Here is a 57,671-nt window from a genome sequence, read left to right on the forward strand (position 1 = left end):
TTCGGCGAGCACGGCCTGCCGCTCATGGGCATCGGCGACTGGAACGACGGCATGAGCCGTGTCGGGGCCAAGGGACGCGGCGAGAGCGTGTGGTTGGCTTGGTTCCTGCTCGACGTGTTGAAGCGGTTCACGCGTTTGCCCAAAAACGTGCTGGCGCAGGATGTGCGCGATCAGCTGCAGGCGCACGTGGAGCGCCTCAAACGGGCCGCCAACGACAACGCCTGGGACGGGGTCTGGTTCCGCAGGGCGTTCACCGATGCTGGCCAATGGCTCGGTTCCATTGCGAACGGCGAATGCCGCATCGACGCCATCGCGCAATCGTGGTCCGTCATTTCCGACGGAACGTCGCGCGAACGGCAACTGCGCGCGATGAAGTCGTTTGACAAGGAATTGGTCGATCCCGCCCTTGGCGTGGCTCGCTTGCTGACACCCGCATTCCAGGACACACAGCCGAGCCCTGGCTACATTCAGGGATATCCGGCTGGCATTCGGGAAAACGGCGGACAGTATACCCACGGGGTCATCTGGGGCATTGTGGCGTGGGCGTTGTTGCGTCAATCGGACAAAGCGCACAAGCTGTTCTCCATGCTGAATCCGATTCACCATACGCGATCTCCACACGAGATCGCCATCTATGGCAACGAACCGTACGTGATGTCCGCCGATATCTATACGGCCGATCCGAACCGGGGGCAAGCAGGATGGTCGTGGTACACCGGAGCGGCAGGCTGGATGTACCAAGCAGGACTCGAGTACGTGCTTGGCGTCACGCGCCGGGCCGACAGACTCCACATCCGGCCGTGTGTTCCAGCCGACTGGACGACGTTCCACGTCATGTATCGGTATGGATCGGCGATCTACAGCATCGAAGTGGATTGCAGCGCAGAGGACGCCGATGAGGCGCCGACCTGGGTGATCGACGGTGCGCGTCAGACCTCGCCATACTTGCAGCTCGTCGATGACGGGAAAACGCACAACGTGTCCGTCCAGGTCGGTCGCGACGCGACGCTCGAAGTGGTCGGGTAAGGGGCCTCTTGCAGGGGCCCCTTGAACGTTTTCTTAACTTTTAGAAACAACTCAGAAACAGCGTGATCAAACGAGCTAATCCATTGCTGTCGTTCACCCGATCACGCTTGCCCAGCTTGAAGTTGTCGAACGATTTCACCCAAGGCCTGGCGAATTGGGGTGACTGGACGGCCCAGCAACTTTTCGAAGTCGTCGCTCTCGACTTCCAACGTACCCTCCCGGATACCTTGTTGAATGCCCACCAGGAGAGGAATGACAAAGTCAGGCACGCCCGCGCTCTTCATGATCTCGGCATACTTCGCGTCGTCTGTCTGTTGAACGGTGATTTCCTTACCCAACACCTCGCCGACGATGGAGGCTAATCCGGCCTGCGTCATCAGCTTTCCAGAAAGTTCATACACGGTCTTTTCGTGTCCTTCTCCTGCGAGCACTGCGGCGGCAGCTTCCGCGTAATCCTGCCTGGGAGCCCAACCCACTTTGCCTTCTCCTGCTGAAGTCACCCACGGCGCGCCGGCCATCACCGCTTGAATCGACGACGTCTCGTTTTCCAAGTACCAGTTGTTCCGAAGGAACGAATACGGAATACCCGTTTTCAAAATGGCTTGCTCCGTGGCCTTGTGGGTAGGAGCCAAGAGATTTCGACTTTCCTGGGCATTGACGATACTGGTGTATGCAATGAACTTGACCTGCGCCTGTTGCGCTGCTGCCACTGCGTGTCCGTGCTGGCGAATACGCGTCTCGTTATCCCCATCCGCGGAAATGATCAGTAACCGATCCACGCCTTGAAACGCGGCATTCAACGTTTCGGGCTGATCAAAGTCTCCACGCCGAACTTCGACGCCGCGCGATTGGAGATCTTTCGCCTTGTCTGGATTTCGCACGCTGACTGCAAGCTGACTTGTGGGAACGCGCTTGAGCAGCGCTTCCACAACCTTCGATCCCAATTGCCCTGTGGCACCTGTCACCAGTAGTTTCATATCCCAAACCTCCATCGCATGATTTTCATATTGTCCTCGTACAACAAATGGCGCGCTCCGCTTTCCGAAACTCCAGCGAGACGCCCGAGAGGGTCCGACGAATGTCCACGCCAGCGAGAGCTACCGCCTCCACAACCCCCTTGTGATGGAGACCTTCTTTGTACAATTTGTGACAGAAAATCAAAAAAGGCCGAACCTGGATCGTCATCATTCAGCATGTTCTCGGCCTGCTCAATCACACGTCGCTTGTAGTTGACGATGACCGCTTCATACAACGTGTCTTTCGTCGGGAAGTGACGATAAACGGTTCTTACCCCGAAACCGGCTCGACGCGCAATTTCGTCAATCGGAATCTCGATCCCGTCGGTCGCAAAAGCTTGGGCTGCGACACCCCTCAGGACTCAAGTTTACCTAGATCGGTACAAGTTGACAAATACGTCTCCGGCATTTGTGCGTACACAACTTTTAGTCAAAGATAGTCAAAGTCAGAATGTCGTGCTATAATGGTCAAAGAAAGTCAAGGTCAACCCAATCTGGGCGGCCGAAGCTGAACAAATGGTGCGCAATTCGAAGGAGGTTTTACGAATGCGTTGTGATGTTTGTAAAGAACATGAAGCACGTATGCACGTGCGTATGAACACGAATGGACATCTCACGGAATTGCATCTCTGTGAGGAATGTTATAAAAAACTGGCACAACAGCAATCGATCCCGGTTGGTGCTGGCCCGCTTTCGCCGTTCGGACCGTTTTCCGGCCTGTCGGGGTTGGACGATTTTCTCGCTTCCATGGGAGGCACCCTTCCCGGCATTGGACCATCAACCCATTCGACGCAGTTTCATGCGCCTGGCGGCGGCAACCGAGGCAATGGGCTGCTTGACAAGTTCGGCCGGAATCTGACCGACTGGGCGCGGCAGGGCAAAATTGACGGCGTCATTGGACGGGACAAGGAAGTGATGCGCGTCATCGAAATCTTGAACCGTCGCAACAAGAACAACCCAGTGCTGATTGGGGAGCCTGGCGTCGGTAAGACCGCCATCGCGGAAGGGCTCGCTCTGCGGATTGTCGATGGACAAGTTCCAGCAAAGCTTCGCAACAAGCAGGTGTATGCCTTGGACGTCGCATCGCTCGTCGCCGACACCGGTATTCGCGGGCAATTTGAGGAAAGAATGAACGCGCTCATTGCCGAATTGGAGGCCCGACCGGAAGTCATCCTGTTCATCGACGAGATCCATCTGCTTGTCGGCGCAGGCGCAGCACAAGGTTCGATGGACGCTGGGAACATCCTGAAACCCGCGTTGGCTCGCGGAGAAGTCCAAGTGATTGGCGCGACGACATTGAAGGAATATCGTCAGATTGAAAAGGATGCGGCTTTGGAGCGCCGCTTTCAGCCAGTCATGGTCAACGAACCGACCGTGGACGAGGCGATTGCCATTCTGCAAGGACTCAAGCCAAAGTACGAGGCGTATCATCAGGTCCGATTCACGGACGAGGCCATCGCGGCGTGCGTCACGCTGTCCAGCCGGTACATCGGGGATCGATTCTTGCCCGACAAAGCCATCGATCTCATGGACGAGGCGGGATCGAAAGCCAATCTGCAACTCAGCGGCTCCGATGTCGACGATTTGCAAACCCAGTTGAATCGCATCGTCGCCGAGAAAGAGGCGGCCATCCGATCCGAAGCGTACGAGCGGGCCGCGGAGCTGCGGAAGGAAGAGGCGCGCATCCGGGCGCTGCTGCAAGAGCGGTCGGCAACCGGTGCGCCGTCTCAAACCATCGAAGTGACGGTGGAGGATATCCAGTCGATTGTGGAAGAAAAGACGGGCATTCCCGTCCGCAAAATGCAAGCGGATGAACAAGCCAAATTGCGCAATCTGGAGGAGGAGTTGTCGAAGCAGGTCATCGGCCAGGAGGAGGCCGTTCGGAAAGTCGCCAAGGCGGTGCGGCGCAGCCGTGCCGGATTGCGGAAGGGCGACAGGCCAATCGGATCGTTCCTCTTCGTCGGCCCAACCGGCGTGGGTAAGACCGAGCTGGCGAAACAGCTCGCGGCGAGCCTGTTCGGTTCCAAGGACTCAATGATTCGACTCGACATGAGCGAGTACATGGAGAAGCACTCCGTATCGAAGTTAATTGGATCGCCGCCGGGATATGTCGGCTACGAAGATGCCGGCGGATTGACGGAGCAGGTGCGCAGGAACCGGTACAGTTTGATTCTGCTCGACGAGATCGAAAAGGCGCACCCGGATGTCCAGAACATCTTCCTGCAAATCATGGAAGACGGGCGATTGACGGACAGTCAAGGGCGGACGGTGAGTTTCAAGGACACCATCATCATCATGACCAGCAACGCGGGCGCCTTGGATCGGCAGGTGCATCTCGGTTTCCGGCCGGAAAGCAGCGCCGAGGATGCGAAGGACACGCGGATGAGTCAACTGTCTGCCTACTTCAAGCCTGAATTTCTCAACCGGTTTGACGCCATCGTCGCCTTCCAACCATTGGCGAAGAGCGACGTGGCGCGCATCGTCGAGCTGATGCTGAACGAATTGAAATCCGTTTTGACAGAGCAGGGCATCGCGCTTGAATGGACGGACGACGCAGTGGAAGAACTCGCGAATCGCGGTTACGATCCGCAATTCGGCGCTCGCCCGCTCCGCCGTGTGATTCAGGAACTGGTCGAGGACCAGATTGCGGACGTCCTGGTCGCCGATAGGGCGCCGTCGCGATTGACGGTCGATCGCGACGCAGGGCAAGGAATCGTCCTGCGGCCGGATTGCGACCTTTGATCCAATCGAACGATGCGAATGGGGCAGCCGCCCGGCGATGGTCGGGGCTGCCCCATTTTGTGTTGTCGAAAAAGCTCGAAGGAGGGGATGACAGACAGGATATAATGGATGGGACAAGTCCTGGGGAGATGGATCGTCCGCAGGCGTTGAGGTTGCGTGGGGGTGTGTGGATTGGAGCGTTACATCGCGATAGGCTCGCTGGTCGTCAACGTGATCGTGCTGCTGGTGGTGTGGCTGAAGGGCAACAACCAAGGCTCGACCAGGCGTTTGGAAGGGCAGTTGAAAGGGCTGGAAGGGCACTTCGAGCGGATCGAACGGACGATGCGCGAGCAGATGGCCGAATTCCGCGAAGCAACGAGCCACGGGGATCGACTGGCGCGAGAGGAACAAGCTCGAGCGTTCCAGTCGTTCAGCGAGATGATGCAGCGAGGATTGGCTGACGCGCATGCGCAAATGCAGCAGGCCTTCGCGAACCAACATCGGGCGACGCTGGACGCGATTGGCGAGATGTCCCGTCAGCACAAAGCGTTGCTGGACACCTTCCAAAAGCAACTGGCGGAATTGACGGCGATGAACGAACGCAAGCTCGAACACGTTCGCGACACGGTGGAACGCAAACTCACCGTGTTGCAGGAGGACAACAGCAAGCAACTCGAGCAGATGCGGATGACGGTGGACGAAAAGCTGCATCAGACGTTGGAGAAGCGGCTTGGAGAATCGTTTCAGTTGGTGAGTGAACGACTGGAACTCGTTCACAAAGGGCTCGGAGAGATGCAATCGTTGGCTTCCGGCGTTGGTGATCTGAAACGCGTGCTGACGAACGTCAAGACGCGCGGCACGCTCGGTGAAATTCAGTTGGAGAACATCTTGGAGCAGGTCATGAGTCCGGAGCAATACCAGCGAAATGTCGCCATCAAAAAGGGGAGCCAGGAACGGGTCGACTTTGTGGTTCGGCTGCCGGGCAAGGACAAGCGCGATCAACCGGTCTTGCTCCCCATCGACGCCAAGTTTCCGTTGGAGGACTACCAGCGGCTGATGGACGCGCAGGAAGCGGGAGATTTGGCCGCCGCGACGGAAGCGGCAAAGTTGCTCGAAAGCCGCATCAAGCAGGAAGCCAAGGCGATTCAGGAAAAATACTTGTCGCCGCCTGATACGACGGACTTCGCCATCATGTTCTTGCCAATTGAGGGCCTGTTCGCCGAAGTGCTGCGCAAGTCGGGTCTTTGGGACTCGCTTCAGCGGGACTATCGCGTGGTCGTGACCGGACCGACGACCATCACGGCACTGTTGAACAGCCTCCAGCTCGGCTTCCGCACCCTCGCGATTCAGCAGAGATCGAGCGAAGTGTGGAAGCTCCTCGGCGCTGTGAAAACCGAGTTCGGCAAATTTGGCGACATCCTTGAAAAGACACAGAAAAAGTTGAAGGAAGCGAGCAACACCATCGACACGGCCGCGAGCAAATCGCGCTCCATCGAACGCAAGCTGAAACAGGTCGAAGCGGTGCCTTCGCTTGAGGCGGACGAAATTCTCGAATTGACGGATGGTGTCGTATGAACAGGCCGAAAGCTCGTCGACCGCGCGCCGGAAGAGTATCGGCCTGCCGAATGGCGCGGCAAGCCCAATCCGGTCCGCGAGCAGTGGCTGCGCCACGCTCGCCTGGATAGCGTCGAAATCAGAATATCGGCCAGGGCTTCCGCCATTCTTGCCCGCCGCTTCGCTTCATCTCATAGGCCCGGCGCTGGAAACTGCTCGGCTAGGTCGGCGACTTGTTCCGCAATGCGAGCGAGCTCAATTTCGCTGTTTCGCTTCGCTGCTTCGATCGCCTCATCGATGTAGCGGGCCAACAACCGCATCTCGGCTTCGCCCATGCCGCGGCTCGTCACGGCCGGGGTACCAATGCGAAGACCCGACGGGTTGAAAGGCTTTCGAGTATCGTATGGAATGGTGTTGTAGTTGCTGACGATCCCGGCCTTATCCAACGCCTTCGCCGCCGGTTTGCCGAGAATGTCTTTGGAAGTGAGATTGATGAGGATCAAGTGATTGTCGGTGCCGCCGCTGACGAGGTCAAAGCCGCGATCCATCAATTCCTCGGCGAGCACTCTGGCGTTCCGGACAACCTGTTGTGCGTAGACCTTGAATTCGGGCTGGCTCGCTTCGTGGAGGCACACCGCGATCGCAGCAGTCGTATGGTTGTGCGGCCCTCCCTGCAACCCTGGGAACACGGCTTTGTCGAGCGCTCCGGCATATTCCCCAGTACTCATCAACATGGCGCCGCGCGGACCGCGCAGGGTCTTGTGTGTCGTCGTGGAAATAACAGGCGCGTGACCGACGGGGCTCGGATGTGCGCCACCTGCGATGAGGCCGGCAATGTGCGCGATATCTGCAACCAAAATCGCGTCGATCTCGTTCGCGATATCCGCAAAGGCAGCAAAATCGATTTGTCGCGGAATGGCGGTTCCACCACAGAACAGGAGCTTTGGCCGCGTCTGTTTCGCAAGCCCTCGAACCTCGTCATAGTCGATGCGTCCGTGTTGTCGGCTCACGGAATACTGGACGCTTTTGAACCAACTTCCCGTGACCGACACGTTCCACCCATGTGTCAAATGGCCGCCCATCGGCAAGGCCATGCCCATCACCGTATCGCCTGGCTTCAGGAAAGCTGCGTAAATGGCCAAATTGGCCGGTGAACCGGAGTAGGGCTGAACGTTGGCGTGATCGACGCCAAAGACCGCCTTGGCCCGATCCACCGCCAATTGCTCGACCTTGTCGATCACTTGCTGGCCTTCATAATATCTTCTGTTTACGTACCCCTCGGAGTATTTGTTGGTAAGGACTGATCCTGTCGCCTCCCGCACCGCCCGCGAGACGTAATTCTCTGAGGGAATCAGGGGTAATTTTGCCCGTTGGCGCTGTTCCTCTTCCTGCAGCAGTGCATACAACGATGGATCCTTCTCAGACAGTCCTGTGTCTGCAATGAGCGGAAACTGATTCGGCATGTGATGACGCTCCCTTCTGTCGTGAGAACGCAAAAAGGGCGAAGAGATGTAGACACTCTCTTCGCCCAGGCGTTCGGCTGTTTACATCAACAGTTCCCCCATGGTTCACCATGTTCGCCAGTCGCTGTTGACGTTTGATTGTAATTTCATTATAAATCCGATGGAACTTCACGCAAGAGGGGCAGTTCACAAAATGATATTGAAGTCGTTCTGCTGGTCGGTTCAAATGACGCTCGGTTCATAGTACACTCATGATACACTCAATCTAGCAGAGGGGGGATTTCGTTGGACCACGAGTTACAGTCGTTTTTGGAATCGATGTTCAATCAACAGATTCTCTTCTTCGACAAGCGATTCGCCGAGATAGACGAGCGGTTTGAGCAGATCGATAAGCGATTCGCCGAGATGGACGAACGATTTGAGCAGATCGATAAGCGGTTTGAGCAGATTGACAAACGGTTCGCGTTGATTGACCAGCGGTTTGAGCAGATTGACAAACGGTTCGCGTTGATCGACAAGCGGTTCGAGCAGATCGACAAACGGTTCGCCGAGATGGACGAACGGTTCGAGCAGATGGAAGACCGATTTGTTCAACAGGAGCATCGGTTTGAGAGGATGCTCGTGAATTTCGCGAAGGAGATTGGCAATCAAGTTGATGACTTGCGGAGGGAAAATTCCGCATTGCACAACGACAATCTCACGCTTGCTTGTATGTACGGCCGCCACGAGTTTGAGATCCGACAGTTGCAACAACGTTAGTAAATTCGCTGGTTTCAGCTCACCCCACTGTTTCTTTGCCTGTTCACCAGTTCAACATGTACGGTTCCTGAGACAGCATGAGAGCCCATTCGAGTATCAAGAGAAACATAGAATGAGACGTAATCCCGAAGGCATGTCTACCGGTTTGATCATCGCGACGAGGTGGGGACATGAGGATCGAAGTGGGACTTGACGACTTTTTGGCCTGCTTGGCGAACACGTCGGCAGATTCGGACAATTGGACCGTCTGGTCAAGCTATTGTGATCGATACCGAGTCGTGTTTGACACGATTTTCAAGCAATTCTCGATTCCGAAGGATGCTGAATTGGTCAATTACGTGAATCACTGCTCCCTTGATGCGTTTGCGGACAAAGCGAAGCAATCCGTGGAGATGCTGTCGCAGAGCGACGTCGAACATCTTTGTCGAACTTCTGCCGCGTATTACGGCTTCGACGAAGATTTTGACGTCTACTTCTTGGTCGGCCTAGGCAATATTGGTGGTACGTGTTCGCCGGATCCGCGTTTTTTGTATATCGGATTGGAGTTCGTGGTCTCCGAATCCTTCCGTTTCCTCATTTCGCACGAGTTGAATCACTTGGTTCGGTTTGTCCGTTTGGGCGTGAACCGATTGTCTGACTTGCCTAACTTCACGGTCCAAGATCTCGTCATCGCTGAGGGACTCGCGACGTTGGCTCCACTGGTGATTTCAGAGACGCCTATTCACGATGAGACGCTTCGCCAAGCGTTGATGATTTCACCGGATCATTATGAGAGGCTTGTGCAGCAGGCCAACGAATTGGAACGGAAGATCGTTGCCGATGCTGATAAACAATTGGACAAATCAATGATGCAGAAGTATTTCTCCGTTGTGAATCCATATGGAACACCGATAGCTGGATATTTCATCGGAGCTCGGTGGATTTCGTCTCTGCTTGAAGCAGGGGCCTCGTTCAAGGATCTCACTTCGTGTCCGACGACAAACATCGTCCAGAGGTATCGAGAAATTTCGGCGATGTCGGGGAGCACCGACTGATAGCAGGAACTTGCATCTTGCAGGCATATTCCCACACCTTGCGGAATATTTGCTTGGTCTGCAACATATGAAAGCGCTGTAATAGGCTTGATAGGAGGAACCCAACATGGCCACATTGGTGAAGTTGCCGCGCAGTACGCCAGGTGAGCAAGGTGTATCGGAACAGGGAATCGCAAAGTTTTTCGAGGAAGTGGAAAGTCGACGTCTGGAACTGCACAGTGTCATGTTGATGCGGCATGGCAGCGTGATTGCGGAACATTGGTGGAAGCCGTTTGCTCCGGACAAGCCGCACATGCTGTTTTCGCTCAGCAAAAGTTATACTTCGACTGCGATAGGCCTCGCGGTGGACGAAGGACTGTTGTCGGAAGACGATACGGTGATCTCGTTTTTTCCGGAATATATCACGCCTGCTATCGAAGACAATCTGCGTGATGTGCGCATTCGCCACCTGCTGTCGATGAGCACTGGCCATGTGGAGGATACCATGCCCTATCTGCATCGCGCGGAGGACGGGGATTGGGTGCGGGCGTTCCTGTCCGTTCCCATCGAACGAGAGCCTGGAACTCATTTTCTGTACAATACTGGTGCGACGTACATGCTTTCCGCGATCCTGCAGCGCGTCAGCGGGGAAACGTTGCTCGACTACCTCAAGCCGCGTCTTTTCGATCCGCTGGGCATTTCCAACCCCACATGGCAGGTTTGCCCGCGAGGCGTCAATACGGGCGGTTTCGGCCTCTCCATTCGAACGGAGGATATCGCGAAGTTCGGCGAGTTGTATCTGCGCAAGGGCGTGTGGGGGGACCTTCAGTTGGTTCCGTCTGATTGGATCGATACTGCGACGAGATCGCATATCTCGAATGGCGACGGTGGGGCGAGTGACTGGGCTCAAGGCTATGGGTACCAGTTCTGGCGCTGTCGACACAATGCCTATCGCGGTGATGGGGCCTTTGGCCAATTTTGTGTCGTGATGCCTGAGCAGGACGCGGTGCTTGCCATCACGTCCGGCCTTCAGAATATGCAGGGAGTCCTGAACATCGTCTGGGACACGTTGTTGCCCGCGATGTCGGGCTCGGGGCGCGGTGAGTCAGCGGAAGTTGAAGACCGTGGGTCATCTGGCGGCGCATCCATGTTGTATCGGGTTTCCGATGCGATTCGGGGTCCGGAGGGGATCGAGACGGGCGTGCGAACAGTGCCAGACTGGGCGGGACAATGGTACCGCTTCGACGAAAATCCGTTCTCGCTGACACGTGCCAAATTGGATTTTGCCGAAGATGGATTTCATTTTTCTTTGGTGTTTGACCAGATGGAGTGGACATTTCGCGGAGCTTATTTGGAATGGTTGGGGGGTCAGCGCGGCCAGCGCACTCCCCAAGAGCTCGTGCAGGAGGTGGCGGTACAGGGGGGATGGCGAGATTCTTCGACCTTTGTCTGTGCGATTTGCTTCTCGGAATCGCCATTCACGTACACCTTTGAGGTATCCTCCGCAGACGGCGGTATATCATTGTCGATACAGCCGAATGTGGGTTTCGAGCCCAAACAAGAAGCGCGCCTGCATGGGCGTCTCGTTGCAACCTGATAGGTTGTTTACGGTCGTTCAGTGCTCTGGATCGGCAGTATGTCCTGCCGATCCAGAGGCGCCCGAACAACACGTGTCCCTTATTTCCGGAGGTAGTTTACCAGCGTGACAATCGACCGGATCAAGATGACTGCGGCGGCGACGTAGTACCAGATTCGAATGAGGACTCCGGTCGGGTCAAGCGCCGTCAGCCAGGACAGGAGAATCAGCGGAAGAATGTCCACGAGAATAGGCCGCGTCACGCTTTCGGCGACTGCAGTCCAGTTGATGCTGCCGCGCAGTTGAGTGATCAGGTTCGCAATCACCGTGAGCGCGACGGCAATCAGGACGATCCGCATCGAGTACAACAGCCCTACATGAGAATGAATGATGGCCAACATCGCAATTCCTCCTTCGCTCGCATAGCAGCTCAAAGGTATCGAGATACTGCACAGTACGAGCGAAGCGATTGTCGATGCACGGCGAATGACTATGTTTGCTTACAAATTTCGCAAGAAATGCGCAAACGTACGGTGGGCGACGTATGGATCTCGAGACAGCGCGTGGCCGCGATTCGGCAAAAGCAGCATGTCGAACTCTTTGTCCGCCTTGATCAGCGCATCGACCAATCGCATGGTGAGATTGGGGTGTACGTTATCGTCCACGTCGCCATGCATCAGTAGGAGCCGACCGCGCAGATTGGCGGCCAACGACTGATTGTCCTGCGGCGGATAGTCCGCAAAGTCGCCAAGACCCATGTAGCGTTCCCACCACGTCGAGTCGTACAGGCGGTTGTCGTGATCGCCGCAACAGGCTACGGCAGCTTTGTACACGTCTGGATAGCTGAGCACGGCACGGGCCGAGCCATAGCCGCCGCCGGAAAATCCGTACATGCCGACGCGGCTGAGATCGAGCCAAGGGTATCGTTCTCCTAGTTGGCGGAGCCCTGCGACGTGATCGACGAGGCCCGCAGCGTCGCCCAGATGGTGCTTGGCGTCGTGGAAAGCCTTCGATCTCAGCGGTGTCCCGCGGCCATCCAACAGGACGATGGCGAATCCGAGTTGCGCGAGCGACTGACTGTACACGGTCGTGTCCGTGGACGGCGTGACCGGGAAGCGATGCGGCACCACCGTGGTTTGGGGTCCGCCGTATTCGTACTCGACCACAGGGTACTTTCGGGTTGGGTCAAAGTTGGCGGGCGGAATCACAATGCCGTAAATGTCCGTGACGCCATCGTCGGCTTTCACGACAAATGGTTCGGGCATTTGAAACCCTGCATCGAGCAGGGGCTGAATGTCGGCTTCGACCAATGTCTTCACCATCGTACCATCGGTCTTTCGCAGCACGGTTTTGGGAGCGGCGTTGACGAGGGAATACGTGTCGACGAATACCGACCAATCCGGGGCCGCGTGAACACGGTGATCCGCGATTTCCGGCGTCAACATTGTCAGTTCGGTTCCGTCCAGGCGAACTCGGTACAGGTGTTGAAGGTATACGTCCTCATCGGCTTCGCGGCCGCTGCCCAGAAAGTAGACCCAACCGGCCGCTTCATCGACACCGATCAGTTCACGCACGACCCAATCGCCTTCTGTGATGGCATGAAGTTGCTGGCCTGTGGCGAGATCGTGCAGATAGAGGTGTTCCCAGCCGGATTGTTGCGATGGCCAGACAAATTGTCCACGCGACGAGAGCACGCGGACATCAGGCAGTGGGTTGTCCTTGTGGCGCATATCGTGATCGACAAAAGAATCGCAGACTTCTTCGAACACGAGGCGAGCGCCGCCGTCTGCAGCGTCCACTTCGAAGAACTGGGTCGATCTATAGCCTCTCGTTGGATGGATGAAATAGATGCGGCTGCCGTCTGCATGCCACCAAATGTTGTGCCAGTGGGGACTGTAGAGGGGATCGGTGTTTCGCAATTCAAGCGCAGGCATGCAAAAATCGACGCGCGATCCGTCCACGCCTATCACGAAATACTCCGCCGTGGGCAGGGCCTTGTCGCCAGCCAGTGGATAGCGGACCTGATGCATCATCGCGGGGCTGTGCTCACCATCCGTGACATATTGCATGACTGGCAATTTGCGAACGTGGCGCTGATCCAATCGATGTGTCAGCAACCGCGTGGAATCTGGCGACCATTGCACGAGCGGCTTGTTTTTCCGGCCATGAATCAAATCTGCTGTTTTGGCGCCGTAAAAATCGGGACGGGAGGCATAGTTGTAATCTTTGATGCCGTCCGTCGTCAGTGGGTGGGACTTGCCAGTTTCCAGCGATCTCACCCACAGGTTATGGCCCCGCAAGAATGCGGCCCACATTCCGTCGGGTGACGCAACCTCATGCTCTTGCGCGAACCGTCCCGAGTGCACAGGGCGGCAAGCGTAGGTATCGAATCTACAGTGATACCGTGTGCCGCCTGTGCTGAACGAGATCCCCTGTTCGTCCCGGTCCCATTCAAAGTGATCAAATGGCAGCGCGTCCGCCTCGATAGGCGCGAGGGCAGGTGCACGTTTCGACAAGGACGCGGCCAAACGTTCGTGATCGAACGCGGGTGTCATATCGCCAGTCACCGCATCGACGACGACGAACTGTTTCCCTTTTTCGCCAGACTTGCGGCGGACGTCGAGCTTTGTGTGGAAGCGCGCTCCGGTTGGCGACGAAGACGCGCGTTCAGCGTGTGCTGGGGCGTTCATCCAATGAGGAGCCAGTGACAGATTCAGCGGGAATTTGGGCGTTTCTCCAGGCAGGAATTGGTCAGCCCGGGTAAAGTCGAAGTCCAAAAGGAAACCTCCGTTTCATGGAGCGGATATGATTCAGTCTAGCGAAAGATCCGATTGTTCTCCACTGCTTGTCAGCAACGGCAACGTGCGTACCTAAACTTTTAAACGCGCCAAAGAAGTAGGCAACCTTGCTGTTGACAACGCCTCACTCAGCGGATACGATCACGGTAATTTCTTGCAAGGGGCTGTTTGGATGTCGGAGAGCGTTGTTCTTTTCTAACCCAATTTCATAGGTGCTTTCGGTTTGACTGAACTTGTTTGCCATCGTTGGCCGTGCAACGGCAAGGATGTTGACAGGTTTGTTCGATTCGTCTGCACGTTGGGGAGAAGAACAACGGAAATCGCTCCGTCCATATCCGTCATATAGGGATATCTAAGGATGTCAGAGCGAGATCGTGCGTTGCACGGTCTTTTTTGTTGTTTGTCGACGTTGTTTGTCGACATGGTTTCGGCGTGGCGGTGTTTGGTGTACGGCACTGCGCTTGGCTTTGTTCTGTCTCAGACGTGCCGTCGGTCGACGAACGGTTGTTGGCGGCCAATCGAGCGGCGCGATGAAACGGAGCGTGGATCAAGTGAATCAGGATGTACAAAGGACACTGGAATACCACAAGATGAAGGAAGAATTGTCAGGATACGCAATGTCCTATTTGGGGCGACAGCGGATTGAAGCAATGGAGCCATCCATCCACCTGAGCCAAATTGACGGATGGCTCGCGGAGACTGAGGACGCGCTGCGGATTGTGGCGGGATCGTCAAGTGTGCCGATTCCGTCGCTTGACGGTATGGAGTACGTGACGTCCGCTTTGAACAAAGGACAGTCTCTGCACGTGGAGCAACTGGAACATATTGAGCGATTTCTGACAAGTACGGAGCAGCTTCGCCAGTACATGTCGCGCAAGGCCGATGTGGCACCGCTTGTGAGCGGATACGCGCAGTCGATTGTGACGTTGGAAGACTTGCGGTTGGAGATCCGCAAGAGTGTCGATCACGGCGCAGTATTGGACAGCGCAAGTGACGAGTTGGCCCGCATTCGTAAGCAAATTGGCATTTTGGAGGAGCGCGTTCGCCGCAAAATCGAAGCGTCGTTGACCAAATACAAGGCGCATCTGCAGGAACCGTTTCACAGTATCCGAAATGGGCGTCCGGTCTTGCCCATCAAGCGCGAGAGCAAACGGATCGTCAAGGGCGCGATGCTCGATGAGTCGGCGAGCGGCCAGACCGTGTACATCGAACCTGAAGAAGTCGCGTCGCAGCAGGATGAATTGGTCGAGGTACGGTTCGCGGAGGCGCGCGAAGTCGCTCGGGCAGCGAATTGAGCGTGTTCAAAGACATATTCGTCGATATTGGCGACGGACAGAGCATTGAGGGCGCACTCAGCACTTTTTCGGCTCATGTGGCCAATGTGAACGACATTTTGCGGGGGGCCGGGCCGAAATCGTTGCTGTTGCTGGATGAACTCGCGTCCGGGACCGATCCCGGCGAAGGCATCGGTTTGTCCATCGCGCTGCTCGAGCGGCTCTACGCGTCCGGTTCGACCATCGTCGCGACGACCCACTTCAACGAGATCAAGCGATTCGCGGCTGCGGCGCCTGGTTTCGAAAACGCTCGAATGGAGTTTGACACGGAAACGCTGCAGCCCCTGTATCGCTTGCGTATTGGGGAAGCTGGGGAGAGTTATGCGCTTGTCATCGCGGAACGCCTCGGTGTCCCGAAGGAGATTGTTCATCGCGCGCGCGAAATCGCGCAAGGTACAGGATTGGCGCCACAAGGACTGGAGCAGTTAGTGAAAGTTCACACAGTGGTGCAGGATGAAGGTGTTAGCGGCCGGATCGACGCGACGGATGATCATGTGCAGACGGCGGAACCAGCGCCGCGGGAAGAACTCTACCCAAACATTGAACAGTATGATCTCGACATCGTGCTTGAGCCGAAGGATGTTCGGAGCAAACGGAAGATGATGGAGAAAGGCCACGTGGAAGGATTGTCGATTGATCATCCCGCGGGGGCGAATCATGGTCCGATGCGGCATCCTCGACATGACAACGGCAAAGAGCGTCGATAAGCCAACATGGCGGGGGCCGCGCACGGCCCCCGCCATCACCTCGTGACTCAATGGATAGGGATTTTTTCGCACCATTTTCGGATCACGGCCAGATTCAGAGCCTGCAGTATTTGCGCCGCTGGATACACGAATGCGGAGTACCAGAGGTGCCATCCGGAATAAGTCAGCACGCCCGTTCTGGTCGACAGGAATTCATATCCCAGCGCAAAACAGGTCCAGCCTGCGAGATACTTGACCTTCGACCACACGTGGCGCGAGAAAGGAAAGTAATTGAGGAATATCGTGCTAATTGGAGGAAATATGGCGAAATTGTAAATGAGCGCGACATAGTCGATGCCTGGGTCGAAATAGTTGTACAAATGCATGTGCATATCCAAATACACGTCTATCAGCACGTTGATCAGAACACTGGAGAGTGACGTGCAGTAGATCTCCAATCGGGTCATGCGCTTTGGCATTTGAATGGCAACGGAATAAAAAACAATGGATGATATGAGGGCGAACAAATAAGGGGACACTGGCAGACTCCTTCGCAAAAGTCGGGACACTGAAAACAGTGTTGCCAATGTATGGCTGGGCCATTCCTCAGGCTGTGCGTTCACTGGTCGACAAAGCCGTCGAGCTTCGCGATGCCCAAGGCGTCATTTTCCCAGAGAATCCTTTCTACGAGCTTTTTTTCTTCTGCGTCGCAGTCGATGAGAAGAAACACTTCTGTTGAAATCTGTTCCTTGGTCACTTTTCGGTTTCGCCTTTTCACGAACAGGAGTTTCAACAAGAAGCCGACGACCATTCCTAGGCATAGGCCAATCAAACCCCATAAAATGGGTCCCCACGCGAGGACCATACCGTAAATGGCTCCTAGCAGCATACCGCAGGTACCCAGGACGGCGGCTCCGTCAAACAAGCTCACGCCATCGGCGCGGTGCATGGAGTCGAATAGCTTCCGCTCCTCCGTTCGTTTATCGAGTGGAACGGCGAGAATTTGTCTCTTGTCAATGCCGATTTGTTCCAGAGCTGTGATCGCCAACTCTAAGAAAATGGATTGTTCGAACGATGCGATGATGTACATGGTTTCACCTTATTTGTGAATTGGCATTTTAAAATCCGGGCGCTGATAATGGTCCCGCAGCCACTTGGACTGTTCTTTTTCAAATAACTTGTTGTACTCGACGGCCGCAACGTAGGAATCGTAAATGTTGAACACGTAAATGCCAGGGAGAAACATAAACCACTGCACATTTAAAACAGCTTTTGCCTGTTCAAACAAACCAATCGTCGTATCGTGTACCGCCTGCAAACAGTGGGACATGTACATGACTAGAATGGTCCAAGCGATAAAGAACAATCCCTGAATCGTTTTGTGCACATACAGGGAACCCAGTCCAGGTGTTAAGGCGGACCAAGCTGCAGCGAGCCAGGGACTTCGCCTGTCCAGAAAATTTAAATCGAGCGTTTTGATGACGAATGGTTGGATGGGGGCGTCTTCGCGATCCGCTAGTACATAGAGTTTGTTTACGTCTATCGTGCCGCGATAACCATCCCATATGCTGAACACATACACGGCTACGTAGAGCAAGAACCAGCGTTTGTCGATCACGTGGCGGGCGAGATCGAAATGCCCTGTGAGCGAATAGGAGAGGGCGAGATTGATGTGGGCCTCATTATTGACGACCACCGCCCAAAGGATCAGGATCAGCCCGATGATCTTGCGATCCTGTCGCAAGCTTCCAAGGCCAGGCTCCACAACCGACCAAAACGCGGTTACCCAGGGATTCCGCAAATGGATCATGTTGGTTGAGAGTTCGGATAGGTACGCCCTGCTTCGTCGTGCGTAAGCGTTTTGTTCCAACGAAATACGCTCCTCTACAAAGGCATTTTGAAGTCGGGACGCTGATAATGTTCTCGTAAGAACTTGGATTGTTCTTTTTCGAACAGCTTGTTGTGTTCTACGGCCGTAACAAACGTATTGTGAATGACGAAACCGTATATGGAGGGCAGGTACATCAGCCATTGCATATCCACCATGGATTTCGCGTTGTCAAAATGACCGATCATCGTTTCATGAACGGCTGGCAGCGCGTGTGAATAGAGCATGACCACGATCGTCCATGCGAGAAAGAACACACCGACAACGACTTTGCGTACATAGAGGTGACCCAGTCCTGGGGCGAGAAGTGAGAGCGTGGCTGCATACCAAGGATTTCGTCTGTCCAGAAAGTTCATGTCAAGCGTTTTGATCCGCAAAGATCGGAGGGGGGCATCCTCTCGATCCGCCAGAACGTACTGTTTATTGATATCGACGGTTCCACGATAACTGTCCCAAATCGCGTAGACATAAAGCGAGACGTAGAGGAGCAACCATCTCAGATTCACCACTTGCTTTGCCAGTTCGAAGTTTCCCTGCAGGGAATACATGATGGAGAGATTGACCTTTGCAAATCCATTGACGACGAGTTCCCAAACGATCAAAATGAGCCCTCGCAAAATTCTGCCCTGCAGAAGGTGTCCGCATCCCGGATACGCAAACGACCAAAACGCGGAAATCCAGGGATTTCTCCAATGCATCTCGTTTGAACCCATTGCAGATATGCTGACGCGTAAGCGTCTTACCTTGACGTCGTTCAAACCGATTCCTCCACGTACACAGTTTGTGTAAATCAAGAAACCATTATGTAGGCCTGTCGAAGGATGCGCATAGAAGTGAATAACCCATGAAAATGTAGGCAAGCTATAAACAATCTTTCGGGTATTTGGGGGATTGTATGGCATTTTCAATTTTCTCCGCATTGTCCATTATCTCTATTACCGCATTCGCCGTAACGAACAAAAGGCTTCATCTGTTTGAAATCATGTTTATATGGATGGTTGCGATGATCCTCGATCACAACGTGATGACGGTGGTATCGGTGAACATGGGGATGTACGATTTTGCGGACCAGCCTTCCCGTTATTGGTCGCTGTCACTTGTGAGAATCGTTCTCATCCCGCTCCTGATTGTGTGGTATTTTGATGCGACAGCTTCCAAGGCGATTCTTCAGTGGGCGTTGCTGCCGCTTGGCATCGGGGTTCTGATTGGGATTGAGTATCTGTGCGATGTGCTGAACGTCTTTCACCATACCCACTGGAAGCTGTGGTGGTCGGTGATTGAGTGGTTTGGCCTATTCGTGGTGCTCCACTATTCTCGGCTTTGGTATCGCAACGTGCTCAGAAGGGAGTTGCAGTGATTGCTTCCACTGCCTCGAAGGTTCGATGGAAACGAGTGGTTCATTCTTGGAACCATTGCGCTAGGATTTGTCTGCGTCGTCCTTTTGCCAAAGCGGTATCCCAACGCTGTGGCGACGTTGGTGGTTTTGTTCTGTGTGTCCATTGCGGTCATATTGGATCACACCATCGCGACACCGCCGCTCAACATGTATAACCTGAACGATCAGCAGAAGTACGAGTTGATGGATGTGGTTACGTATTTCATGTACAGTCCGTACGCGTTAATCTCCGTCTACCTGTACGACCGTCTCAACCCAAGAGGAATCTTTTTTGTCGCATATATCGTTGGCTGGTCTGCCTTTGCCGTATGTTTTGAATGGCTGGCCGTCATCTTCCATGTATTCACCTACACAGGATGGCGTCTCTTGTACTCATTTTCCGTTTACCTGATCGCGACGCCCCTCCAGCTTCTTTTCTTTCGATATACGATGAGATATGTAAGGAACTCGCGAACCAAGGTGTAAATACCGATACGTCGATAGAGGAGGCAAGACGAGAACAGGGTCGCATTGCGACCCTGTCACGCATCCGGCGTTGAGCCAGATTCGGTGTGTCAATGGCGCTTGTTCGTCTTAATCCGTCTCCATTTTCGATCGGAGTTCGTCGTTTCGGGAAACTTCTCTCCCTTGTGCAAATGGATTCGTTTCGGGTTGTGCAAGTCGCCGCTGTCAGGATGTGCGCCTACCTCGATATACACGCCGGTGTTCGGCGCTTCATATCCAGGTGTAAACTCGGAACGTTCACCCATGATGACATCACCTCGGGTGATAGTGTGTTTAGCTGCTTCTCAATCCATGCACCTTATCCCGTGCAGCGATGTTGAGAAATGGCAGCGTAGCCAGCGATGAGATCGCAATCAGCAATCCCGCGGTGAGACCCAAGTTCCTGGCCGGAAAGATGGGCAGCAAGAAGCTGGTCAAGGTCATTGAGACGCCGAGTGTCACGCTGCCGACGGTGGACGTCAGGGAAAACGCCCGGCCCTGCTGCCAATTTGACAATGACCTCATGACTGTCGACTGAACGGCGGCGTTCCCGACCCCTGCGCCGATGGTCGCGGCGATGAGACAAAGGGACGCTATCCAGAGTTTGGGCGATTGACTCATCGCCGCATGGCCGAGCCCTTCAACGACAAAGCCCAATACAGCGGTTTCACGGATGCGCCGTGTGAGTCGCACGGTCAACAGACTGCTCACTGCGAATCCGAGTCCGAGCGATCCGTACATCACACCAACACCGACGTTTCCGGCGTGAAACACTTGGTAGCCGAAGACGCTCAACAGGACGTTGACGATGCCGCCGCCGACAGACCACAGCCCGGCCTGCAGGCACAAAATGCGGATAAGCGAGGAGTCTCGTATCCATCGCCGGTACGATCGCTCGTCCCAGGTATCGTCGTTCGGCCGTGGCGGCGCGTCGTCGGACGCCATTGGCCAATCGGGTGTGGCCAAGTGGTTCTCCGACAGCTTCGTCGTCGAGCAGAGCGCGGCGGATACCAGAAAGGAGGCGCTGTTGACGATAAACGCGATCGATGGACCGCATACCGAGGTCACCAATCCTCCGCTCGCCGATCCAATTGCGAGCACGACGCCAAACAGCGATTCTTCGATGGCGTTTGCGACAACGACCCGCTCCGTTTTCACCAACTGTGGAATCACGGCGCGGCGGGCCGGTTCAAAGAGGCAAGAAAAAGCGGTCATGATGCATGTCGCCAGGTACGCGATCCAAACCTGGTCTTTCGTATGGATCAATAAAAACAGCAAGGCGATGCCCATGCGGGCGAGATCGGCCGAAATCATCAACCGTTTGCGGCGAACGCGGTCGGCCAATTTTCCGCCGATGGGTCCCATGACGAGGTAAGGAATGGTGCGGGCCGCCAAAGTCAGTCCAATCGACATGCCGCTTCCTGTGATGTGCAGGAGAAGGCTGAACATCGCGACAGTGTCAAACCAGTCCCCGATCCCGCTTAGCAAGCTCGCAGTCAGGATTCTTCGATATCCATGTTCCTCTCGAATGAGCGTGACAATGTCCGTGGACCTGCCGCTGATTGCGTCCGGTGTCGCAGCCATGAAATCGAAGTCTCCTTTATGTGTTGGATTTCTCCGAACTGGATTTCTCCGAAATTCGCCAGTAGACACCGTTTTCTCGTGCCATGAACCGATTTCCGATGAGTTCGCGGCGCAAGGTCGCAAAATCAGGGTGGTGTCGACCGATGATTTCATTGACTTCAGACTCCGGATAGGTTCTGTCCCATTCAAACTGATCCGCGAGCCATTGTAGAACGACGAGACGCTTCTTCCGACTGGCGGGAATCTCCTTTAATTCCACGCCGTTCAGAAAATCGCGCAATACTTTGCGTTGCCAGGCATCTCCTTCCACATCGGCCAACTGGGCCAATTTTTCCGGCTTCAACAGCCGATTGACTTGAGATAGCGCGTCCGCCTGAAATCGGTACGTGTGCACGTTGCCGTCCTGCCGCATCGTTACGAGACCGAGTTCCCGCAAGCGATTCAAGTGGTGTGACACGGTTGGTGGTTTCAATTGCAGATAAGCGGCGAGTTCCTCAACACTTGCCTCCTGGTTGGCCAAGATACCAAGAATCTTGAGACGGCTCTCGTCGGCCAAAACCTTGAGAAACTGGACGAGCAATTGACTGTCTTCATTGGTCATTGCAATCAGGCTCCTCGTTACATGTAGATACGTAACAATGTAGATCATCATCGAAGTTAGATCAATATCGAATTAGATGGGGGTGGAACGAATCGGAGAATCCACACAAAATGATTGACAAATTCTGAAACTAAGTGGTAGTTTTGAGACGATAGCAAGGCGAGAGGAGGGCATTTCCATGGTTGTGCTGATGGCAAGTGGATATGTGCAGGCGCGTCGGCGTCATTACGCTGGCGGCGAAGACCATAACCAATGGGAATGTGACCTTTCGCTTCGTGTGAACGAAGTTTGACACCGAGTCAGGTGTTTGTGCGGGTCGCATTCAGTGGCCCGCGCTTCTTCATTCATAGAGAATGGAAGGCATGTCGCGAGCGCGGCGTGCTTTTTTCGTCTATTGGGGGTTTCGGTTGTGTTTCAGGTGCTCAGAAAACTTGGTTGGTTCTTTTGGGAACACCGAACGCGGTACATCATCGCGGTTGGTTTGCTGTTGCTGTTGAATTTCGTTGAAATCGCTCCGCCAGACATCATCGGCCACGCCATCGATCTGATGAATCAAGGCTCGATGACGACGCGGGCCATGGTCGAACTTTGCCTGGTGATGCTTGGCGTAACCGTCGTGAGTTACGTCTGCGGATTTACGTGGTGGTACCAGTTGTTCGGCGGTGCGCGGTTGCTGGAGTTGAGTTTGCGATCGCGATTGATGCGTCACTTTCTCCGGATGACACCGAGGTTTTTCGAACAGAATCGGACCGGGGATTTGATGGCGAGATCGACAAACGACTTGAACGCCGTATCGCAGACTGCTGGTTTTGGCATTCTGACGCTCATTGACTCGACGACGTTTTCGTCGACGATCCTGGTCGCCATGGGCGTGTTGGATGGATGGAAGCTCACCTTGCTGTCTTTGGTGCCCATGCCGTTCATCACGCTCGCGATGACGAAGTACGGCAAGTTGCTGCATGAACGGTTCACGTTGGCCCAGGACGCGTTTGGCGACATGAACGATCGCGTGCTCGAGACGATCGCTGGGATCCGGGTCGTCCGAGCGTACGCTCAGGAACGGCGGGAAGAGCGGCGATTCATGGAGACAATGGGCGACGTCTACCGGAAGAACATCGCGGTGGCGAAGATCGATGCCTTGTTTGATCCGACCATCAGCGTCCTTGTCGGCATCACGTACCTCATCGGACTTGGCTTTGGCACGTACCTCGTGTTCCACAGCCAGTTGACGATTGGCCAGCTGACGTCGTTCAACGTGTATCTCGGTATGCTGATTTGGCCGATGATGGCGTTTGGGCAGTTGATCAACATCATGCAGCGAGGAAATGCGTCGCTGGATCGCGTGAACGAGACGTTGGCCTACGTTCCGGACGTCGACGATGCGCCGAACCTCGTTTCGATCGGTGTTCCGGAGCGGATCGAATTTCGCGGCTACTCCTTCCGCTACCCGACGTCGGAGACAGACAATCTGCGGGATATCGACCTGATCATCCGGCGCGGCGAAACGGTGGGTATCGTCGGTCGTACTGGCAGCGGCAAATCAACCTTGATTCGGCAGTTGCTGAGGGAATATCCGATCACCTGCGAAGGTGCTTTGTTGGTCAACGGCGTCCCCATCGAACGAGTCTCGATTGAAGAAGTGCATGGGTGGATTGGATACGTGCCGCAGAATCCGATGCTGTTCTCAAGAAGTGTCGCGGACAACGTTCGGTTCGGATTGAAGGACGCCACGGATGAACAGATCCGTCACGCCTTGGCGGCGGCCGATTTTCTCAAAGATGTGCCGTCGTTGCCGGATGGTCTCGACACATTGATTGGCGAACGCGGCGTGTCGCTGTCAGGAGGACAGAAACAGCGCATCGCCTTGGCGCGGGCGCTCGTCATCGAGCCGGAGATCCTGATTCTCGACGACGCGATGTCCGCGGTCGACGCTCGCACCGAAGCGCACATCATCGAAGGAATTCGCAACGAGCGCCGAGGGCGTACAACCATCATCGCCACCCATCGGATGCCTGCTGTCGCGCATGCGGATTGGATCGTCGTCATGGACGAGGGACGCATTGTCGAGGAGGGCACATTTGAACAACTGCTGACCTCTGATGGCTGGTTCAAGAAACAATACGAACGGCAACAAGCGTCGGAGGACTGGGCGGACGAAGGGACGGTCGCCGAGGTAAGCGACGTTGAAGCTGGAAGCAGGTGGAACGCATGAACGTAAATCGACGACTGTATGAATATGCGGCGTACTATCGACGGACGATTCTCGTCGCCTTGCTCCTGCTCGTGCTGGCTGTGACGGCGCAGCTTGCGGGTCCGTTCGTGGCGAAGACGATGATCGACGAACATATTCTCGGCATTGAGCGAACGTGGTACGAAGTGCCTGCGCACACGCGCGGATCGGTCGAGTATGGCGGGCGTTGGTATGAGCGCGGCGACTACATGGCACGCGGCCTCAGGCGTCAACATCCGATCACGCTCTTCGCCGTCGGGCGCCAATTTTACATCGTCAACGGTGCCGTGGCCTATACGGGTACGCCGAAAGTCGAAGCCAACGCGGTGGTGGTGACGGAAGACGGCAAGCGAGTGGCGCTTGCGGCGTCGAAATTGACGAAATCCCAGTTGTTTTCGTTCTATCAACCCGAGGTGCCGCGCGTGCTGCGCCTGGCTCTGGTGTATTTTGGTCTGTTGGCGGCCGCCGCCCTCTTCCTGTACGGACAACAGTATTTGTTGCAGGTCGCGGCGAATCGAATCTTGCAGCGCATGCGCGGCGACGTGTTTCGGCAGATCCATCGATTGCCGATTCGCTATTTTGATACACTGCCAGCGGGCAAAGTGGTCTCGAGGATCACGAACGACACGGAGACCATCCGCGACTTCTATGTCAACGTCCTAGCCAATATTCTGTCGAGCATCGTGTCGATGGCCGGAATCTATATTGCGCTGTTCATTCTGGACGTTCGACTGGCGTTATTGACCTGCCTTCTGATTCCGGTGCTGATCCTGTGGGTTTGGCTGTACCGTAGGTACACGGTCCACGTCAACATTCGCGTTCGTGCCTTAATATCCGATATCAACGCGATGTTGAACGAGACGATTCAGGGCATCCCCATTATTCGCGCTTTCAATCGGCAACGCTTGACGGAGAAGGAGTTTGACGATCTCAACCAGGCCTACTACGAAAACCAGTCGCGGCTCATCCGGGTCAACGCGGCGACGAGCCACAATTTGTCGTCCGTACTGCGCAACCTGATCTTCGTAACGGTCATCGCCATCTTCGGCTGGCGAACGATCCATCTGTCTGTGGCAGTTTCTTTTGGTATGCTGTACGCCTATATCGACTACATCAATCGCTTGTTTCAACCGATTGTTCAGGTGGTCAACCAGTTGTCGAACCTGGAGCAAGCCCGGGCGTCTGCGGTGCGCGTCTTTGAATTGCTGGACGAACCGGGGACAGACGTGGCAGACGGAGAGATTCCGAGGTTTCGCGGCGAGGTCAAGTTCGACCAAGTCAGCTTCTCGTATGACGGGAAACACGACGTGTTAAAAGGCATTTCATTCGAAGCGTCGCCCGGGCAGACGATCGCGTTGGTTGGACACACGGGATCGGGGAAGAGTTCCATCATCAACCTGCTCTTTCGCTTCTACGATCCGCAAAAAGGCACCATCACCATCGACGGCATGGATATCTCGAAGATCCCTGCGCAGCACTTGCGGCAACATATGGGCATCGTGTTGCAGGATCCGTATCTGTTTACCGGGACAATTGCTTCCAATGTGGGACTCGAAGATGAGCGCGTGTCGCGCGAACGGATCGAACAGGCGTTGAAGGATGTCGGCGCCGATAAATTGCTTGGCCATTTGCCAAATGGCTGGGACGAACCGGTGCTTGAGAACGGTAGCACTTTGTCGGCTGGGCAACGCCAGTTGATCTCGTTCGCGCGGGCGCTGGCGTTCGATCCGGCGATTCTCGTCCTGGACGAGGCGACCTCGAGCATCGACACGGAGACAGAACGCGTCATCCAGGACGCGCTGCAAGTGCTCAAGCGCGGCCGGACGACGTTCATCATCGCGCACCGCCTGTCGACGATTCGCGATGCGGATCAGATTTTGGTGCTCGACGGCGGTGTCATTGTCGAGCGGGGGACGCACGACGAATTGCTCGCGAGAAACGGCCGTTACCGCCAAATGTACAATTTGCAGATTGGCGAGGCTTCGGCTTAGAGCTTGACGATGGTCCGCCCTTTGACCTTGCCTTGCAGGATGGCCGACAATACGTCAGGCAGTGTTTCCAGCGACACTTCGTGGACAATTTGTTCCAGGGCCGCGGTCGGCTTCAGTTCGGCGCCGATGCGCTCCCAGAGCGGCCTGCGGATGGCCATCGGGCATTCGACAGAATCGATTCCGATGAACGTGATCGCCCGCCTCATAAACGGAAACACGGTCGTCGCGAAATCCGGGCCGCCCGTAAAGCCGCTGACGGTGATCACGCCGCCGTATCGCATCGTGTTGACGATGTACGGCAGGGACTTGCCTGCGACGGGATCGACCGCGCCAGCCCAGCGCTCGGGCAGATCTGGGAACGGTTGGTCGGCGGGCAGGACGAGCGTTTCAGGGTGGACGATTTCCGCGGCGCCAAGCTCGCGCAAGAAGGCGTGCTCTTCGGATTTGCGGGACGACGCCGTCACCTGGTAGCCGAGTTGGCTGAACATCGAGACGGCGGTCGATCCGACCCCGCCCGTCGCCCCGGTGACCAACACGGGGCCTTTATCTGGGGCGAGGCCGTTCTCCTCCATCCGGTGGAGCGACAGTGCTGCGGTAAATCCAGCCGTGCCGAGGATCATCGATTCGCGCATCGTGAGCCCTTTCGGCATGGGCACCACCCAATCCGCGGGCACGCAGGCCACTTGGCTGAATCCGCCGAAGTGGCCGGTGCCAAGCCTGTAGCTGGTGACAATCACCTCGTCGCCTTCGCGAAACCGGGCGTCATCCGAATGGATGACTTCGCCGGCGAGATCGATCCCCGGGACCATCGGGTACGATTGCACCAATCGGCTGTTCGGCGTCGCGACGATGCCGTCTTTGTAATTGACGCTGGAGTAGCGAACGCGAATGGTTACATCACCCTTTGGCAGATCGGCCAAGGTCAATTCGCGAATGCCGGCGCGAAATCCCTGTTCGGTTTGGTCGACAACGAAAGCCTGAAATCGTTCCATGCACAATGTCCTCCCGGATTCAATGGATTCAACGCATTGAACGTATTCATCCCAGTGAGTGAACGCCGATCTTGTCGAGCAGAAACGCGTAGATCTCGGCCTGCTCGCGAATTTTGTCCAAGCGGCCGGAAGCGCCTGAGTGACCCGCGCCCATGTTCGTTTTCAAGAGGAGCGAATGGTCGTCCGTCTTCACTTGGCGCAGGCGGGCCACCCACTTGGCGGGTTCCCAATAGGCGACACGGGGATCGTTCAGCCCAGTCGTCACCAGCATGTGTGGGTACGCCTTGGCTTCGACGTTGTCGTAAGGGCTGTACGATCTCATGTACGCGTAGTATTCCGGTTCCGCTGGATTTCCCCACTCGTCCCATTCGAGTGTGGTCAACGGGATCGACGCGTCGAGCATTGTCGTCATCACATCGACGAACGGCACCCCGGCGTGGATGGCCTGGAAATACTCGCCGCCCATGTTGGCGACGGCGCCCATGAGCAGACCGCCTGCGCTGCGCCCGTCGGCGGCGAGTTGGGAAGAGGTGGTGTACCCACGCTCAATCAGGTCCTTCGCCACGTCGATAAAATCGGTAAACGTATTGCGCTTCTTGAGCAATTTGCCGTCTTCGTACCAGCCTCGGCCCAACTCGGAACCGCCGCGGACCTGCGCGATCACGTACACCACGCCGGCATCCAGCATGGGCAGACGCAGCGGCTGAAAGTGGGGATCGGTGCAACTGCCGTACGATCCATATCCATAGAGAAGCAGCGGAGCTGGGCCGCGATCCAGCGCTCCACGGCGATAGACTGCGGCGGCTGGCACCTTGACGCCGTCGCGGGCCGCGATCCACAAGCGTTCCTGCACGTAGTCCTCTGGATGGTATGCGCCGGACACTTGCTGAACCTGGAGTGTGGTGCGCGCTCCGGTGGCGAGATCGACAGCGAATGTGGTCAGCGGCGTCACGAACGATTCGAACTCGATCAACGCTTCAGCCGTGTCGTAGCTGAGGTTGTTGCCCACGCCCACGGTGTACAGCGGCTCGTCCCAAGTGAGTTGGGTGAGTGCCCCATCGCGGTAGATCCACACTTGGGTGAGTCCAGCTTCCCGTCCTTCGATCAGCAAGGCGTCGCGGAACGGATATAACGCAACGAGGTAACGGGATTCTTCGTGTGGAATCAGATCCTCGCGCTGCTGAGCGCGGATGCTGTCGGTACGACAGCGCTCGACTCGAAAGTTCAAGGCGTTCCGGTTGGTTAAAATGACGAACTCGTCGCGCCAATGTTCCACAACGTACTCCACGCCGCGTTCGCGAGGATCGAAGACGGTAAAGTCGTCGAGCGGACGGGACGCATCGAGATATCTCACTTCGCTCGTCATCGTCGCCGACGACACGGCGAATAGATACTTGCCGCTGCGAGACTTGGCGAGTTGCAGCACAAACGTCTGATCGGTTTCTTCGTAAAGCATTTCCGCCGCTTGCGGCTGACCGACAGGATACCGCCAGAGTCGATATGGACGTTGGCTGTCGTCGGCCGTAACATAAAATAGGTATGTACCTGAGGAATCCCATTCGATGCTGCCAGCGAGATACACGTTGTCGACTGTGTCGGAAAGCGTTTCACCTGTCGCTAGGTCCTTGACTTTCAATGTGTATAAATCCGTTCCGTCCCGATTTTCCAAATAGGCCAAACGTGTGCCATCGGGACTCACGCGTTGTTCAGTGACACTGAGAAATTCGCCCGGACGCGCCATCTCGTTCAGGTCCAGCATCACCTCTTCCGCAGCGTGTTTCAGTTCGCTGCGGGAAGCGGCCCGTTTTCTAGCGTAAATGGGGTATTGCAGCGACTTTTCGAGCCGCGTGTAGTAGAAATACTGGCCCAGTTGCACCGGAACTCGGCTTTCCTGTTCAGGAATTCGAGCGACCATCTGTTCGTAGAGCGATTGTGTCAATTCGCTGTACGCCTGCGACACGGTGCGATAGTAATCGTTTTCTTGTTCCAAATAGGAGATCACTTCCGGGTTCGACCTGTCTCGTAGCCAATAGTAGTCGTCCTCACGGATATCTCCGTGGATCTCATGCGGATGCGGGATGCGCTTTGCCATCGGTATTTTGCCCATAATGTCCTCCATGCTCTCGTGCCATGCTTGGGTAACCTTTTGACCCGGGCCACCCGTCATCATGATATCACTAGAACATTCGATCTCCGAAGACGAGCGTCGCAGACGTTTCTTCAAGCAATTTCGTTCATCTAAAGATATAATCAGTGAGGTAATCGTAGCATGACAGAAAAGACTGAAGGTGACCCCCATGAGAGAATTGCTGCGCTACCTGCGTCCGTACAGGGTGGCAATCAGCTTTGTCGTCATTTTTATCTTCACGCAATCACTCCTGAATCTGTACCTGCCCACGTTGATGTCGCGCATCGTCGACGAAGGCGTTTTGACGGGGAATCTGCATTATATCTTCGTCGAAGGCGCCATCATGCTTGCGGTGTCTGTAGGGGCGGTGGCTTTTTCGGTAGCCGCGAGCTTCTTGTCTTCGCGGACGGCAGCGTCGTTCGGACGCGTTTTGCGCCGTGAGGTATTTGCCCATGCTCAGCAGTTTTCGCTTCGCGAGTTTGATCAGTTTGGCACATCGTCGCTCATCACGCGCACGACCAACGACATCACCCAGGTTCAGCAGTTGGTGAACATGATGCTGCGGATGATGATCATGGCGCCGCTCAATACGATCGGCGGCATCTGTATGGCGGTCTACACAGATGCCAGGCTTTCGCTTGTGTTGGTCATCATGCTGCCGGTGCTCGTGCTCGTGATCTTTAGTGTCTTTCGCAGGGCGACCAACCTCTTCCGAGTGATGCAGGAGAAAATTGACACGTTGAATCGGATATTGCGTGAAGGGCTGACAGGTATTCGAGTCATTCGCTCATTTAACCGCGTGGATTATGAAACGAAACGATTTGATGCCGCCAACTTCGATTTGACGAACACCACCACCAAAGTACAAAAGATCATGGCCATCATGTCGCCGGCGCTGATGCTGGTGATCAACTTGTCGATCATCGCCATCATCTGGTTCGGCGGACTCCGCATCGCCCACGGATCGATGGAAATCGGTTCGCTGTTGGCGTTCATCCAGTATGTGACCCAGCTTCTGTTCTCCATCATGATGGTGTCGATGATGTTCTTTATGGTGCCGCGTGCAGCAGCTTCGGGCAACCGAATTTGGGCTGTATTAAGCACCAAACCTAAGATTGTCGATCCCGCCGTCGAGCCATCCGTCTCTGACAGCGAGCGCCTTTCTTCCGACGATCCGCTCCCCATCCCCATGGTGGAGTTCCGCAACGTCACGTTCAGTTATCCCGGGGCGGAGGCGCCTGCTTTATCCAACGTCTCGTTCCAGGCTCACCGGGGGCAGGTGACCGCGATCATCGGCGGTACGGGTTCCGGAAAGTCTACATTGGTCAACCTCATTCCGCGATTCTACGATGTCGATGAAGGTGCCGTGCTGGTTGGCGGCGTCGACGTTCGCGACCAATTGCAGGCCAATTTGCGCGCCCGCATTGGGTACGTCCCTCAGAAGGCCGTTCTGTTCCAAGGGACCATTGCGGAGAACATACGCCATGGGCGGCCGGACGCGACGGACGAAGAGGTGGCGCAGGCGGCTGAAATAGCCCAGGCATTGGAGTTTATCGAGGAAAAACCGGAGGGCTTTCAGTCGCTCATCGAACAAGGCGGACGCAATGTGTCCGGGGGTCAGAAGCAGCGTTTGTCCATCGCGCGAGCCATTGTCAAGCGCCCGGATATCTACATTTTCGACGACAGCTTCTCAGCGCTCGATTTCAAGACGGACGCCAAACTTCGCGCCGCTCTGGCCGAGACGATCACGGATTCAACCGTGTTGATCGTCGCGCAGCGTGTGAGCACCGTTCGGGACGCCGATCAAATCATTGTGCTGGACGAAGGCCGTGTCGCCGGGATCGGCTCGCACGACCAACTGCTCCGCACTTGCGAGGTCTATCGCGAGATCGTGTCATCACAATTGTCCGAGGGGGAGACGGCATGAACGAACAGCGTGGTCGGGGCCCGCAATCGGATATGCGCGCGGCGATGCCGATGGGCCGGGGCGGCATTCGTCCAGGTATGCCTGTTCAGAAACCAAAAGATTTTCGGGGCACGCTCCGCAGGCTCCTTGCGTATTTTCAGCCCCACGCGTGGCGGATGTTTGCTGTATTGATGATGTCCATCCTCAGCACCGTGTTCAGCATCCTTAGCCCCGACGTGATGAAGCGAGCGACCAACGATCTCGTGGCAGGCTTGGCGCACGGAGCTTCGCATCACCACACCGGTGTGAATTTCGCAGATATTGAACGCGTCTTGCTCGAACTCGGCATTTTGTACGTCTTGAGCGCGTTTTTCAGCTACATTCAACAATACGTCATGGCTGGTGTCGCACAGAAGACCGTGTATTCGCTGCGCAAAGAAGTGTATGACAAGTTGGAACGGCTGCCGCTGCGATTCTTCGATTCTCGGCCGACGGGCGAGATTCTCAGCCGTTTCGTGAACGACTTCGACAACATCGGCAATACGCTGCAACAGACGCTGACGCAGTTGATTACATCGGTCGTGACGTTCATCGGCGTGATCGTGATGATGCTCACCATCAGTCCCTGGATGACGCTGATTGTGTTCCTGACATTGCCCCTTTCGTTCTATGTGACGAAGACGATCGCGTCGAGATCGCAACACTTTTTCGTTGGCCAGCAGCGGTCGTTAGGTCAGTTGAACGGTCACATCGAAGAGATGTATACGGGACACCAAATCGTCAAGGCGTACGGCATGGAAGAGAAGGCGATGGAGGAGTTCGTCGAGTACAATGAAAAATTGTACGAATCGGGGTGGAAGGCGCAGTTTGTGTCTGGCCTCATCTTTCCGCTGATGAACTTTATCGGCAACTTGGGTTACGTGCTCGTCAGTGTGATCGGCGGGTTTCTGGTCACGCGAGGAACCATCAACATCGGCGACATTCAGGCGTTTATCATGTACGCCCGGCAGTTTACGCAGCCCATCACGCAGCTCTCCAGCATCTCCAACATCATCCAATCAACGGTGGCGTCGGCAGAACGGATTTTTGAGCTGCTTGACGAACAAGAGGAGATTCCGGAGGCGGAACATCCGATTGAACTGGAGAGACCGCGCGGAGACGTCGATATCGTCGATGTCGATTTCCGCTATGACCCCGAGCGGCCGCTGATTGAAGGCATGAACATCTCCGTGAAAGCCGGCCAGACGATCGCGATTGTGGGACCGACCGGCGCCGGCAAAACGACACTGGTCAATTTGCTGATGCGGTTTTACGAAGTCGACGATGGACACATTTCGATTGACGGAGTGGATATCACGAAGCTGCGCCGAGGACACCTGCGCAGTTTGTTCGGTATGGTGCTTCAGGACACATGGCTGTTTCATGGCACGATTTATGAAAATATCGCGTACGGGCGAACCAACGCGACGGAACAGGAAGTGATCGCCGCGGCGAAGGCGGCCCGGGCGGATCACTTCATTCGGACGTTGCCAGATGGGTATCATACCGTCCTGAACGAAGAAGCTTCAAATATTTCTCAAGGCCAGAAACAGTTGTTGACCATCGCGCGGGCAATCCTCGCGAACCCGTCGATCCTCATCCTCGACGAGGCCACGAGCAGCGTCGATACTCGAACCGAAGTATTGATTCAGGAGGCGATGGCACGTTTGATGGAGGGGCGAACCAGCTTCGTGATCGCCCATCGCTTGTCCACGATCCGGAACGCCGACCTCATCTTGGTCATGAATCACGGCACCGTGATCGAGCAAGGCACCCACCAGCAGCTGTTGGCGAAAAATGGATTCTATGCGGATCTGTACAACAGCCAATTCGCCAATCCGTCAGGGGCCGCCATGTAAGGCCGCTTAAGTCGGTACAGCGCATCCCTCCCGCGCCACAATGTTCCAGACCATTCTCGCATAGCCGTCACTCGCTGAGGGGGAGAATGAGTCGATCACATTCACGGGAGGGATCTCATGAAGAGCAAGCTAGCGTTTGCCGCCATTGCTTGTGCGTGTGTCGTTGGAATGACAGGGTGTGGTAACGCGGTTAAGCAGACGGGTAACGCTGTCGGCAACGCGGCTCAACAAGCCGGCAACGTCGTCGGTGGCGCCGCGCAACAAACAGGCAACGTCGTGGGCAATGCGGCGGGGTTTGTAGGCGGTGTCGGCGGAGCGATGGTTCGTGGAGCTCGCGACGCTGGCAACGCGGTGGGCAATGCCGTGGGTAACGCGACCAACTCGGTAACGGGTGGTCACGTCACAGGCAATCCGGGGGCTGTTGCACGGGGTACCGGTTACTGGACAGGTTCCCGCGAAATTCAAATCAACACGGCTCGAAAAGTCATCAATATCCGTTATTTAGCGCCAACTGCCAATCAAGGTTATACCGACGGCCGTGGTGTGACCGCGCCAGCGAATCGCGGCGCTTTCACCGATGGTCGAGCATCCTCTGCACCATTGGCGCCCAACGCGTACACGGATGGCCGTGGAGTGACGGCGCCCGGCGCAGCCACGTCTCCAGGAACTGGTACTCAGGTGTTGAAGATGACCGTTCCGAAGGGGTGGACCGTTCAACTGAGCGGCTTGCCCAATAAGCAAATTGCCTTCCGAAGCCTTGGTGCGGTTCCAAACCATGCAGCGTCCAACGGCAGTGCGGCGGTACGCGCCTTGACGACGACGGGCCCACGCTTCACCGCACGAGTTCCGGGCAACTATCAGGTCGTTTTGACGAACGGACGAGGCGCCATCCAGCAAACGCTGGAGACCATCACTGTCTCGGCAACCGCGAAACAACCTACGATCCGCACAACCTAACACGCTCAACTCTTATAGGAATGACGCGCACATCAGCCCGAAATACGTGGGAACCTCATAGGACAAAAACCGGGGTTTCCGCGCTTCGGGCGGGATGGCGCCAGCGAGTATCAACGACTGCCAAATGCCGTCCGGTTTGGCGTGATCGACAAAGGCGTCCTCGAATGCGGTCATTCGCTCGATCTCGCCGCTGTTCAACAATTCCACCACTCGCTCATCCAACCTCGCCGCGTCTTCGTGGAATCCATACGGGCCATCCACAGCATGTGCGTGAGACCAATCGCAGCTCGCAATCAAACCTACGCGCTTCCCGCTCTGTGCGACCGCACGCGCCAATGCCTGGCCAAACTCGATATGCATCTCATACGAAAGGGCTCGTGACGGCGTGATCACCACAATCGGCGTTTCCGGCATGAAGTAGAGCGGAATCATCGCGCCCCAATCCAAAGGCAACGAGGAAAATCGCCCCTCCGAGGTGGCGAAATTGGCGTCAGCGACCGGCAGTCCGGCTGATCGGGCCTGGTCGATCACGGCCTTCGCAAGTTCCCTGTCGACGCTGCGGCGCATGGTGATGGTTACCCCTTTGTCCGATCTGTCCTGTCCAACCATTCCTGCCACGGTCTGCTCGGACAATTCCCCATACATATTGGAGCAGTTGGCCACACAAAATGAGCCGTCAATTCGCAAGCCGTGCGGCGTCAAAACGATGATTGCTTCCGGCTTGGCTTCAGCCATGCCTCGCCCCAGTTCCACCATGCTGCTTCGCGTCTTCGCCATGAGCTCAGGGTCGGATCCAGACAGTGGTTCAAGAATAGGGAGCCCGTGGGGAGCAATGCACGCGTATACAAACGGTTGAGTCACACCCATTTCCAATACTCCTCTCGCGCGAAGCGCTCGATTGGTTTCGTTGTGTACATGGTAACAGAATTGGGCCAAGGGCGTGAAAGGCGGGGAGGGAGAGGTGGGCCGGAGAGGTGGGCCGGAGAGGTGGGCCGGGCAAATAGGCGTCTCTCAGCCGCTTATTTCGGTGAAATGGTCGGATCGAAGGTAAATAGGCAGCTCCAGGCCGCCTATTTGCTTCCGGCACCCTCGAAATGGAGTGGTTTCGGCCATTTAAGCGTCTCTACACCGCTTATTCGTCGCAACTCCGACGATTCGACACACTTAAGCGGTCCCGGGCCGCTAATTCGCCTCCGGTTCCCGCCGATCCCACAGAACATGCGGGAGATGGGGCGCGATCACGCCGCCCCAGCCGCCCCCACTCCCCTGCGTCTTCTTCCTATATCATTTCCACCAATCATACGATTGGCGGTGGATACGTCCATTAGGTACTGATAAAATATAAGAAAATGCCGTAAGATAAGATGGACAAAGGAGGTAGCACATGATAGATGTTCGCCGCAAATCGGATCGATTTTATGCCGAGTCCGATTGGCTTCAGTCCAGATTCAGCTTTTCCTTTGGTCCATACAACGATCCGAACAATACGGGTTTCGGTCCAATGCGCGTACTGAATGACGATTCTATCGCGCCCAAGCGGGGATTCGGAGCGCATCCGCACAGTGATATGGAAGTGGTGTCCATCGTATTGACCGGTTCGCTGCGCCACCAAGACAATCTTGGCAATGTCGGGGTGACCTCTTGGGGACAAATTCAGCGTATGACCGCAGGGAATGGCATCATTCATACCGAATATAGCGATTCGGATTCGGAGACGCTCAATTTGCTTCAAATGTGGTTTGTTCCGGATCAGGCTGGGCTTGAACCGTCCTACGAAATCTCTGCGTTCGACGTAGACGCTCTCGGGCAAGCCTGGGTGCCTGTGGTTTCGAAGACCGGCGCTGCGGGTGTCGCGAAGATTCATCAAGATATGACAATCTATTTGACGGAGTTGGCCGCCGGTGAGGCGAGGGATTATGACGCCCTTCCAGGACGTCGAACGTTTGTCTTTATGATTCACGGCAGCGCTTCGCTCAACGGGGAAATCCAATTGGACGAGCGTGATGAGGCGCGGATCGAGGACGTGACAGACTTGTCCTTTCGAGCTGTCCAACCTGCTCGTATCATGTTGATTGATTTGCCTTAGGAGGTCTTCCCTGTGCAAGAACGCCTGCGTATTCACCACGGTATCGGTTCACGGGTGCTGCTTGATTCGGCGCGTGACGGTGTCAGCTACGAGTGGTCTCCAGACGGATCCGGCCACGTCTTCCATGTCCACATTGAACCAGGTCCGATCCTGGACGAGATTCTGCGCCTGAGGCGAGAACTGAACGTGTTTCTCTTTCGCGATGACGAGAATGGCGCAACCATCGAGAAGCAATGGTTTTACACAGGAGATCGGGAACCTTGGTACGATTCCGACACCGGTACGTTGACACTGGTGTCGTCGCGTACGTTGACCTACCATCCCGGTGATTTCGAATCGTAGCGTGGTGCAGATGGTGAACAAGAGCAAAGAACAGGCTTTTAATGAGATTGTACGTCGTGTTCGCAAGGAATGTTTCGGGAAAGGGCCTGAGCGTATCCACACTGTGTTCGTCGAGAACATGGCCATTTCCATCTTGCAGGGGAACTTGACTCCGACCGAGAAATTTATCAGCCGCACACCGGAAGGGGCGGAAGTTGTTCGATCCGCCCGAACCAGCATGATTCAGGCACTTTACGCGGCGCACGTTCCGGATGGTATGGAAGAGTTGATTGGTTCCAAAATGGTGCATCTGTTTTCCGACTTTAAAGTGGAAGAGGATATGGGTGTTTCCGTATTTATCTTCGAAAAACCGATTGCTTGATTCGCGGAAAAAAAGGATATGAATTCGTTTTCTTCCCAGTGTATAATGGAACACGTGGAGTCGTCATTTGTCGTCAAGTGACGATTCTACGACAATTCGCGCATAATTGGTTTGCCTATAGCGTTGTAGGCGGACACAATGGCACAACATCGTTGATGCAGTCACTTGCAGGAACGGGCGTTGTGCTTTTTTGTTCGGCGCTGATACATCACGTGGATGGGCGGGCACGGCATCTTTTTTCATCTTATATCCACAAATGGCGCACGCTATGGAAGAACCGAGAAGCGCAATATACACAGGAAGGTGGAATTTTCATGAGCGGATTTTTAACCCCAGCAGAAATTGCACAGCAGACGGCCATTGCGGGGGAGTCCAAAGCGAAACAGGCCTGGTACAAATTGTTGATTCTCGGCTTTTTGGCAGGCGCGTTTATCGCTCTCGGATTTCTTCTGGACATTCGTGTCACGGCCAGCATTCCGGCGAGTCTCGCTTCTGTGAAAAGCCTGATTGGAGGCGCCGTGTTTCCCGTCGGACTGATGCTTGTGGTGATTGCAGGCGGTGAACTCTTGACGGGAAACATGATGAGCCTTCCGCTGGCGTTGCACCAAAAGCGAATCGGAATCGGTGGGTTGATCTACAACTGGTTCTGGGTGCTGATTGGCAATTTCATCGGTTCCATCTTCGTAGCAGGGGTGTTCGGCGTGGGCGCGAGCCTGTTGACGAAGGACCCTTTCCAAACGACGGTGATTTCGATCGCGACGGACAAAGCGAATCTAGCCTTCGGTCCGACCATCTTGTCGGCTATCGGCTGTAACTGGCTGGTCTGTCTCGCGGTTTGGATGGCAACTGGCGCAAAGACCATCGGCGGCAAAATGTTTGCCATTTGGTTCCCCATCATGGCCTTTGTAGCTATCGGATTCCAGCACGTCGTGGCAAACATGTTCGTGATTCCGGCGGCGATTTGGGTCGGCGCGGACATTTCCTGGGGCAAAGCGATTGTGGAGTGGATCGGCGCCTTTATTGGCAACGCGATCGGTGGCTGGTTGTTCGTGGCGACCATGTACTACGTCGTATATCTGCGTGGGAACAAACAAGAGGCGTAATCCAAACTGTCCTCATCTTCAGAGTCGGCTTGACGGCCGACTCTGAAGACGAAGGGCAAATCTACCGCACCTAGTTCATTTGGTGCAAGGGAGGAAATTCCATTGACTGACAAGTATGTGCACGTGGAACTGAATGGTCACGAAGTTCTCGTTGAGCCGGGGACGACGGTGTTGCAAGCGATTCTTGGCGCGGGGGTCGAGCATCCTCATGTGTGTTACCACCCGGCACTTGGTCCTATTGAGACCTGCGACACCTGTATCGCCGAGGTCAACGGTGCGCTTGTTCGGGCATGTTCCTTGCCTGTCGAAGAGAGCATGAAGATCAACACGAAAACGGTCGCCGCTCGATTTGCGCGTAAGGAAGCGATGGATCGGATTCTCAAGAATCATGAATTGTACTGTACGGTATGCGACAACAACAACGGGAATTGCACGATTCACAACACGGCGATGCAGATGGAGATTGACCATCAAGCGTATCCATTTGAGCCGAAGCCGTATGAGAAAGATATGAGCAACCCGTTTTACCGCTACGATCCGAACCAATGTATTCTGTGCGGCCGATGCGTCGAGGCATGCCAAAATCTCCAGGTGAGCGAAGTGTTGTCCATCGACTGGTCACGTGAAAATCCCCGTGTAATCTGGGACAACGATGTTCCCATCAATGAATCCTCCTGCGTATCTTGCGGCCACTGTGTTACGGTCTGCCCTTGCAACGCGTTGATGGAAAAATCGATGCTCGGGGAAGCTGGCTTTTTGACCGGGATCGAGGAAGATACGCTTGGAAAAATGATTGATATCACCAAGAAAGTGGAACCGGGGTATTCCTCTATCTTCGCGATTTCCGAAATCGAGGCCGAAATGCGAGAGGCGAGGATTCAAAAGACGAAAACGGTCTGTACATACTGCGGCGTGGGCTGTTCGTTCGATGTGTGGACCAAGGATCGGAAAATTTTGAAGGTCGAGCCTCAGATGGAAGCGCCGGCCAACCAAATATCAACTTGTGTCAAAGGCAAATTCGGCTGGGATTTCGTCAATAGTTCGGATCGGATTGTCGAGCCGCTGGTCCGTCGCGGCGATGCCTTCTATCCGGTATCGTGGGAAGAAGCTCTCGACGTGATCGAGACCCGGTTGGGTCAGATTCGCGACGAACACGGCCCGGACGCCATCGCCTACATCGCGTCTTCGAAATGCACGAACGAAGAGAATTATCTGATGCAGAAATTGGCTCGTTCGGTGATGCACACCAACAACATCGACAATTGCTCACGCTACTGTCAGGCCCCTGCTACCGAAGCGTTGAGGCGCACGATGGGATTGGGCGGAGATACCGGGTCCATCAAGGATCTGGAGCAGGCCGATTTGGTGATCATCGTTGGTGCCAATCCCGCAGAGGCGCATCCAGTGCTCTCGACGCGCTTGCGGAGAGCGCAGAAGAAGTACGGGCAGAAGCTGATCGTCGCGGACATTCGCAAAAATATCATGGCGGAGCGTGCCGATTTGTTCCTGCACCCGAATCAGGGGACGGACCTCGTCTGGTTGTCTGGCGTCGCGAAGTATATCGTCGATTGTGGCAAGCACGACGCGCAGTTTCTGCAGGAGCATGTCAACAACGTCGATCAGTTCCTAGCTTCGCTCGAGAAATTTACGCTCGATTATACAAGCGAAGTGACTGGACTTTCGAAGGAAATGTTGATTCAGACCGCAGAGATGATCATGAACGCAGAGCGCGTCTGCATTTGCTGGGCGATGGGCGTGACGCAGCACTTGGGCGGATCCGACACTTCGACGGCCATCTGCAATTTGTTGCTGCTGACGGGGAACGTGGCGCGCCCAGGAACAGGGGCGTATCCGTTGCGCGGACACAACAACGTGCAGGGCGCTGGTGATTTTGGCTGTGCGCCGGCTATGCTTCCTGGTTATGAACTGGTCAGCGATCCTGAGATCCGCAACAAGTACGAGCAGGCGTGGGGCACGCCGTTGCCGACCAACCCTGGTCTGAACAATCATCAGATGGTGGACGCGATTCACGAGGGCAAGTTGAAGGCCATGTATCTGATTGGCGAAGATATGGCCGTCGTCGATTCCAATGCGAATTACGTCCAACAGGCGTTCGAGAAGCTCGATTTCTTCATCGTACAGGACGTGTTTTTCAGCAAGACTGCGGAGTTTGCCGATGTCATTCTGCCAGCGAGCCCAAGCCTTGAAAAGGAAGGCACGTTCACCAATACGGAGCGGCGGATTCAGCGGTTGTATCAGGTGTTGCCGCCGCTTGGCAACTCGAAGCCGGATTGGCAAATCATTCAACTCGTCGCCAATCGCTTCGGTGCGAACTGGAATTACACGTCGCCACGCCAGATCTTTGAAGAAGCGTGCAGCTTGACAGAACTGATGAAGGGCGCCACCTATGAGCGACTGGAAGGATATCAAAGTTTGCAGTGGCCCGTTGCGGCAGATGGAACGGATACGCCGCTTTTGTACCAGGACGGATTTTTCTTCCCAGACAAAAGAGCCCGTTTCTATCCGGTCGATTGGACGCCGCCCATCGCGCTTGAGGCCGAGTATGATTTGGAACTGAATAATGGTCGTATCCTCGAACACTTCCACGAGGGCAATATGACGAACAGAGTGCCAGGCATCCATGAAAAAGTGCCGGAGACGTTCGTCGAAGTGTCCAAGGAACTGGCTGCGGAGCGCGGTTTGCAAGATGGAACGTTGGTGCGTTTGATTTCCCCGTATGGCAAGGTGAAACTGCCTGTCGTCGTAACGGATCGGGTGAGTGGCAAGCATATCTACATTCCGCAGCTTTCGCCGAAGGCGGAGCAGGCAGTGAATCTGCTGACGAGCAGCCATCACGACAAAGCGACCTTTACACCGGCGTACAAGGAAATGCGTGTGAAGATGGAAGTGCTTGAATTCACCGGCAAGTCGCCGTTCGTGAAGGGCAACTTCAGGCTCGGCCACCCGAACCCGCAGCCAGGTGTCAACGTCGAGATGAAGTGGGCTCGCAAAGACTATCGGCCGCTTGTGACGGATCGAAGCTGAAAGATAGGGAGGAGAAATCGTGGCGAGATCGATACAAACTGTCGTTTGGCCGACTGTGACAGAAGAAGAGAAGCAGGAAGCGCGTCTTGGCGAAGTGCGCCGCGAAGCATCGAATGACGCGGACGGTATCATCCAGGCTCTGAAGGTCCTCCAGGCGATGGAGGACCGCGGGATGCTGGATATCCTGTTGGCTTTGCTGCAACGCGGGGAGGGCGTGCTGGCCCACGTGGTCGACGTCCTCGCCAAGCCGGAAGTCACCTCGAGCCTGGAAACACTGATTAAGTCGGTGCAGGCCTTGGGCAAGTTGAACAGTGTGGGATTGCTGAAGACCCTCGACGGCGTTACGGCAGGGCTCGACAGAGTGGCCGAAGCCGCGCCGCCCGAGCAGCATCTGGGGGTGTACGATGTGTTGCGACGGCTCAAAGACCCGGATGTAAACGCCGGCTTGGCGTTTGCGCTCGATTTCTTGCAGGGGATGGGCCGAGCCGTTCGGACGTCTGGCACGGAGGCCGACGCAGTCGGTCCCTGATGGCGCGGATTCGCGGGATCGCGCGGGGCAGCCGATGGAGAGCGGGGGACAGTCATGAAGTCGGTGCCTGAGCCGGATCGGGGCCACGCCGTCGTCACGGATGGGGAATTATTGGCGGATCGCCTCGGTGTGGCCGTCTATCGCTTGTTTCCGAGCGTGAATCAATCGTCGGTCGATCCGTTTTTGCTGCTCGACGATCTACGGATGGAGCAAGCCGGATTTCCCATGCACGCCCATTCCGGCTTCGAGAAGATCACGTTGGTGTTGGACGGTAGCCTTCGACATACCGATGAACTTGGGACGGATCTCGTCGCGCGTTCGGGGGATATTCACTTGCTCCGGGCCAACGCTGGAATTTCTCACGCTGAGTGGCCGGCTGATTCCACATGCCGGGCGATTCAAATGTGGTTTGACATTCCTGACGCTTGGAAAGAAGCCCGTCCAGATGTGGCGTGGTGCGCTCGGGATCGCGTTCCCGTTTCGCGAGAAGCGTGGGGGCTGGTTCGACATATCGCGGGACGGCGTGGTGCGTTGAAAACCCAATCTTCCATCGAGGTCCGCGAGTTCAAGTACACGGACGCAGGGACTTGTGTGCTTGAAGCTGCCGACGTTCACCTCCTGTATGTTTTGGCCGGGCATGTCATTATCGCGGGCCAAACCGCCGTGGTCGGCCAACTCGCTGTTGTGCGGGGAAGTGGATCGAACGTCATGGACGCAGGCGAAGGAAGCCACATCCTTCACTTGTCCGGAAATCCGCTTGGACGCCACGCGACGCTTTGGGGAGGCCACGTGGACTAGCCGAGTGAGTTGGCCGCGCGGATTCGTTCGGGGGCGGGCGTCTACGACTGCGCTGTTGCTGTCGAAGGGTCCGGCCATTTCTCGGGAAATGTCGACGGGGACATGAGGCTCTTGTGAATCCATATAGCTGCTTGCGATCCGTCGCCCATCGCGATGGTCACTTGCTCGGAATGCGCGACGACGTCGCCAGCCGCCCACAGATATTTCACTGAGGTCGCCTTCGTGCGTGGATCGACGAGTACGTGATGGTTGTGATGCAACTTCACACCCAGTGAATTCACGATGTCGGAGTTGACCCAGTTGCCTCCGTATGCGATGAACGCCCGCTCACCACGGATCACGCGCCCGTCCGCCAGTTCGACGCCTTCGAACTTGGATGGGTCGTCGGATATCACGCGCGTGATTCTTGCTTCCACGTACGGGATCGACAGTTTGTCCAATTGCGCTTTGTGTTCGTCGTCAAATGGCTCAGTATCGTCGTGGATATAGGTGATACGCCTGGTCCAATAGGTGAGCGTCGTTGCCATGTTCACACCGGCTTTGCCCGCGCCCATCACGATGGTTTCCCTATCCTTCACTTCATAGCCGTCGCAATCTGGGCACACATACACGGTCAGCCCAAGACGAGGGACGATGCCGTCTATCTCTGGGATGGTATCGACGATGCCCGTCGCCAACAGCAGCCGCCTGGTTTGGTACGTGTGGCCTGACTGACCCGTCAGCGTAAACCCCTCCGCGGCCGGTTCGACCGCCCTAATCCAGTCGTCGATAAATTCCACGCCTAGCCGAAGCGCGTGTTCCTTGCCGCGCTGCCGGAGACTGGGACCGCTGATTCCGTCCGGCCAGCCGAGGACGTTGTGATAGCACTGGCACAACGTGCTTCGTCCAGTTCCTCCGTCGATCACGCCGACTCGATGCCCATATCTCCCTAACTGAATGGCGCCTTGCAGTCCCGAGATCCCGCCGCCGATGATCGCGCAGTCGAATGTCGCACTTCCTGCATCCATTTGCCTGTCTCCTCATGAAAAAAGTATCATGGCCGACATGTTCCATCTGCCATGATACTTTGCCCAGCATCGATTCGGTTAAATCTCAATCCACTGTTTTCGCTTTTCCAACAGAACGTGCGGTCCACCCAGATGCATCAGGTATTTCATCTTCGATCCGTCCTTCAAGAACAACGCCATGAGCCCAGTGGCGTGATGGCGGCCGATCTCGGCGACACCGTACGTCGGACCGAGCGATGCGACCATACCGTGATCGTGATAGACAAACGGCTCCATGGTATCGTTGTCCAAGAGGCGGAGCAGATTGTGCGCAAGGTGCGTCCCCATTTGCTCGGCCACCTGTCCGGTTGGAGCGAGCACGGCTCCGTCCTGCGTTTCAAAGCGGGCGCAATCGCCAACGGCGAACACGTTTGGAACGCCTTTGACTTGGAGATAGGCGTCGACCGGGACGCGGCCGCGATCGTCCACAGTAAAGCCACTCTCCCGCAGCAGCGGCGGGGCCTCGATGCCGCCCGTCCAGACGAACGTGTCCGCTTTGACTTTGCTTCCGTCGGACAACGTCACTTCGCCCTGCGCGGCTGCAATCACGCGTCGGCCGAGGATCAGGTTGACGCCTCGATGGACCAATTTTTCCTTGGCGACCGCCCGCAAACGTGGGTCGACGTCCGGCAGCAGATCGTCGTGCGCGTGAATCAAACTGAGCCTTACCCAATGCGGATCCAGGTGATGTCTGCGCAGGAAGTGCGGGACGTAATCGGCCAATTCGCCAATCAGCTCGACACCTGTCAATCCGCCTCCGCCGATCACGATATCGAGCGGCGCGGATGGCGCCTGCTCGGGCAGCGAGGCGAGTTGGCTGTCGATTCGCTCCCGCAGATCCCTTGCCGATGCGAGCGAGTTGAGAAAATACGCGTGCTCTTTGATGCCTGGGATGGAAAAGTCCGACGTTTGGCTTCCGAGCGCGATCACCAAGCGTGCATACGGATATTCTCCGTGATCGCCGTAAACCACTTGTTCACGCCAATCGATCCGATGGACCGTATCCTTGACGATTTGGCTCGTCGGTTTGCGCAAAACATCCGTAAGCTCAATCGCGTATGTTTGTACGTCGTTCCTGCCGCCTGCAGCTTCGTGCAGCAACGTCTTGAAATAATGATAGGTATGCTTGTTGACGATCGTAAAAGGGACATGATGTTTATCTAATTCACGGGCAGTCGAAATACCACCATATCCAGCTCCGACAATCAAGATTGGATGACGAGTCAAAGGCCTCACCTCTCTTCGATTTCTAGTATAGCCTTGGCGAGTGGGAAATGCAGTCCCGAACCTATATAATGGAATCGAACAGATGTACATATAAAGGAGGCAGAAGCATGGCTTTGACCTTTATGCAGATGGTGCAGAAGGCGAGAGAGAACGTTCCTGGGATTACCTCCGCCGAGGCCAAGGAACGGATCGCCGCGAAGCCGGAGACGTTGGTGATTGACGTTCAGGATGCCGCAGACGCGGGCGCGTGCGGACTGATTCCGGGCGGTGTCAACATTTCGCTCGGGATGCTGCCCATTCGCGCTGATTTGGAGTTGCCGGAAAACCTGCGCGACCCGCGGTTGGCGGATCGCAATCGGCCAATCATCACGACCTGCGGAGCGGGCGGACAAGCTGCGCTCGGCGCCTACATCTTGAAACAGATGGGCTTCACCGACGTGGCGTTCATCGATGGCGGAACGGCCGCGTGGAAACAGGCTGGATTCGAGGTCGAACCGCTCAAGTAACCGCTGTTGACGAGATGTCTTGCGGGGACGTTGCCCGCAGGTGATGACAAGAGATTACAAACAAAGGCCTCTCTGCAGAAATTCTGCGGGGAGGCGCTTTGTGCGGTCGTACCTGGCTCTGGCGATGGCTAAAATCAAAGATGGCTAAAACCAAAACTGATCGTCCGGATCTCGACGATTGTGGTAGGGTGGACCTGGCCAATCCGGATACCGATATCGGATGTTCGGGTGAAAGCCCATGATGCACAGCAGGACGACGAGACCCACGTCCGTCAAGAACGACAAGCCTGGAATCAGGAGTCCGAAGAGTCCAAACAGGTAGACGGGGGACACGCCGAACGATTTGAGCAGAAGATACAGCCAGCGGATCGCGACGATGATGTAAATCACTGTCGCTACAGCGCTGAGCACGGCGCCGACGATGTGAAAGGCGAGTACGCTCATCGCGGAAAAGGCCGGGAGCAGGTACCATAGGAAATTGAGCTGGCTGACCCGGATTGTTCGAAAAAACGGATATGCCTGAAGAATTGGAACATAAGCAAGCCACGGAAGCGGCGCATGGGCTTTGCGGAACATGCAAAAGAACGCCGTCGCGATAAGCAAGTACATCAGCAAACCGAAGCCAAGCAGACCGGATAGGAATCCGTAAAACATCCCGGTCATCCACCCGAAGAAGAACGGGTGGATGAATGTGGGCGTAAATGTGAACGTTGACAGGGTGGATCGCCCCCAATGACGGATCAACTCAGGTTACATTGCTCTCTAGAACGTGTCGGGGTCGGGACCATACCGATGATTGCGGTTGAGGCTGCTGATGAGCCGCATGTCCTCTGAACTGAGCTCAAAATCGAAAATTTGGGCGTTCTCGATAATCCGCGCCTGATGCACCGACTTTGGAATGGTAATCACCTCGTTTTGCAAATCCCAGCGCAGAACAATTTGTGCCACTGTTTTCCCGTACTTGTTCGCCAGTTCCACGAGCGTTGGGTGGTTGAGATCGCCCCGCATCAGAGGACTCCATGCCTCCAACTGGATGTTGTGCTGCTTGCAGAACTCGTGCAAATCCTCTTGCGTCAAAAACGGATGGTACTCCACCTGGTTGACGCTCGGGACAATCTCGGAATCCATCATCAGATCGTTGAGATGGTGGATGTTGAAGTTGCTCACGCCGATCGCTTTGGCGCGCCCATCCTTGTAGATCTGCTCCAAGGCACGCCAGGTGTCTTTGTACTTGCCCTTGATGGGCCAATGGACGAGATAGAGATCCACGTATTCCATGTCCAGTTTTCGCAGGCTCGTTTCGAAGGCCTGCAGGGTCGAGTCGTACCCCTGATCCGTGTTCCATACCTTCGTGGTGACGAAAATCGACTCGCGAGGTATCCCTGACGCCTTGATGGCCGCGCCGACACTTTCCTCGTTCGCGTACAGGGCAGCCGTGTCGATATGGCGGTAGCCCGCGTCCAAGGCGTATTGAATCGCTTGCTCCACTTCCGCGCCGGCTTGCGCTTTGTAGACGCCAAGCCCAAACCAAGGCATTTCGATCCCGTTGTTCAGTGTTACCGTATCCGCGACGTGACGAGCGATCATGCGTCCAGCCTCCTCATTGCACTATTCACTCCAAATTATATCAGACAACTCGGGAAATCAGACGAACACTGTCGTCAAGACTGGACAATTGGCGCCAAACCCTTCATAGTTATATTTCGAATAGTTAGACGATATAGGGGATGAGCGCATGGCAAAGGTCTATTTGCTGGACACCACACTACGCGATGGAACCCAGGGTGAAGGCATCAGCCTAACCGTGGCGGACAAGTTGGAAATCGCGCAGAAGCTGGATGACCTAGGTATTGCGTACATTGAAGGTGGATTTCCAGGCGCGAACCCGAAGGATCAGGATTTTTTCCGCACGGTCAACGAACGGATGAAGCTGAAGCACGCCAAGATGACGGCTTTCGGTTTCACACGCAGGCCAAACGCTTCGGCAGAGACCGACGAAGGTCTCAAGGCGTTGATTGCGGCCAACACGCCGGCCGTCGCCATTGTCGGCAAGGCATGGGATTTCCATGTCCACGAAGCCCTGAGGATTCCGCTTGAGACAAATTTACAGATGATTCGGGACACAATCGCCTTTTTGAAGCAGAACAACCGCGAAGTGATCTTTGACGCAGAGCACTTCTTTGATGGCTATAAACGCAATCGGGACTACGCTTTGGCGACGCTCACCGCAGCGGCGGAGGCCGGTGTCGACTGGGTTGCGTTGTGCGATACAAACGGCGGCACACTGCCGAACGAAATTCACGCGATTGTCAGTGAAGTGCGTCGGACGATTCCGGTCGCCGTGGGCATTCATACGCACAACGACGGCGAACTCGCCGTCGCCAATACCTTGGCCGCGGTGCAGGCGGGGGCGACGATGGTGCATGGAACCATCAACGGGATCGGCGAACGCTGTGGCAACGCCAATCTGGCGTCCATCATCCCGAACCTCGAATTGAAGATGAACGTATCCTGTCTGCCCAGCCCCGATCATCTTCGGCTGTTGACGTCCACAGCCCGGTTCGTCGGGGAAGTGGCCAATCTGGTGTCGCATTCGTATCAGCCGTTTGTCGGGCACAGCGCCTTTGCCCACAAAGGCGGTATCCACGTCAGCGCCATCGCCAGAAATCCTGAGACGTACGAGCACATTCGTCCTGAACTGGTCGGCAACGAACGGCGGGTTCTGGTGTCCGAGTTGTCGGGTCTGTCGAATCTGCAGAGTCAGGCTGAATCGTTCGGCATTTCGGTTGAAGGACGTACCGAGGAATTGCGCAAACTTCTCAATCACATCAAGGAACTTGAGTACGCCGGCTATCAATTCGAAGGTGCCGAAGCGTCGCAGGAACTCCTGTTCCGGCGCAGTTTGGGCGCGTTCGATCCGCCGTTTGAAGTTCACTCGGTCCGTGTCGATACCGACGTGCAGACGGATGACGAAGTGACATCGCAGGCCATCGTGAAGATATCGATTGGCAACGAGACGGTGTTGACGGTATGCGAAGGGAACGGCCCGGTCAACGCGCTCGACGGCGTGTTGCGCAAGGCGCTGCAGCCGTTCCGCCCGGAAATCGCGGCCATGCATTTGACCGATTACAAAGTTCGCGTGCTGGACGAAAAAGACGCGACGGCCGCCAAGGTGCGCGTCCTGATTGAATCCACAGATGGGCAGGCCGTGTGGCGAACCATTGGCGTTTCGGAGAACGTGATCGAGGCAAGCTGGGAAGCGTTGATCGACAGTATGAACTACTTTCTGGCGATTGTGGTGCGTCGTTGACCGCTCGTTCGATCCCGGCTCGCCAAGGTACTTGGACGAACTTGAGATGGGCCTCTCGGAAGGGCAGAATAGGGTTGAGTGATTTCGAGAGGAGGCATGGCGGTGTCGACCATGAGAGCAGTTCAGATTGTAGATCGGGGCGGTCCGCTTCGATTGGTGGAGATACCCATCCCGGAACCTGAGGCCAACCAGGTCCGGATTCGCGTGGAAGCCTGCGGCGTCTGCCACGGCGAGGTGGTGGCCTTGGAGGGGCATCATCCGAACATGCGCTATCCCAGAGTGCCAGGGCACGAAGTGATTGGCGTGATCGACAAACTCGGCGCAGACGTCCAAGGTTGGGACGTCGGAACGCGGGTCGGTGTCGGCTGGGCTGGCGGTCACGGTGAAGTGACGGGCCTTACATACGACGGTGGCTACGCGGAGTATATGATTGCCAACGTGGACGGCCTGGCGCGCGTGCCAGATGGATTGAGCCCGGTCGAAGTGGCTCCGCTGATGTGTGCTGGCAACACGGTGTTCACCGCGCTGAGATCATCTCAGGCGAAGCCTGGGGACGTGGTTGCCATCGGCGGGATCGGTGGATTGGGCCACCTTGCAGTGCAGTACGCTCGCAAGTCTGGCTACCGGACCGTCGCGGTCTCCCGCGGGCGTGACAAAGAGGCTTTGGCGAAGCAGCTCGGCGCGCACGTGTACATCGATGCGAAAACGGAAGACGTCGGCGCGGTGCTGAAATCCCTGGGAGGAGCCAAGGTGGCCATCGCCACGGCGCCCAACTCGACGGCCATCAAGCAGTTGTTCGACGGGCTCGCGTACGGCGGCGAAATGGTTGTCGTGGCCGGTTCCGGCGATCCGCTCGATCTAAGCGCCGCCGATCTGCTCGGCGGCAAACGCGCCATCCGCGGATGGACGGCAGGGCCCGCCGCAGACTCGGAAGCGACCATCGCGTTCAGCGTGTTGACCGATGTGCGGCCGATGATCGAGACATTTCCACTGGAGAAGGCCCAAGAGGCGTTTGACAAGATGATGTCCGCGGACGTCCGATTCCGGGCTGTCCTGACGATGTAACGGAAATCCCGCGTATGGTTTGAGCGAGGTTCTCTCGACGATAGTTTGTTCCCCAGGCTGCCAGACGGCATGGAGGCACTTCCAGATGGAGGCATACTTCCTTGTGCCGTTTGGCAGCCTATTTTGGTGTGCCCTGCCGCAAAACGGTATATCCATACCGGGCCGGGCCAGCGTCCCCAGACAGCCATCAATCCAAATGACGAGGTGCAAGGATGGGAAAGACAGACTTCGATCTTCGCGAACGGCGCAAAATGGAACGCAGTTTCGAGGCGATCAGCCCGTTTGAGCTTAAGAACGAATTGCTTCGGTTGGCGGATGAATATCAGAAGAAGAGCAATCGGGCGCTGCTGGACGCAGGCCGCGGGAATCCCAACTGGATTGCCGCCGCACCGCGCGAGGCGTTCTTCGCGTTGGGCCAGTTCGCTGTGCAGGAGAGCCGCCGGGTTTGGGACGATGGCGATCTCGCCGGCAAGCCGCGCATGCCAGGCATCGCGCAGCGGTTCCGTGCTTTTACGGCCGATCACGCGTCCACGCCCGGCGTCGACTTGCTCAAGCGCATTGTCGATTACGGCGTAACCGCGCAAGGATTTGACGAGGACGAATGGGTGTACGAGTTGGTTGACGGGATCATCGGAGACAACTATCCGATGCCGGATCGCATGCTGACGCACATGGAAAGCGTCGTTCATGATTTTATTCTCAAGGAGTTGTGCCAAGGGGACGAGCGTCTCGCCGAGTTTGATTTGTTCGCCGTCGAAGGCGCGACGGCGGCCATGTGCTACATATTCGACTCGCTATCGGCCAACGAGCTTCTCAAGCGGGGCGACAAAGTGGCCATCATGGTGCCGATTTTCCCGCCGTACGTGGAGATTCCGGAGCTTGATCGATACGCGTTTGACGTCGTGGAGATTCGAGCGTCGGCTGTCAACGATCGCGGCGAACACACGTGGCAATATCCTCCTGAGGAACTGGAAAAACTCGCGGACCCGGCGGTCAAAGCGCTGTTCCTCGTCAATCCCAGCAACCCCCCGTCGGTGGCGTTGGACGCCAATTCGGTGAACAAGCTGGTCGATATCGTCCAGAACCACAATCCGCACTTGATGATTATCAGCGACGACGTGTATAGCACATTTGTCGATGGATTCCGTTCTCTGATGGCGGATTTGCCGCGCAACACGATCGGCGTGTACTCGTTTTCCAAGTATTTCGGCGTCACCGGGTGGCGTCTTGGTGTCATCGCGTTGGCGAGAGACAACGTGTTTAACGAGTTGCTCAAGGAACTGCCGGACGAACGCCAGCAGGCGCTTTCCAAGCGTTACGCGTCGATGACGCGGGAGCCCGGGAAGTTGTCGATGATCGATCGAATCGTTGCCGACAGCCGCCAGGTCGCGCTCAATCACACGGCTGGACTGTCGACGCCGCAGCAGGTGCAAATGGCCTTGTTCTGCGCATTCGCGCTGCTCGACGAACACGATGTCTACAAACGGAAGACCAAGGACATCTGCCACCGCCGAATGACCTTGCTGTATGACGGGTTGGGCTTGCCATTGCCGAATTTGCCGAACGACGCGGATTATTACACCGACATCGATCTCGAAAACTGGACCACCCAGACGTATGGCGCAGCGTTCACGGAGTACATGAAGAGCCATTACGAGCCGATTGACATCCTCTTCCGCCTGGCCGAAAACTCAGGGATCGTTCTGCTCAATGGCGGTGGCTTTCACGGTCCGACATGGTCGATCCGCGTTTCGCTGGCCAACTTGGACGACGAGGCGTACGCCCAGATTGGACAAGATCTGAAGGCCGCCTTGCAGCAGTATGTGAACGAATATCAATCTAACACTTGATGTTAGATGCTCCTAACTGTAGAATATCGATTGGAAACATGACTGCGTTAGTCAGGATTTCAGAGACGAGATGATTCACCATCGGCTCACTATCGATAGAACAGTTGGGAGGAACCATCGTGTCCATAGCGAGATGGAGTGCGAAGAGAATCGCATTGGGTATCATGGGCGTCATCGTGATCGGCATACTGGTTTGGCAAGGCTTCGCCGCTGGCGGCAATCCGGATCCGACGCAGCATAACATCGGACGTGGAGCGGCAATTGTCGATACCGGTATTCTCGTCTTTCGCGAAGGCCTGGAAACGATTCTCGTGCTGTCGGCGATCACGGCGAGCCTCGTCCGCACCGGGAAAGGGTACTGGAAGCCCATTTCTGGAGGTGCCGGATTAGCGTTTGGGGCGACGCTTGTGACATGGTTCATCGTCGTTGGCATCATTTCGCTGGTCGGGCAAACTGCGCCTGAGCTCTCCATCCAGGCTGGCACCGGATTGCTCGCCATCGTCGTGCTCTTGATCGTGATGAATTGGTTCTTCCATCGGATATACTGGACTGGATGGATCAGCATGCACAACAAGAAGAAGCGCGAGATTATCGACACCCTGGAGACTTCGGACAACGGCGAGGGAGGGGCGAGATCGCTCGCCTATCGCGGTCTCTTGATTCTTGGTTTCAGTTCGGTATACCGAGAAGGTTTTGAGGTTGTGCTGTTTCTGCAAAACACTCGGATGCAGGTCGGGTCTGGCGTCGTCGTGATTGGCTCAGCCATTGGCTTGGTTCTGACGATGATGGTCGCGGTCCTTGCGTTCTTCGCGCATCGCAAACTGCCGTACAAGAAGATGCTCGTTCTGACGGGAGTCATGCTCGGCGCGGTCCTGCTGGTGATGGTCGGCGAGCAGGTGCAGGAGATGCAGCTTGCCGGATGGATGCCGACAACGCCGCTGAACCTTCACATTCCTGCATGGGCGGGACTGTGGTTCTCGTTGTTCAACAACGTGCAGAGTCTTGTTTCGCAGGTGATTGCGTTCGTGCTCGTCGTAGGTTCCTACTTCGGAGCACAGTATGTTCGAGTCTGGAAACCTCGCCGCGCACACGCCAAGAGTGTCACTGCGTAAAGCCGTGAGGCTGGATTTGAATCGGAGGAAGGATGCGCATGATCTTCGGATTTGGATTCGGCAGTCCGCTTACAAGCATTTTGATGCTGCTCGGCACGAGCGCGTTGAGTTTCCTGTTGTTTCGCGGGTGCAACCGCGACGCCCAAAAACGCCGCAAGCCGTCGCGCGACGAGCTTCGGAAGTATTATTACGAGCAGCGTCAACGCGCCCGCGAGTTGTCTGCCAAATTTGATTTGACGGACGAAGAAATTGAAAAGAAGCTCGATGAATTCGAATGAGAACCGCTCCATGGAGAGCGGTTTTTTCATGGGAATTCGCGTGCGGCGATCTTCGTTCATCTCACGTTCATAAACGAGGATTACTGTTCTACGTGGCAAGATTTATGCGAGGAGGAGAGAACATGGAAGAGCGCAACCCGGGGAACGCGAACGCGAATCTCCAAAACCTGGCCGTCGAAGCGCACGGACTGGTGAAAATATTTGGCCAACACCGCGCGGTCGATGGCGTGGATCTGCGCGTTGAAGCAGGTTCCGTATATGGCGTATTGGGACCGAATGGCGCCGGCAAGACGACGACCATCAGCATGCTGGCGACGCTGTTGCGGCCAGATGCCGGATCGGCCAAAATCTTCGGGTACGATGTCGTGAAGGATCCACATATTGTGCGCCAGTTGATTGGCGTGACGGGGCAGTATGCCTCGGTCGACGAGACGCTGAGCGCCATGGAGAATTTGATCATTTTTTCGAGGCTGCTTGGACTCAGCCGATCCGACGCACGGCGCAAGGCTGTGGAATTGCTGGAGGAATTCGGCCTTACCGAAGCGGCAAAACGGCCTCTGAAGAAATTTTCAGGAGGCATGCGCCGGAGACTGGATTTGGCTGCGAGTTTGATCGCTCAACCGCCGCTTATCTTCCTGGATGAACCGACGACCGGACTGGATCCCCGCACGCGGGCCCAAATGTGGGATACGATCCGGCGTCTGGTGAAGACGGGCTCCACTGTACTGCTGACGACGCAATATCTGGACGAGGCGGATCAGTTGGCGGATCGAATCGCCGTGATCGATCACGGCCGCGTCGTCGCAGAAGGCACCGTCGACGAATTGAAAGCGTCCATCGGCACGTCGTCGTTGCACCTGCGCCCCGAGCAACGAGAACACATCGACGAGGTGCGCCGCACGGTGGATCGCGTGCTTGGCGTGCAGGCGGTCGTGTCGCCCGAGGCGGGCAAGGTCACTGCGCCGATGTTGGACGCGGATAAAGTGACGGATCTCCTGATAGCCCTGCGCGAATCGGGCATTCGGTTGACCGAGATGAGTGTACAGAAGCCGACGCTGGATGAAGTGTTTCTCACGATTACCGGACACGGCGTCGATCACGATTCCACCGATGAGTCGGGGGCCCTTGACGGGAAGGAGGCAGCCATCTCATGAGCATGTCCACCATCACACCAGTCTCTCAGCGCAATTTGAAACGTCACACCAGTTTCGGGCAATCGTTGCGGAACTCGTTCACCATGGCTTATCGCGGCCTCTTGAAAATTCGGCGCACGCCTGAGCAGCTGTTTGACGTCACGTTCCAGCCCATCATCTTCACACTGATGTTCACCTACATTTTCGGCGGAGCCATCTCGGGCAGTGTGCAGAGTTATCTGCCAGTCATCATTCCTGGTATCCTGGTGCAAACGGTGATCACGACGTCCGTTGTCACGGGTGTGCAACTGCGTGAAGATATGGACAAGGGCGTGTTCGATCGATTCAAATCGCTTCCCATTGCCCGCATCGCACCTTTGGCAGGCGCGCTGTTGGCAGACACGATTCGCTATACGATTGCAACCGTGCTCACGTTCGCCATGGGCTATGTCATGGGGTATCGACCTGCTGGCCATCTGGATCACGTCGCGATCGCCGGCATTCTGGTGATTGTTTGCTCGTGGGCGATGAGTTGGATCTTCGCGTTCTTCGGGGTGATTGCCCGCACGGCATCCAGCGTGCAAGGGATTTCGATGATCATTCTCTTCCCGCTCACGTTCTTGTCCAACGCCTTTGTGCCCGCGCAAACGATGCCGAAGTGGCTGCAGTGGTTTGTTCACATCAACCCCATCTCCCATTTGGTCACCGCGGTTCGAAATCTCGCAAATTCGGGTACAATTGGCAGTGACTTTGCAATATCACTGATGGGCGCGGCTGTCGTCGTAGCTATCTTTGCGCCGCTGACCGTGCGCGCCTACATGCGCCGCACGTAATGAGGTCGCTTTAGGCGACCTCTCCGTCAACGTGTCCGTCTATTTTCAGTGATTCAGCGGCGAGCCTCGCGCCCTCGTGGCGGTTGTACAAATGGAGGCGAACGCCGCAAAGCGAATCATTCCGGCGATTCGATCACCCGTTGGATGTCCATCGATGCCGCGATGGAAGCGAGTTTGTCGAGCCCGCCCAGCAGTCCTTCGAGTTCCTTCTCAGAGAACTGTTTCAAGCAGTGCTCAATCACGCGTTTGCGGATGGCCAACACGTTCTCCAAGGCATTTTCTCCGGCCGGCGTCAATTCGACCGTGACGACTCTTCGATCCTCCGCATCTCGTTCCCGCACGACGAAACCGTGGCCTTCCAATCTGTCCAACATGAGCGTGATGGAGCTCCGGGCGACTTCCATTTTGTCTGCGAGCCGCGAAATTGGGCATTTGCCTTCCTTCTTCACAAGATGCAGCAGAAATACTTGACTGGGCGTGAGTTCGTTTTTCAAGCGTCGCATCAGGTGTGGGCCCAAATTTTGAATGACGAGAACGAGCGTGGCGTCGAAACGTTCTGTCAGTGACTGGGTGTTGGAATTCATTCGGCTTGCCCCTTCTCTGTTTACCATCCAATTTGCTCAAATATTGAACTGCTTAACGTTTCGGCTTTAGAATGGTTATACAAGATAAGGGAGGTGGAGTAAAGCTCAATAGATGGGCTTTGCGGTCTATGAAGATTGCCAATGGAGTAGAGGTTCTCGAATTAACGATGAATATGATGGGTCAAGCCAGTGTGATTCATCCGACCTTGCTTTGGGACGAACAAGAGGTCATCCTCGTTGACACCGGCATTCCCGGCCAACGTGAAGACATCGCCGCAGCCATGTCCCAAGCGGGCGTGTCCATCGACGCCTTGACAAAGGTGATTTTGACGCATCAGGATATCGACCATATTGGCAGTCTTCCAGAGATCCTGAAATCTGCGACGAAACCGGTGGAAGTGCTTGCGCATGCCGAGGACAAGCCGTATATCGAAGGGGACAAGCCGTCGTTGAAGATGACGCCGGAGCGCGTGGCCAAGATGCTTGAATCGCTTCCGGAGGATGCGCGTCAAAAAGTCCAGGCGATGTTTGGTACGCCGATCACGGCGAAGGTGGATCGGACCATCGGCGACGGCGAAGTGCTGCCGTACTGCGGCGGGATCTCAGTCATTTTCACACCCGGCCACACACCTGGCCACGTCAGCCTGTACCATCAACCGAGCAAGACGTTGATCACGGGAGACGCGCTTGTGGCAGCCAACGGAGAATTACTGGGACCCAATCCGCAGGCGACGCCCGACATGGAAATGGCACTGAGATCGTTGAAAAAATTCACGGAGTACGATATTTCGACGGTGATCTGTTATCACGGCGGCGTCTACACGAACAATCCCAACGCTCGACTCGCTGAACTGGCAAACGGATGATCGGTGAAGCCTAGGAGATTCGTGGGATGATAAGAACTTTCTCTTTGTCAGATACTGATGCAGTATTCCAACTATGGCGGGACGCCGGATTGTCGCTCGGCCGGACCGACACGTCCGAGGGGTTGTCGAAACGGCTGCAGCGCGATCCCGATTTGTTTCTCGTCGCGCAATCCGATGGGAAGGTTGTCGGTTCGGTCATGGGCTGCTACGATGGATGGCGCGGATGGGTCGTCGATTTCTACAAGTGGCTCGGCTTTTCGGTAGATGAGTTGATCTTCATGGAAAAGTGGTTGTGAACGGCATTGCGATAGAGACACAGCTAGGAGCAGGAGATAGGAGAGAACCCTTCGTGGGATACGACATCGTATTTTTTGACATTGACGGAACACTGATCGATGAAGAAAAGCGCATACCTTCAGACACGAAACAAGCCGTGAAGGCGTTGCAGGATTCCGGAACGATCGTCGCGATCGCGACGGGCCGAGCCCCAAGCCAGTTCGCCCACGTGGCGCAGGAGTTCGGCATTGACTCGTATGTTTGCCTGAACGGCGGCTACGCGCAATATCAAGGCAAACCAGTATTCGGGCGCCCCATCGCCAAGGAACTTCTGGAGTCGTTTGTCAAGATGGCCGATGCGGCTGGTTATCCGGTGGTCTTTGCCGGCAGCGAGGCGTGTTATGCCAATCGCGAAAATCACGCGTATGTCAACGAAGCATTTGACTATTTGGACATCCCAACGAAACCGGATTTCGATCCCGACGGGTGGAAACACCACGACATCTACCAAATGTACCTGTACTGCGACGAGGGCGATGAAGCGCCGTTCGCGGAACGCTTTGCCGACGCGCTGCGGTTCATTCGTCCGCATCGTTATTACCTCGATATTTTTCCAAAGGACGTGTCAAAGGCGGGCGGGATCGAGGCGATGCTGCGCGAGCTCGGAATCGACAAAGAGCGCGCGATGGCCTTTGGCGACGGCCAAAACGACGTGGAGATGTTGACGTTCGTCGGCATGGGGATCGCCATGGGCAATGCCTCGCCAGCCGTGAAGTCGCACGCCCGGTACGTGACCAAAGACGTGGATGACGGCGGCATCGTCCACGCGCTTGTGCACTTCGGCTTGCTCGGGAATCCATTCGCTGCGTCTCGCGTCTGACGAGGCGTGTGGCCCAGACACAAGGGGCTGAACGTCAACGACGCTGCCTCCGCCGGGGCAGCGTCGTTTGTCGACCAGCCAGGCGAATGGAGCCGAGCGAACGGAGCCCGGCGAACGCCGTTCGATCACTCTGGTGGATGAGGACGCTCTCAGATGGTGTACGGTGTCGCTTCCATCGTTTCCGCTTTGGCGACGGCCTCTTCCAGCGACATGCCAGTGAACGCTTGCGCGTGGAGGAATCTGCCGCTCTTTTTGTCGTCGACGAACGCTCCGACACAAATCCCAGGAATAACGGTTTCGACGGCGTTCGGCGCGTTCGGTCCGCCGAGATCGGTCCGGCACCATCCTGGATCTGTCAAATTGATCATGACGTTCGTCCCTTCAAGGCGGGACGCGAGGTCTTTCGTGAATTTGTCCAGTGCGGCTTTGCTGGCTGCGTAG

The 57,671-nt window shown here is 55.9% G+C and carries 52 protein-coding genes, 1 pseudogene and 1 riboswitch (2 of these 54 cut by a window edge); of the genes and pseudogenes, 31 read left to right on the forward strand and 22 right to left on the reverse strand.

From position 1 onward, the window contains the following. Positions 1-1,026: the final stretch of a glycoside hydrolase family 94 protein gene (locus AAC01S_RS03795; protein ID WP_067619016.1), read on the forward strand. Its footprint begins 7,149 nt before the window's first position; the window shows 1,026 of its 8,175 coding nt (coding positions 7,150-8,175); the start codon falls outside the window, past its left edge; the stop codon is at positions 1,024-1,026. Positions 1,027-1,127: 101 nt separating this feature from the next. Here the strand turns inward: AAC01S_RS03795 and AAC01S_RS03800 are convergent, their stop codons facing one another. Further along, entirely contained in the window at positions 1,128-2,003 is an 876-nt protein-coding gene (locus tag AAC01S_RS03800) for an SDR family oxidoreductase (RefSeq protein ID WP_067619019.1), read from the reverse strand. Continuing rightward, positions 2,000-2,401, reverse strand: coding sequence for a TetR/AcrR family transcriptional regulator (locus AAC01S_RS20170; RefSeq protein ID WP_083511492.1), 402 nt, complete (start codon positions 2,399-2,401; stop codon positions 2,000-2,002). Before AAC01S_RS20170 ends, AAC01S_RS03800 begins: the two co-directional genes overlap by 4 nt. A gap of 187 nt (positions 2,402-2,588) precedes the next feature. Between AAC01S_RS20170 and AAC01S_RS03810 the strand changes: the two genes are divergently transcribed. Together AAC01S_RS03810 and AAC01S_RS03815 are read left to right on the forward strand one after the other, a co-directional pair. Beyond that, a complete protein-coding gene (locus AAC01S_RS03810; protein ID WP_067619024.1) occupies positions 2,589-4,784 on the forward strand; it encodes an ATP-dependent Clp protease ATP-binding subunit in 2,196 nt (731 codons plus the stop codon). Positions 4,785-4,955: 171 nt separating this feature from the next. After that, on the forward strand, positions 4,956-6,338 hold the full coding sequence (locus AAC01S_RS03815) for a DNA recombination protein RmuC (protein WP_067619028.1): 1,383 nt from the start codon (positions 4,956-4,958) through the stop codon (positions 6,336-6,338). A gap of 170 nt (positions 6,339-6,508) precedes the next feature. Here the strand turns inward: AAC01S_RS03815 and glyA are convergent, their stop codons facing one another. Further along, the gene (gene glyA, locus AAC01S_RS03820; protein WP_067619031.1) at positions 6,509-7,780 is read right to left on the reverse strand and encodes a serine hydroxymethyltransferase; all 1,272 of its coding nucleotides are present in this window, start codon (positions 7,778-7,780) and stop codon (positions 6,509-6,511) included. Positions 7,781-7,836: 56 nt separating this feature from the next. After that, a riboswitch (ZMP/ZTP riboswitch) is annotated at positions 7,837-7,915 on the reverse strand. A 162-nt stretch (positions 7,916-8,077) separates the two neighbouring features. Beyond that, positions 8,078-8,533: a hypothetical protein gene (locus AAC01S_RS03825; protein ID WP_067619034.1), complete on the reverse strand. Its 456-nt coding sequence runs from the start codon at positions 8,531-8,533 to the stop codon at positions 8,078-8,080. Positions 8,534-8,709: 176 nt separating this feature from the next. Here AAC01S_RS03825 and AAC01S_RS03830 point away from each other — a divergent pair, with 176 nt between their 5' ends. Together AAC01S_RS03830 and AAC01S_RS03835 are read left to right on the forward strand one after the other, a co-directional pair. Then, positions 8,710-9,573, forward strand: coding sequence for a DUF2268 domain-containing putative Zn-dependent protease (locus tag AAC01S_RS03830; RefSeq protein WP_067619036.1), 864 nt, complete (start codon positions 8,710-8,712; stop codon positions 9,571-9,573). A gap of 106 nt (positions 9,574-9,679) precedes the next feature. Next, a complete protein-coding gene (locus AAC01S_RS03835; protein ID WP_067619038.1) occupies positions 9,680-11,149 on the forward strand; it encodes a serine hydrolase domain-containing protein in 1,470 nt (489 codons plus the stop codon). 80 nt (positions 11,150-11,229) lie between these two features. On the opposite strand, the gene AAC01S_RS03840 is transcribed toward AAC01S_RS03835, so the two are convergent. Both AAC01S_RS03840 and AAC01S_RS03845 read right to left on the reverse strand, forming a co-directional pair. Beyond that, on the reverse strand, positions 11,230-11,529 hold the full coding sequence (locus tag AAC01S_RS03840) for a hypothetical protein (protein ID WP_067619040.1): 300 nt from the start codon (positions 11,527-11,529) through the stop codon (positions 11,230-11,232). A 99-nt stretch (positions 11,530-11,628) separates the two neighbouring features. Then, positions 11,629-13,905, reverse strand: coding sequence for a S9 family peptidase (locus tag AAC01S_RS03845; protein WP_067619043.1), 2,277 nt, complete (start codon positions 13,903-13,905; stop codon positions 11,629-11,631). A gap of 1,088 nt (positions 13,906-14,993) precedes the next feature. On the opposite strand from AAC01S_RS03845, the pseudogene AAC01S_RS20355 reads away from it, so the two are divergent. Next, positions 14,994-15,655, forward strand: a pseudogene (locus tag AAC01S_RS20355) (MutS-related protein); the annotation flags it as partial. A gap of 359 nt (positions 15,656-16,014) precedes the next feature. On the opposite strand, the gene AAC01S_RS03860 reads toward AAC01S_RS20355, so the two are convergent. From AAC01S_RS03860 to AAC01S_RS03875, 4 genes are all read right to left on the reverse strand, one after another. Further along, a complete protein-coding gene (locus tag AAC01S_RS03860; RefSeq protein ID WP_067619053.1) occupies positions 16,015-16,485 on the reverse strand; it encodes a CBO0543 family protein in 471 nt (156 codons plus the stop codon). 80 nt (positions 16,486-16,565) lie between these two features. Next, entirely contained in the window at positions 16,566-17,036 is a 471-nt protein-coding gene (locus AAC01S_RS03865) for a hypothetical protein (RefSeq protein ID WP_067619055.1), read from the reverse strand. Between the two features lie 9 nt (positions 17,037-17,045). Beyond that, entirely contained in the window at positions 17,046-17,816 is a 771-nt protein-coding gene (locus AAC01S_RS03870; RefSeq protein ID WP_245630064.1) for a hypothetical protein, read from the reverse strand. A 14-nt stretch (positions 17,817-17,830) separates the two neighbouring features. Continuing rightward, on the reverse strand, positions 17,831-18,592 hold the full coding sequence (locus tag AAC01S_RS03875; protein WP_245630065.1) for a hypothetical protein: 762 nt from the start codon (positions 18,590-18,592) through the stop codon (positions 17,831-17,833). Positions 18,593-18,729: 137 nt separating this feature from the next. On the opposite strand from AAC01S_RS03875, the gene AAC01S_RS03880 reads away from it, so the two are divergent. Further along, positions 18,730-19,191 carry a hypothetical protein gene (locus tag AAC01S_RS03880; protein WP_067619058.1) on the forward strand — a complete coding sequence of 154 codons (462 nt, stop codon included), beginning with the start codon at positions 18,730-18,732 and terminating at the stop codon, positions 19,189-19,191. Then, a complete protein-coding gene (locus AAC01S_RS03885; protein WP_067619061.1) occupies positions 19,192-19,695 on the forward strand; it encodes a hypothetical protein in 504 nt (167 codons plus the stop codon). Positions 19,696-19,784: 89 nt separating this feature from the next. Here the strand turns inward: AAC01S_RS03885 and AAC01S_RS03890 are convergent, their stop codons facing one another. The 3 genes from AAC01S_RS03890 to AAC01S_RS03900 are packed head-to-tail and all read right to left on the reverse strand — an operon-like array spanning position 19,785 to position 21,898. Beyond that, the gene (locus AAC01S_RS03890; RefSeq protein ID WP_067619069.1) at positions 19,785-19,979 is read right to left on the reverse strand and encodes a YjzC family protein; all 195 of its coding nucleotides are present in this window, start codon (positions 19,977-19,979) and stop codon (positions 19,785-19,787) included. 28 nt (positions 19,980-20,007) lie between these two features. After that, positions 20,008-21,297, reverse strand: a complete 1,290-nt coding sequence (locus tag AAC01S_RS03895) for an MFS transporter (protein ID WP_067619072.1) — start codon at positions 21,295-21,297, stop codon at positions 20,008-20,010. A gap of 16 nt (positions 21,298-21,313) precedes the next feature. Continuing rightward, the gene (locus AAC01S_RS03900; RefSeq protein ID WP_067619076.1) at positions 21,314-21,898 is read right to left on the reverse strand and encodes a DUF2087 domain-containing protein; all 585 of its coding nucleotides are present in this window, start codon (positions 21,896-21,898) and stop codon (positions 21,314-21,316) included. A gap of 409 nt (positions 21,899-22,307) precedes the next feature. Here AAC01S_RS03900 and AAC01S_RS03905 point away from each other — a divergent pair, with 409 nt between their 5' ends. Together AAC01S_RS03905 and AAC01S_RS03910 are read left to right on the forward strand one after the other, a co-directional pair. Further along, complete coding sequence (locus AAC01S_RS03905; protein ID WP_067619080.1) at positions 22,308-24,110, forward strand: ABC transporter ATP-binding protein; 1,803 nt, start codon at positions 22,308-22,310, stop codon at positions 24,108-24,110. After that, complete coding sequence (locus AAC01S_RS03910; protein ID WP_067619084.1) at positions 24,107-26,119, forward strand: ABC transporter ATP-binding protein; 2,013 nt, start codon at positions 24,107-24,109, stop codon at positions 26,117-26,119. The genes AAC01S_RS03905 and AAC01S_RS03910 overlap by 4 nt, the downstream gene beginning before the upstream one ends. Here AAC01S_RS03910 and AAC01S_RS03915 read toward each other — a convergent pair. Together AAC01S_RS03915 and AAC01S_RS03920 are read right to left on the reverse strand one after the other, a co-directional pair. Further along, positions 26,116-27,111 carry an acrylyl-CoA reductase family protein gene (locus tag AAC01S_RS03915; protein ID WP_067619086.1) on the reverse strand — a complete coding sequence of 332 codons (996 nt, stop codon included), beginning with the start codon at positions 27,109-27,111 and terminating at the stop codon, positions 26,116-26,118. The two genes, AAC01S_RS03910 and AAC01S_RS03915, sit on opposite strands and share 4 nt — an antisense overlap. A gap of 46 nt (positions 27,112-27,157) precedes the next feature. Beyond that, a complete protein-coding gene (locus AAC01S_RS03920) occupies positions 27,158-29,218 on the reverse strand; it encodes a S9 family peptidase (RefSeq protein WP_067619089.1) in 2,061 nt (686 codons plus the stop codon). 190 nt (positions 29,219-29,408) lie between these two features. On the opposite strand from AAC01S_RS03920, the gene AAC01S_RS03925 reads away from it, so the two are divergent. The 3 genes from AAC01S_RS03925 to AAC01S_RS03935 all read left to right on the forward strand — a co-directional run bounded on the left by AAC01S_RS03925 (position 29,409) and on the right by AAC01S_RS03935 (position 34,000). Further along, the gene (locus AAC01S_RS03925) at positions 29,409-31,166 is read left to right on the forward strand and encodes an ABC transporter ATP-binding protein (RefSeq protein ID WP_067619092.1); all 1,758 of its coding nucleotides are present in this window, start codon (positions 29,409-29,411) and stop codon (positions 31,164-31,166) included. Beyond that, positions 31,163-33,043 carry an ABC transporter ATP-binding protein gene (locus tag AAC01S_RS03930; RefSeq protein WP_067619094.1) on the forward strand — a complete coding sequence of 627 codons (1,881 nt, stop codon included), beginning with the start codon at positions 31,163-31,165 and terminating at the stop codon, positions 33,041-33,043. The genes AAC01S_RS03925 and AAC01S_RS03930 overlap by 4 nt, the downstream gene beginning before the upstream one ends. A gap of 117 nt (positions 33,044-33,160) precedes the next feature. After that, positions 33,161-34,000, forward strand: coding sequence for a hypothetical protein (locus AAC01S_RS03935; protein ID WP_067619098.1), 840 nt, complete (start codon positions 33,161-33,163; stop codon positions 33,998-34,000). Between the two features lie 12 nt (positions 34,001-34,012). Here AAC01S_RS03935 and AAC01S_RS03940 read toward each other — a convergent pair whose 3' ends face one another. Next, complete coding sequence (locus AAC01S_RS03940) at positions 34,013-34,867, reverse strand: DODA-type extradiol aromatic ring-opening family dioxygenase (protein ID WP_067619100.1); 855 nt, start codon at positions 34,865-34,867, stop codon at positions 34,013-34,015. Between the two features lie 517 nt (positions 34,868-35,384). On the opposite strand from AAC01S_RS03940, the gene AAC01S_RS03945 reads away from it, so the two are divergent. The 7 genes from AAC01S_RS03945 (at position 35,385) to AAC01S_RS03975 (ending at position 42,264) form a co-directional block, all read left to right on the forward strand. Then, positions 35,385-36,086 (forward strand): pirin family protein, encoded by a 702-nt coding sequence (locus tag AAC01S_RS03945; RefSeq protein WP_067619103.1) that lies wholly within the window; start codon positions 35,385-35,387, stop codon positions 36,084-36,086. Positions 36,087-36,098: 12 nt separating this feature from the next. Beyond that, complete coding sequence (locus AAC01S_RS03950; protein ID WP_067619106.1) at positions 36,099-36,428, forward strand: hypothetical protein; 330 nt, start codon at positions 36,099-36,101, stop codon at positions 36,426-36,428. Positions 36,429-36,438: 10 nt separating this feature from the next. Further along, entirely contained in the window at positions 36,439-36,789 is a 351-nt protein-coding gene (locus tag AAC01S_RS03955) for a Na-translocating system protein MpsC family protein (protein ID WP_067619183.1), read from the forward strand. A gap of 314 nt (positions 36,790-37,103) precedes the next feature. Further along, positions 37,104-37,892 (forward strand): formate/nitrite transporter family protein, encoded by a 789-nt coding sequence (locus tag AAC01S_RS03960; protein WP_067619186.1) that lies wholly within the window; start codon positions 37,104-37,106, stop codon positions 37,890-37,892. Positions 37,893-37,994: 102 nt separating this feature from the next. Continuing rightward, complete coding sequence (fdhF, locus tag AAC01S_RS03965) at positions 37,995-40,937, forward strand: formate dehydrogenase subunit alpha (RefSeq protein WP_067619108.1); 2,943 nt, start codon at positions 37,995-37,997, stop codon at positions 40,935-40,937. A 19-nt stretch (positions 40,938-40,956) separates the two neighbouring features. Further along, the gene (locus AAC01S_RS03970) at positions 40,957-41,466 is read left to right on the forward strand and encodes a helical membrane plugin domain-containing protein (RefSeq protein WP_067619112.1); all 510 of its coding nucleotides are present in this window, start codon (positions 40,957-40,959) and stop codon (positions 41,464-41,466) included. Between the two features lie 54 nt (positions 41,467-41,520). After that, positions 41,521-42,264 carry a pirin family protein gene (locus AAC01S_RS03975; protein ID WP_067619115.1) on the forward strand — a complete coding sequence of 248 codons (744 nt, stop codon included), beginning with the start codon at positions 41,521-41,523 and terminating at the stop codon, positions 42,262-42,264. Between the two features lie 41 nt (positions 42,265-42,305). Here the strand turns inward: AAC01S_RS03975 and AAC01S_RS03980 are convergent, their stop codons facing one another. Next, a complete protein-coding gene (locus tag AAC01S_RS03980) occupies positions 42,306-43,271 on the reverse strand; it encodes an NAD(P)/FAD-dependent oxidoreductase (protein WP_067619118.1) in 966 nt (321 codons plus the stop codon). A gap of 78 nt (positions 43,272-43,349) precedes the next feature. Further along, positions 43,350-44,537, reverse strand: a complete 1,188-nt coding sequence (locus tag AAC01S_RS03985; RefSeq protein ID WP_245630066.1) for an NAD(P)/FAD-dependent oxidoreductase — start codon at positions 44,535-44,537, stop codon at positions 43,350-43,352. Between the two features lie 107 nt (positions 44,538-44,644). Here AAC01S_RS03985 and AAC01S_RS03990 point away from each other — a divergent pair, with 107 nt between their 5' ends. After that, positions 44,645-45,043 (forward strand): rhodanese-like domain-containing protein, encoded by a 399-nt coding sequence (locus AAC01S_RS03990; RefSeq protein ID WP_067619121.1) that lies wholly within the window; start codon positions 44,645-44,647, stop codon positions 45,041-45,043. 144 nt (positions 45,044-45,187) lie between these two features. Here the strand turns inward: AAC01S_RS03990 and AAC01S_RS03995 are convergent, their stop codons facing one another. Then, on the reverse strand, positions 45,188-45,697 hold the full coding sequence (locus AAC01S_RS03995) for a hypothetical protein (protein ID WP_067619124.1): 510 nt from the start codon (positions 45,695-45,697) through the stop codon (positions 45,188-45,190). Positions 45,698-45,805: 108 nt separating this feature from the next. Next, positions 45,806-46,630, reverse strand: a complete 825-nt coding sequence (locus AAC01S_RS04000) for an aldo/keto reductase (protein WP_067619125.1) — start codon at positions 46,628-46,630, stop codon at positions 45,806-45,808. A 148-nt stretch (positions 46,631-46,778) separates the two neighbouring features. Here AAC01S_RS04000 and cimA point away from each other — a divergent pair, with 148 nt between their 5' ends. The 7 genes from cimA (at position 46,779) to AAC01S_RS04035 (ending at position 54,624) form a co-directional block, all read left to right on the forward strand. Next, positions 46,779-48,353 (forward strand): citramalate synthase, encoded by a 1,575-nt coding sequence (gene cimA / locus AAC01S_RS04005; protein ID WP_067619128.1) that lies wholly within the window; start codon positions 46,779-46,781, stop codon positions 48,351-48,353. Between the two features lie 111 nt (positions 48,354-48,464). Continuing rightward, a complete protein-coding gene (locus AAC01S_RS04010) occupies positions 48,465-49,418 on the forward strand; it encodes a zinc-binding dehydrogenase (protein WP_306307167.1) in 954 nt (317 codons plus the stop codon). 212 nt (positions 49,419-49,630) lie between these two features. Next, positions 49,631-51,268 carry an aspartate 4-decarboxylase gene (gene aspD / locus AAC01S_RS04015; protein WP_067619135.1) on the forward strand — a complete coding sequence of 546 codons (1,638 nt, stop codon included), beginning with the start codon at positions 49,631-49,633 and terminating at the stop codon, positions 51,266-51,268. Positions 51,269-51,387: 119 nt separating this feature from the next. Continuing rightward, positions 51,388-52,380: an FTR1 family iron permease gene (locus tag AAC01S_RS04020; RefSeq protein WP_245630067.1), complete on the forward strand. Its 993-nt coding sequence runs from the start codon at positions 51,388-51,390 to the stop codon at positions 52,378-52,380. 38 nt (positions 52,381-52,418) lie between these two features. Further along, positions 52,419-52,658 carry a hypothetical protein gene (locus AAC01S_RS04025; protein ID WP_083511494.1) on the forward strand — a complete coding sequence of 80 codons (240 nt, stop codon included), beginning with the start codon at positions 52,419-52,421 and terminating at the stop codon, positions 52,656-52,658. Between the two features lie 122 nt (positions 52,659-52,780). Beyond that, entirely contained in the window at positions 52,781-53,812 is a 1,032-nt protein-coding gene (locus tag AAC01S_RS04030; RefSeq protein ID WP_067619140.1) for an ATP-binding cassette domain-containing protein, read from the forward strand. Next, the gene (locus tag AAC01S_RS04035; RefSeq protein ID WP_067619143.1) at positions 53,809-54,624 is read left to right on the forward strand and encodes an ABC transporter permease; all 816 of its coding nucleotides are present in this window, start codon (positions 53,809-53,811) and stop codon (positions 54,622-54,624) included. The genes AAC01S_RS04030 and AAC01S_RS04035 overlap by 4 nt, the downstream gene beginning before the upstream one ends. Positions 54,625-54,740: 116 nt before the next feature. On the opposite strand, the gene AAC01S_RS04040 is transcribed toward AAC01S_RS04035, so the two are convergent. Further along, positions 54,741-55,208: a MarR family winged helix-turn-helix transcriptional regulator gene (locus AAC01S_RS04040; RefSeq protein WP_067619146.1), complete on the reverse strand. Its 468-nt coding sequence runs from the start codon at positions 55,206-55,208 to the stop codon at positions 54,741-54,743. Positions 55,209-55,384: 176 nt separating this feature from the next. Between AAC01S_RS04040 and AAC01S_RS04045 the strand changes: the two genes are divergently transcribed. Genes AAC01S_RS04045 through AAC01S_RS04055 form a run of 3 tightly spaced genes read left to right on the forward strand, consistent with a single transcriptional unit; the run spans position 55,385 to position 57,230 of the window. Continuing rightward, a complete protein-coding gene (locus AAC01S_RS04045; protein WP_306307166.1) occupies positions 55,385-56,074 on the forward strand; it encodes an MBL fold metallo-hydrolase in 690 nt (229 codons plus the stop codon). Positions 56,075-56,100: 26 nt separating this feature from the next. Beyond that, a complete protein-coding gene (locus tag AAC01S_RS04050; RefSeq protein ID WP_067619152.1) occupies positions 56,101-56,370 on the forward strand; it encodes a GNAT family N-acetyltransferase in 270 nt (89 codons plus the stop codon). A 53-nt stretch (positions 56,371-56,423) separates the two neighbouring features. Next, the gene (locus tag AAC01S_RS04055) at positions 56,424-57,230 is read left to right on the forward strand and encodes a Cof-type HAD-IIB family hydrolase (RefSeq protein ID WP_067619155.1); all 807 of its coding nucleotides are present in this window, start codon (positions 56,424-56,426) and stop codon (positions 57,228-57,230) included. Positions 57,231-57,379: 149 nt separating this feature from the next. Here AAC01S_RS04055 and AAC01S_RS04060 read toward each other — a convergent pair whose 3' ends face one another. Beyond that, a protein-coding gene (locus AAC01S_RS04060) for an SDR family NAD(P)-dependent oxidoreductase (RefSeq protein WP_067619158.1) crosses the window boundary here: on the reverse strand, positions 57,380-57,671 show its end. 461 nt of this gene lie beyond the right edge of the window; the window shows 292 of its 753 coding nt (coding positions 462-753); its start codon lies off the right edge, out of view; the stop codon is at positions 57,380-57,382.

The sequence above is a fragment of the Alicyclobacillus acidiphilus NBRC 100859 genome, from assembly GCF_001544355.1.
GTDB lineage: Bacteria > Bacillota > Bacilli > Alicyclobacillales > Alicyclobacillaceae > Alicyclobacillus > Alicyclobacillus acidiphilus.

Coding starts and splice junctions, on each gene's coding strand:
- AAC01S_RS03830 (WP_067619036.1), top strand. CDS start 8,710: ATGAGGATCGAAGTGGGACTTGACGACTTTTTGGCCTGCTTGGCGAAC.
- AAC01S_RS03990 (WP_067619121.1), top strand. CDS start 44,645: ATGGCTTTGACCTTTATGCAGATGGTGCAGAAGGCGAGAGAGAACGTT.
- AAC01S_RS04045 (WP_306307166.1), top strand. CDS start 55,385: ATGGGTCAAGCCAGTGTGATTCATCCGACCTTGCTTTGGGACGAACAA.
- AAC01S_RS04010 (WP_306307167.1), top strand. CDS start 48,465: ATGAGAGCAGTTCAGATTGTAGATCGGGGCGGTCCGCTTCGATTGGTG.
- AAC01S_RS04050 (WP_067619152.1), top strand. CDS start 56,101: ATGATAAGAACTTTCTCTTTGTCAGATACTGATGCAGTATTCCAACTA.
- AAC01S_RS03920 (WP_067619089.1), bottom strand. CDS start 29,218: ATGGGCAAAATACCGATGGCAAAGCGCATCCCGCATCCGCATGAGATC.
- AAC01S_RS03835 (WP_067619038.1), top strand. CDS start 9,680: ATGGCCACATTGGTGAAGTTGCCGCGCAGTACGCCAGGTGAGCAAGGT.
- AAC01S_RS03880 (WP_067619058.1), top strand. CDS start 18,730: ATGGCATTTTCAATTTTCTCCGCATTGTCCATTATCTCTATTACCGCA.
- AAC01S_RS03945 (WP_067619103.1), top strand. CDS start 35,385: ATGATAGATGTTCGCCGCAAATCGGATCGATTTTATGCCGAGTCCGAT.
- AAC01S_RS03800 (WP_067619019.1), bottom strand. CDS start 2,003: ATGAAACTACTGGTGACAGGTGCCACAGGGCAATTGGGATCGAAGGTT.
- AAC01S_RS03840 (WP_067619040.1), bottom strand. CDS start 11,529: ATGTTGGCCATCATTCATTCTCATGTAGGGCTGTTGTACTCGATGCGG.
- AAC01S_RS03960 (WP_067619186.1), top strand. CDS start 37,104: ATGAGCGGATTTTTAACCCCAGCAGAAATTGCACAGCAGACGGCCATT.
- AAC01S_RS03900 (WP_067619076.1), bottom strand. CDS start 21,898: ATGACCAATGAAGACAGTCAATTGCTCGTCCAGTTTCTCAAGGTTTTG.
- AAC01S_RS03935 (WP_067619098.1), top strand. CDS start 33,161: ATGAAGAGCAAGCTAGCGTTTGCCGCCATTGCTTGTGCGTGTGTCGTT.
- glyA (WP_067619031.1), bottom strand. CDS start 7,780: ATGCCGAATCAGTTTCCGCTCATTGCAGACACAGGACTGTCTGAGAAG.
- AAC01S_RS04035 (WP_067619143.1), top strand. CDS start 53,809: ATGAGCATGTCCACCATCACACCAGTCTCTCAGCGCAATTTGAAACGT.
- AAC01S_RS04000 (WP_067619125.1), bottom strand. CDS start 46,630: ATGATCGCTCGTCACGTCGCGGATACGGTAACACTGAACAACGGGATC.
- AAC01S_RS03975 (WP_067619115.1), top strand. CDS start 41,521: ATGAAGTCGGTGCCTGAGCCGGATCGGGGCCACGCCGTCGTCACGGAT.
- AAC01S_RS04030 (WP_067619140.1), top strand. CDS start 52,781: ATGGAAGAGCGCAACCCGGGGAACGCGAACGCGAATCTCCAAAACCTG.
- AAC01S_RS03895 (WP_067619072.1), bottom strand. CDS start 21,297: ATGGCTGCGACACCGGACGCAATCAGCGGCAGGTCCACGGACATTGTC.
- AAC01S_RS03980 (WP_067619118.1), bottom strand. CDS start 43,271: ATGGATGCAGGAAGTGCGACATTCGACTGCGCGATCATCGGCGGCGGG.
- AAC01S_RS03910 (WP_067619084.1), top strand. CDS start 24,107: ATGAACGTAAATCGACGACTGTATGAATATGCGGCGTACTATCGACGG.
- AAC01S_RS03810 (WP_067619024.1), top strand. CDS start 2,589: ATGCGTTGTGATGTTTGTAAAGAACATGAAGCACGTATGCACGTGCGT.
- AAC01S_RS03925 (WP_067619092.1), top strand. CDS start 29,409: ATGAGAGAATTGCTGCGCTACCTGCGTCCGTACAGGGTGGCAATCAGC.
- AAC01S_RS03940 (WP_067619100.1), bottom strand. CDS start 34,867: ATGGGTGTGACTCAACCGTTTGTATACGCGTGCATTGCTCCCCACGGG.
- aspD (WP_067619135.1), top strand. CDS start 49,631: ATGGGAAAGACAGACTTCGATCTTCGCGAACGGCGCAAAATGGAACGC.
- AAC01S_RS04040 (WP_067619146.1), bottom strand. CDS start 55,208: ATGAATTCCAACACCCAGTCACTGACAGAACGTTTCGACGCCACGCTC.
- AAC01S_RS03865 (WP_067619055.1), bottom strand. CDS start 17,036: ATGTACATCATCGCATCGTTCGAACAATCCATTTTCTTAGAGTTGGCG.
- AAC01S_RS04025 (WP_083511494.1), top strand. CDS start 52,419: ATGATCTTCGGATTTGGATTCGGCAGTCCGCTTACAAGCATTTTGATG.
- AAC01S_RS03915 (WP_067619086.1), bottom strand. CDS start 27,111: ATGGAACGATTTCAGGCTTTCGTTGTCGACCAAACCGAACAGGGATTT.
- AAC01S_RS03995 (WP_067619124.1), bottom strand. CDS start 45,697: ATGTTTTACGGATTCCTATCCGGTCTGCTTGGCTTCGGTTTGCTGATG.
- AAC01S_RS03930 (WP_067619094.1), top strand. CDS start 31,163: ATGAACGAACAGCGTGGTCGGGGCCCGCAATCGGATATGCGCGCGGCG.
- AAC01S_RS03890 (WP_067619069.1), bottom strand. CDS start 19,979: ATGGGTGAACGTTCCGAGTTTACACCTGGATATGAAGCGCCGAACACC.
- AAC01S_RS03955 (WP_067619183.1), top strand. CDS start 36,439: ATGGTGAACAAGAGCAAAGAACAGGCTTTTAATGAGATTGTACGTCGT.
- cimA (WP_067619128.1), top strand. CDS start 46,779: ATGGCAAAGGTCTATTTGCTGGACACCACACTACGCGATGGAACCCAG.